69 protein-coding genes and 1 pseudogene (2 of these 70 only partly in view) are annotated in these 55,697 nt (G+C 34.9%); 21 read left to right on the top strand and 49 right to left on the bottom strand.

Translation table 11 applies throughout. The annotated features are described in order from the left end of the window. Positions 1–88: the start of an HD domain-containing protein gene (locus AAG068_RS10465; protein WP_342719218.1), read on the bottom strand. The gene continues 560 nt to the left of window position 1, outside the view; only the first 88 of its 648 coding nucleotides appear in the window; it begins with the start codon at positions 86–88; its stop codon lies off the left edge, out of view. Between the two features lie 109 nt (positions 89–197). Between AAG068_RS10465 and AAG068_RS10460 the strand changes: the two genes are divergently transcribed. Next, positions 198–1,121, top strand: a complete 924-nt coding sequence (locus tag AAG068_RS10460; protein WP_342719217.1) for a hypothetical protein — start codon at positions 198–200, stop codon at positions 1,119–1,121. A 117-nt stretch (positions 1,122–1,238) separates the two neighbouring features. Here AAG068_RS10460 and spoVS read toward each other — a convergent pair whose 3' ends face one another. Then, positions 1,239–1,511 carry a stage V sporulation protein SpoVS gene (gene spoVS / locus AAG068_RS10455; RefSeq protein ID WP_061678591.1) on the bottom strand — a complete coding sequence of 91 codons (273 nt, stop codon included), beginning with the start codon at positions 1,509–1,511 and terminating at the stop codon, positions 1,239–1,241. Positions 1,512–1,803: 292 nt separating this feature from the next. Beyond that, positions 1,804–3,405, bottom strand: a complete 1,602-nt coding sequence (locus tag AAG068_RS10450) for a lipase family alpha/beta hydrolase (RefSeq protein ID WP_342719216.1) — start codon at positions 3,403–3,405, stop codon at positions 1,804–1,806. Positions 3,406–3,955: 550 nt separating this feature from the next. Between AAG068_RS10450 and AAG068_RS10445 the strand changes: the two genes are divergently transcribed. Next, positions 3,956–4,795, top strand: a complete 840-nt coding sequence (locus tag AAG068_RS10445; protein WP_342719215.1) for an arylamine N-acetyltransferase family protein — start codon at positions 3,956–3,958, stop codon at positions 4,793–4,795. Between the two features lie 95 nt (positions 4,796–4,890). Here AAG068_RS10445 and AAG068_RS10440 read toward each other — a convergent pair whose 3' ends face one another. Further along, positions 4,891–5,100: a hypothetical protein gene (locus AAG068_RS10440; protein WP_000830253.1), complete on the bottom strand. Its 210-nt coding sequence runs from the start codon at positions 5,098–5,100 to the stop codon at positions 4,891–4,893. A 215-nt stretch (positions 5,101–5,315) separates the two neighbouring features. Next, a complete protein-coding gene (gene exsG / locus AAG068_RS10435; RefSeq protein ID WP_000395678.1) occupies positions 5,316–5,468 on the bottom strand; it encodes an exosporium protein ExsG in 153 nt (50 codons plus the stop codon). A gap of 256 nt (positions 5,469–5,724) precedes the next feature. Here exsG and ric point away from each other — a divergent pair, with 256 nt between their 5' ends. From ric to AAG068_RS10405, 6 genes are all read left to right on the top strand, one after another. Further along, positions 5,725–6,432 (top strand): iron-sulfur cluster repair di-iron protein, encoded by a 708-nt coding sequence (gene ric, locus AAG068_RS10430; RefSeq protein WP_342719214.1) that lies wholly within the window; start codon positions 5,725–5,727, stop codon positions 6,430–6,432. 208 nt (positions 6,433–6,640) lie between these two features. Next, positions 6,641–9,046 (top strand): NADPH-nitrite reductase large subunit, encoded by a 2,406-nt coding sequence (nirB, locus tag AAG068_RS10425; protein ID WP_342719213.1) that lies wholly within the window; start codon positions 6,641–6,643, stop codon positions 9,044–9,046. 15 nt (positions 9,047–9,061) lie between these two features. Then, on the top strand, positions 9,062–9,379 hold the full coding sequence (nirD, locus tag AAG068_RS10420; RefSeq protein ID WP_342719212.1) for a nitrite reductase small subunit NirD: 318 nt from the start codon (positions 9,062–9,064) through the stop codon (positions 9,377–9,379). Positions 9,380–9,437: 58 nt separating this feature from the next. After that, positions 9,438–10,862 (top strand): uroporphyrin-III C-methyltransferase, encoded by a 1,425-nt coding sequence (locus AAG068_RS10415; RefSeq protein WP_342719211.1) that lies wholly within the window; start codon positions 9,438–9,440, stop codon positions 10,860–10,862. Beyond that, complete coding sequence (locus AAG068_RS10410) at positions 10,859–11,569, top strand: sirohydrochlorin chelatase (protein WP_342719210.1); 711 nt, start codon at positions 10,859–10,861, stop codon at positions 11,567–11,569. Before AAG068_RS10415 ends, AAG068_RS10410 begins: the two co-directional genes overlap by 4 nt. After that, complete coding sequence (locus AAG068_RS10405; RefSeq protein ID WP_342719209.1) at positions 11,562–12,035, top strand: precorrin-2 dehydrogenase; 474 nt, start codon at positions 11,562–11,564, stop codon at positions 12,033–12,035. Before AAG068_RS10410 ends, AAG068_RS10405 begins: the two co-directional genes overlap by 8 nt. 302 nt (positions 12,036–12,337) lie before the next feature. Here the strand turns inward: AAG068_RS10405 and AAG068_RS10400 are convergent, their stop codons facing one another. From AAG068_RS10400 to moaA, 7 genes are all read right to left on the bottom strand, one after another. Next, entirely contained in the window at positions 12,338–13,255 is a 918-nt protein-coding gene (locus tag AAG068_RS10400) for an AEC family transporter (RefSeq protein WP_342719208.1), read from the bottom strand. A gap of 615 nt (positions 13,256–13,870) precedes the next feature. Then, positions 13,871–15,040 carry a nitrate transporter NarK gene (gene narK / locus AAG068_RS10395; protein WP_000841865.1) on the bottom strand — a complete coding sequence of 390 codons (1,170 nt, stop codon included), beginning with the start codon at positions 15,038–15,040 and terminating at the stop codon, positions 13,871–13,873. An 80-nt stretch (positions 15,041–15,120) separates the two neighbouring features. After that, positions 15,121–15,354 (bottom strand): molybdopterin converting factor subunit 1, encoded by a 234-nt coding sequence (gene moaD / locus AAG068_RS10390; RefSeq protein WP_342719207.1) that lies wholly within the window; start codon positions 15,352–15,354, stop codon positions 15,121–15,123. Continuing rightward, positions 15,351–15,821: a molybdenum cofactor biosynthesis protein MoaE gene (locus tag AAG068_RS10385; RefSeq protein ID WP_342719206.1), complete on the bottom strand. Its 471-nt coding sequence runs from the start codon at positions 15,819–15,821 to the stop codon at positions 15,351–15,353. Before AAG068_RS10385 ends, moaD begins: the two co-directional genes overlap by 4 nt. Positions 15,822–15,865: 44 nt before the next feature. After that, entirely contained in the window at positions 15,866–17,155 is a 1,290-nt protein-coding gene (locus tag AAG068_RS10380) for a molybdopterin molybdotransferase MoeA (protein ID WP_342719205.1), read from the bottom strand. Positions 17,156–17,197: 42 nt separating this feature from the next. Continuing rightward, positions 17,198–18,211 carry a molybdopterin-synthase adenylyltransferase MoeB gene (locus AAG068_RS10375; protein ID WP_342719204.1) on the bottom strand — a complete coding sequence of 338 codons (1,014 nt, stop codon included), beginning with the start codon at positions 18,209–18,211 and terminating at the stop codon, positions 17,198–17,200. Between the two features lie 17 nt (positions 18,212–18,228). Continuing rightward, positions 18,229–19,242, bottom strand: a complete 1,014-nt coding sequence (moaA, locus tag AAG068_RS10370; RefSeq protein WP_342719203.1) for a GTP 3',8-cyclase MoaA — start codon at positions 19,240–19,242, stop codon at positions 18,229–18,231. Between the two features lie 278 nt (positions 19,243–19,520). Between moaA and AAG068_RS10365 the strand changes: the two genes are divergently transcribed. Next, a complete protein-coding gene (locus AAG068_RS10365) occupies positions 19,521–20,213 on the top strand; it encodes a Crp/Fnr family transcriptional regulator (RefSeq protein WP_000185188.1) in 693 nt (230 codons plus the stop codon). A 91-nt stretch (positions 20,214–20,304) separates the two neighbouring features. Here AAG068_RS10365 and narI read toward each other — a convergent pair whose 3' ends face one another. Genes narI through AAG068_RS10345 form a run of 4 tightly spaced genes read right to left on the bottom strand, consistent with a single transcriptional unit; the run spans position 20,305 to position 26,710 of the window. Continuing rightward, on the bottom strand, positions 20,305–20,994 hold the full coding sequence (gene narI, locus AAG068_RS10360; RefSeq protein WP_046197563.1) for a respiratory nitrate reductase subunit gamma: 690 nt from the start codon (positions 20,992–20,994) through the stop codon (positions 20,305–20,307). 17 nt (positions 20,995–21,011) lie between these two features. Further along, a complete protein-coding gene (gene narJ / locus AAG068_RS10355) occupies positions 21,012–21,542 on the bottom strand; it encodes a nitrate reductase molybdenum cofactor assembly chaperone (protein ID WP_342719202.1) in 531 nt (176 codons plus the stop codon). 19 nt (positions 21,543–21,561) lie between these two features. Then, complete coding sequence (gene narH / locus AAG068_RS10350) at positions 21,562–23,037, bottom strand: nitrate reductase subunit beta (protein WP_342719201.1); 1,476 nt, start codon at positions 23,035–23,037, stop codon at positions 21,562–21,564. Continuing rightward, a complete protein-coding gene (locus AAG068_RS10345; RefSeq protein ID WP_342719200.1) occupies positions 23,027–26,710 on the bottom strand; it encodes a nitrate reductase subunit alpha in 3,684 nt (1,227 codons plus the stop codon). Before AAG068_RS10345 ends, narH begins: the two co-directional genes overlap by 11 nt. A gap of 473 nt (positions 26,711–27,183) precedes the next feature. Here AAG068_RS10345 and AAG068_RS10340 point away from each other — a divergent pair, with 473 nt between their 5' ends. The 3 genes from AAG068_RS10340 to AAG068_RS10330 are packed head-to-tail and all read left to right on the top strand — an operon-like array spanning position 27,184 to position 31,585. Next, a complete protein-coding gene (locus AAG068_RS10340; protein WP_342719199.1) occupies positions 27,184–28,146 on the top strand; it encodes an AAA family ATPase in 963 nt (320 codons plus the stop codon). Further along, the gene (locus AAG068_RS10335; RefSeq protein WP_342719737.1) at positions 28,146–29,360 is read left to right on the top strand and encodes a DUF58 domain-containing protein; all 1,215 of its coding nucleotides are present in this window, start codon (positions 28,146–28,148) and stop codon (positions 29,358–29,360) included. The genes AAG068_RS10340 and AAG068_RS10335 overlap by 1 nt, the downstream gene beginning before the upstream one ends. Beyond that, positions 29,357–31,585, top strand: a complete 2,229-nt coding sequence (locus AAG068_RS10330; RefSeq protein ID WP_342719198.1) for a transglutaminase TgpA family protein — start codon at positions 29,357–29,359, stop codon at positions 31,583–31,585. The genes AAG068_RS10335 and AAG068_RS10330 overlap by 4 nt, the downstream gene beginning before the upstream one ends. Before the next feature lie 66 nt (positions 31,586–31,651). Here the strand turns inward: AAG068_RS10330 and bsaA are convergent, their stop codons facing one another. Next, on the bottom strand, positions 31,652–32,134 hold the full coding sequence (bsaA, locus tag AAG068_RS10325) for a glutathione peroxidase (RefSeq protein WP_342719197.1): 483 nt from the start codon (positions 32,132–32,134) through the stop codon (positions 31,652–31,654). Positions 32,135–32,358: 224 nt separating this feature from the next. Here bsaA and AAG068_RS10320 point away from each other — a divergent pair, with 224 nt between their 5' ends. From AAG068_RS10320 to AAG068_RS10310, 3 genes are all read left to right on the top strand, one after another. Further along, positions 32,359–32,568, top strand: a complete 210-nt coding sequence (locus AAG068_RS10320) for a DUF3925 domain-containing protein (protein WP_342719196.1) — start codon at positions 32,359–32,361, stop codon at positions 32,566–32,568. Between the two features lie 97 nt (positions 32,569–32,665). Next, on the top strand, positions 32,666–33,637 hold the full coding sequence (locus tag AAG068_RS10315; protein WP_342719195.1) for an MBL fold metallo-hydrolase: 972 nt from the start codon (positions 32,666–32,668) through the stop codon (positions 33,635–33,637). Positions 33,638–33,722: 85 nt separating this feature from the next. Continuing rightward, complete coding sequence (locus AAG068_RS10310) at positions 33,723–34,157, top strand: hypothetical protein (RefSeq protein WP_064460240.1); 435 nt, start codon at positions 33,723–33,725, stop codon at positions 34,155–34,157. A gap of 56 nt (positions 34,158–34,213) precedes the next feature. Here the strand turns inward: AAG068_RS10310 and AAG068_RS10305 are convergent, their stop codons facing one another. Both AAG068_RS10305 and AAG068_RS10300 read right to left on the bottom strand, forming a co-directional pair. Continuing rightward, positions 34,214–34,894, bottom strand: coding sequence for a DUF3600 domain-containing protein (locus AAG068_RS10305; protein ID WP_342719193.1), 681 nt, complete (start codon positions 34,892–34,894; stop codon positions 34,214–34,216). Then, positions 34,891–35,472 (bottom strand): sigma-70 family RNA polymerase sigma factor, encoded by a 582-nt coding sequence (locus tag AAG068_RS10300; protein WP_342719192.1) that lies wholly within the window; start codon positions 35,470–35,472, stop codon positions 34,891–34,893. The genes AAG068_RS10305 and AAG068_RS10300 overlap by 4 nt, the downstream gene beginning before the upstream one ends. 206 nt (positions 35,473–35,678) lie before the next feature. Between AAG068_RS10300 and AAG068_RS10295 the strand changes: the two genes are divergently transcribed. Both AAG068_RS10295 and AAG068_RS10290 read left to right on the top strand, forming a co-directional pair. Continuing rightward, on the top strand, positions 35,679–36,665 hold the full coding sequence (locus AAG068_RS10295) for a quinone oxidoreductase family protein (RefSeq protein ID WP_342719191.1): 987 nt from the start codon (positions 35,679–35,681) through the stop codon (positions 36,663–36,665). Positions 36,666–36,694: 29 nt separating this feature from the next. Continuing rightward, positions 36,695–37,333: a zinc dependent phospholipase C family protein gene (locus tag AAG068_RS10290; RefSeq protein WP_342719190.1), complete on the top strand. Its 639-nt coding sequence runs from the start codon at positions 36,695–36,697 to the stop codon at positions 37,331–37,333. A gap of 44 nt (positions 37,334–37,377) precedes the next feature. Here AAG068_RS10290 and AAG068_RS10285 read toward each other — a convergent pair whose 3' ends face one another. The 7 genes from AAG068_RS10285 to AAG068_RS10255 form a co-directional block, all read right to left on the bottom strand. Further along, positions 37,378–37,761, bottom strand: a complete 384-nt coding sequence (locus tag AAG068_RS10285; protein WP_064056645.1) for a VOC family protein — start codon at positions 37,759–37,761, stop codon at positions 37,378–37,380. 362 nt (positions 37,762–38,123) lie between these two features. Continuing rightward, entirely contained in the window at positions 38,124–38,429 is a 306-nt protein-coding gene (locus tag AAG068_RS10280) for a hypothetical protein (RefSeq protein ID WP_342719189.1), read from the bottom strand. Positions 38,430–38,685: 256 nt separating this feature from the next. After that, on the bottom strand, positions 38,686–39,441 hold the full coding sequence (locus AAG068_RS10275; RefSeq protein WP_342719188.1) for a hypothetical protein: 756 nt from the start codon (positions 39,439–39,441) through the stop codon (positions 38,686–38,688). Between the two features lie 554 nt (positions 39,442–39,995). Next, positions 39,996–41,165 (bottom strand): DEAD/DEAH box helicase, encoded by a 1,170-nt coding sequence (locus tag AAG068_RS10270; RefSeq protein ID WP_088066221.1) that lies wholly within the window; start codon positions 41,163–41,165, stop codon positions 39,996–39,998. Positions 41,166–41,184: 19 nt separating this feature from the next. Next, the gene (locus AAG068_RS10265; RefSeq protein WP_342719187.1) at positions 41,185–41,712 is read right to left on the bottom strand and encodes a hypothetical protein; all 528 of its coding nucleotides are present in this window, start codon (positions 41,710–41,712) and stop codon (positions 41,185–41,187) included. A 90-nt stretch (positions 41,713–41,802) separates the two neighbouring features. Further along, complete coding sequence (locus AAG068_RS10260; protein ID WP_098069074.1) at positions 41,803–43,491, bottom strand: formate--tetrahydrofolate ligase; 1,689 nt, start codon at positions 43,489–43,491, stop codon at positions 41,803–41,805. 94 nt (positions 43,492–43,585) lie between these two features. Beyond that, positions 43,586–44,266: a class I SAM-dependent methyltransferase gene (locus tag AAG068_RS10255; protein WP_342719186.1), complete on the bottom strand. Its 681-nt coding sequence runs from the start codon at positions 44,264–44,266 to the stop codon at positions 43,586–43,588. Between the two features lie 204 nt (positions 44,267–44,470). Here AAG068_RS10255 and AAG068_RS10250 point away from each other — a divergent pair, with 204 nt between their 5' ends. Continuing rightward, positions 44,471–44,809 (top strand): hypothetical protein, encoded by a 339-nt coding sequence (locus AAG068_RS10250; protein ID WP_001253199.1) that lies wholly within the window; start codon positions 44,471–44,473, stop codon positions 44,807–44,809. Positions 44,810–44,838: 29 nt separating this feature from the next. Here AAG068_RS10250 and AAG068_RS10245 read toward each other — a convergent pair whose 3' ends face one another. From AAG068_RS10245 to ytfJ, 4 genes are all read right to left on the bottom strand, one after another. Further along, the gene (locus AAG068_RS10245) at positions 44,839–45,051 is read right to left on the bottom strand and encodes a hypothetical protein (RefSeq protein ID WP_000798747.1); all 213 of its coding nucleotides are present in this window, start codon (positions 45,049–45,051) and stop codon (positions 44,839–44,841) included. A 69-nt stretch (positions 45,052–45,120) separates the two neighbouring features. Next, positions 45,121–45,441 (bottom strand): hypothetical protein, encoded by a 321-nt coding sequence (locus tag AAG068_RS10240; RefSeq protein ID WP_060630607.1) that lies wholly within the window; start codon positions 45,439–45,441, stop codon positions 45,121–45,123. A 51-nt stretch (positions 45,442–45,492) separates the two neighbouring features. Beyond that, positions 45,493–46,269: an oxalate:formate antiporter gene (locus tag AAG068_RS10235; RefSeq protein ID WP_142337482.1), complete on the bottom strand. Its 777-nt coding sequence runs from the start codon at positions 46,267–46,269 to the stop codon at positions 45,493–45,495. Positions 46,270–46,429: 160 nt separating this feature from the next. Then, positions 46,430–46,855 (bottom strand): GerW family sporulation protein, encoded by a 426-nt coding sequence (ytfJ, locus tag AAG068_RS10230; protein ID WP_000349987.1) that lies wholly within the window; start codon positions 46,853–46,855, stop codon positions 46,430–46,432. Between the two features lie 131 nt (positions 46,856–46,986). Here ytfJ and AAG068_RS10225 point away from each other — a divergent pair. Both AAG068_RS10225 and AAG068_RS10220 read left to right on the top strand, forming a co-directional pair. Continuing rightward, positions 46,987–47,281 (top strand): annotated as a pseudogene (locus AAG068_RS10225) (GNAT family N-acetyltransferase); the annotation flags it as partial. 353 nt (positions 47,282–47,634) lie between these two features. Further along, positions 47,635–47,958, top strand: coding sequence for a hypothetical protein (locus AAG068_RS10220; protein ID WP_342719183.1), 324 nt, complete (start codon positions 47,635–47,637; stop codon positions 47,956–47,958). Between the two features lie 139 nt (positions 47,959–48,097). On the opposite strand, the gene AAG068_RS10215 is transcribed toward AAG068_RS10220, so the two are convergent. The 18 genes from AAG068_RS10215 to AAG068_RS10130 all read right to left on the bottom strand — a co-directional run bounded on the left by AAG068_RS10215 (position 48,098) and on the right by AAG068_RS10130 (position 54,343). Beyond that, positions 48,098–48,250 (bottom strand): hypothetical protein, encoded by a 153-nt coding sequence (locus AAG068_RS10215; RefSeq protein ID WP_342719182.1) that lies wholly within the window; start codon positions 48,248–48,250, stop codon positions 48,098–48,100. 352 nt (positions 48,251–48,602) lie between these two features. Beyond that, positions 48,603–48,794: a hypothetical protein gene (locus AAG068_RS10210; RefSeq protein WP_342719181.1), complete on the bottom strand. Its 192-nt coding sequence runs from the start codon at positions 48,792–48,794 to the stop codon at positions 48,603–48,605. Between the two features lie 148 nt (positions 48,795–48,942). Then, the gene (locus AAG068_RS10205) at positions 48,943–49,131 is read right to left on the bottom strand and encodes a hypothetical protein (RefSeq protein ID WP_342719180.1); all 189 of its coding nucleotides are present in this window, start codon (positions 49,129–49,131) and stop codon (positions 48,943–48,945) included. Positions 49,132–49,181: 50 nt separating this feature from the next. Next, positions 49,182–49,430, bottom strand: coding sequence for a DUF4176 domain-containing protein (locus AAG068_RS10200; protein ID WP_342719736.1), 249 nt, complete (start codon positions 49,428–49,430; stop codon positions 49,182–49,184). Between the two features lie 2 nt (positions 49,431–49,432). Beyond that, positions 49,433–49,636, bottom strand: coding sequence for a hypothetical protein (locus AAG068_RS10195; RefSeq protein WP_342719179.1), 204 nt, complete (start codon positions 49,634–49,636; stop codon positions 49,433–49,435). Positions 49,637–49,761: 125 nt separating this feature from the next. Next, positions 49,762–49,953: a hypothetical protein gene (locus tag AAG068_RS10190; protein ID WP_097949695.1), complete on the bottom strand. Its 192-nt coding sequence runs from the start codon at positions 49,951–49,953 to the stop codon at positions 49,762–49,764. A gap of 126 nt (positions 49,954–50,079) precedes the next feature. Continuing rightward, positions 50,080–50,268, bottom strand: a complete 189-nt coding sequence (locus AAG068_RS10185; protein WP_342719178.1) for a hypothetical protein — start codon at positions 50,266–50,268, stop codon at positions 50,080–50,082. A 267-nt stretch (positions 50,269–50,535) separates the two neighbouring features. Next, positions 50,536–50,721 carry a hypothetical protein gene (locus AAG068_RS10180; protein WP_342719177.1) on the bottom strand — a complete coding sequence of 62 codons (186 nt, stop codon included), beginning with the start codon at positions 50,719–50,721 and terminating at the stop codon, positions 50,536–50,538. Between the two features lie 172 nt (positions 50,722–50,893). Continuing rightward, complete coding sequence (locus AAG068_RS10175) at positions 50,894–51,073, bottom strand: hypothetical protein (RefSeq protein ID WP_428845989.1); 180 nt, start codon at positions 51,071–51,073, stop codon at positions 50,894–50,896. Positions 51,074–51,077: 4 nt separating this feature from the next. After that, complete coding sequence (locus tag AAG068_RS10170; protein WP_226791560.1) at positions 51,078–51,233, bottom strand: hypothetical protein; 156 nt, start codon at positions 51,231–51,233, stop codon at positions 51,078–51,080. Positions 51,234–51,395: 162 nt separating this feature from the next. Next, positions 51,396–51,581 (bottom strand): hypothetical protein, encoded by a 186-nt coding sequence (locus AAG068_RS10165; RefSeq protein ID WP_342719175.1) that lies wholly within the window; start codon positions 51,579–51,581, stop codon positions 51,396–51,398. 75 nt (positions 51,582–51,656) lie between these two features. Continuing rightward, on the bottom strand, positions 51,657–51,842 hold the full coding sequence (locus tag AAG068_RS10160; RefSeq protein WP_342719174.1) for a hypothetical protein: 186 nt from the start codon (positions 51,840–51,842) through the stop codon (positions 51,657–51,659). A gap of 92 nt (positions 51,843–51,934) precedes the next feature. Then, entirely contained in the window at positions 51,935–52,129 is a 195-nt protein-coding gene (locus AAG068_RS10155) for a hypothetical protein (protein ID WP_342719173.1), read from the bottom strand. Then, a complete protein-coding gene (locus tag AAG068_RS10150) occupies positions 52,130–52,324 on the bottom strand; it encodes a hypothetical protein (RefSeq protein WP_342719172.1) in 195 nt (64 codons plus the stop codon). 22 nt (positions 52,325–52,346) lie between these two features. Next, positions 52,347–52,715, bottom strand: coding sequence for a cupin (locus tag AAG068_RS10145; protein WP_342719171.1), 369 nt, complete (start codon positions 52,713–52,715; stop codon positions 52,347–52,349). Between the two features lie 12 nt (positions 52,716–52,727). After that, positions 52,728–53,213 carry a GNAT family N-acetyltransferase gene (locus tag AAG068_RS10140; protein ID WP_000222822.1) on the bottom strand — a complete coding sequence of 162 codons (486 nt, stop codon included), beginning with the start codon at positions 53,211–53,213 and terminating at the stop codon, positions 52,728–52,730. Then, complete coding sequence (locus AAG068_RS10135) at positions 53,210–53,770, bottom strand: 2'-5' RNA ligase family protein (RefSeq protein WP_342719170.1); 561 nt, start codon at positions 53,768–53,770, stop codon at positions 53,210–53,212. The genes AAG068_RS10140 and AAG068_RS10135 overlap by 4 nt, the downstream gene beginning before the upstream one ends. 6 nt (positions 53,771–53,776) lie before the next feature. Continuing rightward, on the bottom strand, positions 53,777–54,343 hold the full coding sequence (locus AAG068_RS10130) for a GNAT family N-acetyltransferase (protein ID WP_342719169.1): 567 nt from the start codon (positions 54,341–54,343) through the stop codon (positions 53,777–53,779). Between the two features lie 136 nt (positions 54,344–54,479). On the opposite strand from AAG068_RS10130, the gene AAG068_RS10125 reads away from it, so the two are divergent. Continuing rightward, positions 54,480–55,106, top strand: a complete 627-nt coding sequence (locus AAG068_RS10125) for a DUF1648 domain-containing protein (protein ID WP_342719168.1) — start codon at positions 54,480–54,482, stop codon at positions 55,104–55,106. A 30-nt stretch (positions 55,107–55,136) separates the two neighbouring features. On the opposite strand, the gene AAG068_RS10120 is transcribed toward AAG068_RS10125, so the two are convergent. Next, positions 55,137–55,697 carry the end of a metallophosphoesterase gene (locus AAG068_RS10120; RefSeq protein WP_342719167.1) on the bottom strand. 567 nt of this gene lie beyond the right edge of the window, so the window shows 561 of its 1,128 coding nt (coding positions 568–1,128); its start codon lies beyond the right edge, outside the window; its stop codon occupies positions 55,137–55,139.

Here is a 55,697-nt window from a genome sequence, read left to right as displayed (position 1 = left end):
TATGATACCAATCATGCCCACTCGCATCTTTTTCTAAAATATGTTTTACAAAAGTAATTGTTTTTTGAATCTTTTCTTGTTTTGTCATTTTATCTTCACCCAGTTACTTATTGTAACACGCCCGCATTTTTTCATCACATATTTTCTTGTCCGCCCATACACTAGGTGGTAGGCATCATCATGAAGGAGGAATAAATATGTTCTATAATAATCAACCGCCTTATCCACAACAACCATTTTACCCTCAACAACAAGAACAAAGATACACAGAACAATATGAAGAACAAGAGCCACAAGAGCGACAATATGAACAAAATCCATACGCAACAAAACAAAACCAAGAAGCTAATTATCAACAAAATTCATTCGACACACGTCCAAATTATGAATACCCTCAAAATCCATATGCAGCACCGCAAAATCAAGAACAACAATTTCAACAAAATCCATATACAACAACGCAAAACCAAGAAGCTAATTATCAACAAAATTCATTCGACACACGTCCAAATTATGAATACCCTCAAAATCCATATGCAGCACCGCAAAATCAAGAACAACAATTTCAACAAAATCCATATACAACAACGCAAAATCAAGAAACTGAATATCAACAAAATCCATACGACACACGTCCAAATTATGAATACCCTCAAAATCCATATGTAGCACCACAAAATCAAGAACAACAATTTCAACAAAATCCATACACAACTCAGCCTCAACAACCACAATATCAGCCGCAAATGTACCAACCAAACTATGACGCGCGTGTTTCACCGCCAGCACCACCAACAATTGATCCGACACAACCACAAATCTTACCACCAGGACCTACATTCGATATTACACAGCCTCAAATCTTACCGCCTGGACCAATTACAGAACCAACGCAACAACAAATTCAACAAGTTGTCGGTACACAGTTTTTACCTTTAAAGAAACCTGTACTAGATTTCGTAAAACCTTGGGTAGATTACGGTTTAAATGAAGCAAAACATACATCACACAAACACGCTTTAACAGAAGTTGCGGCGATTATGTTTTTAGTTGGGAAAGGGTTCAACCCGACGATTGCACATTATATTGTGGAATCTTGGGAGAAGAATGAGCAGTTTTAGGGTTGTTTATTTCATTTTAAATAAAACAAAAAAAGTGTCACAAATGCCTGATTTATAGCATTTGTGACACTTTTTGTTTGTTATGTTAAATGTCATTTCAATAGTGAATTACTGCAGTTACCTTTTCTTTCTAGGACCAATAATTAATTTAATCGCCGTTCTTTCTTGATCATTAATCGTAACCTCTTGAAATGCTGGAACGAAAGCTAAATCGATACCACTTGGAGCAACAAATCCTCTTGCGATTGCTATTGCTTTAATCGCTTGATTTAAAGAACCAGCCCCAATTGCTTGAATTTCTACATTTCCACTTGTTCTTAGTACACCTGCAATTGCACCTGCCACTGAATTTGGTTTTGATTTTGAAGATACCTTTAATATATTTTCCATGTAAGTTGCTCCCTCTATTATTTAATCTCTCTTTTGTTACGGCTTAAAATATTTCAACGTATCTTTAACTACTATTCACACCAAAAGCAAACAATGCTACATAAGTACATTCATTCGATACTTTTTCTCTTCTTCCTGCCCAACTACTTAAAATAAAGAACGACAACTAAAGGCTTTAATATACAAACTTCCCATTATACTTTTCTGTTAATCTAATAAATGTGAAAAAAGTACCGAACTCTTCTACTGCAAAAGTTCGGTACTTTTTATATTAAAAGCTTCTCATTCCTTCTTACTTCTCCACATAAACTGACTTAACAATTGTACGACTATAAGGTTGTCCTTCTTTATTCATCCCTTTTATATCCATCGTAACGTTATATACTCCTGGTTGCTTTATATCCTTCAAAGCACCCGTAAATGTATTGTTATTAACATTTTGTAATTCACTATATTCAGAGACTAGTTTTCCTTCTTTATTCAAGACTCTTACTGTTATAGAAAGATCTCCTTTCATTTCAGGTGCCATAGGTGATTTTTTCAGTTTATACTCAGATTTATTCGCTTTAACTTTTGTAGGCATTTGAAGAACAAATGGTGCGCCAGTCTTGTAATCGCTTACAATCAAGTATACATCTTTCGACTGCTTCGCCATCATTTTAACTTTCCATTCTCCTACATCCATTTTATCAAATTTAAATGTTCTAATTGTTGCACCACCAAAGAAAGATTCCCCTTCACCAGTAGTTATAACGCTATCCTTATTTGTATACATTTTTCCTTTTGGTGATATCATTTGTACTTCTACATCAGACGAAGCAGTTAATATAGAAACGATTCCTTCAGCTTTTTTATCAACCGCAACAGTTTGCTCTATCCACTGATTTTGTGGCAATTCTCCTCCTAAAATGTTTTGGTTTGAATTTGTATTTAATTGTTCTATGTTTTCATTTGAACTAGTGCTGGATGCTACTAAAGCTGGTACGGCTACATTTGATGTACGTAAATATGGCTCAATTCGCGAGAAAACAGCAGATCCTTTTCGTATGTTATCATGATCAAATCTAGAATCTGTAAATAAATGAGTTCCATACGGCAACTTAGCACTCCATTCATTTACTAGTCCATCATTCGAACCGTACGATGACAAATATAACCCGCCCATAGATAACGCAGAAAATACTGGTCCCCAGCTAGTCCCAGTAGCGGTATAGTAACGGTTTAATTTGGCTGCTGGATTATTATCAATCGTTGAACGAAATTTTGCCATTTCCCCCATTTGTAATGAGTACGTACCATCATCTTTTTGACCTAATATAGAAGCAAGCCATCCCGCCCACCAACTATATGATAAATCAGCTAAGTTTGATCCATGATGTGGTGTCGCAAGCGTAATAACATTTCCGACAAATCGATTTGCACCATATCCTACTAATGCAGCCTGTGTATCGATACCGCCTTTACTATGTGCTACAATATTAACTTTTTTACCGAAATGATTATATATTTCTTCTAATTTTTGTGCTAACAATTTTCCGTTGTCCCACTGACTAGCTGATCCTTTTCCAGCAGCATCATATAATTGTATAAATACTGTTTGATAGCCTGCTTTCAAAGCATAGTCATACATATCATTCATATCGTGATACACTGTCTTACCATACCAACTATCAGCATTCCCATTCCTTCCTTGCACAAAGAGAATTGGAGGTTTATTCTCATCATAATTAGCAGGTTTTTGACCTAAAAACCATTCTCCAGGTGTAAAGACTTCTTGATCTGGAAAGCCTGTTTTAAGCTCTTTTACAACTTCTGCTCGCACATTTGTGCTAATCATTGGAACCATGATAAAAAATACAATTAGTAAGGCAACACATCTTCTCATCAATCGCATATTACTCCCCCCACTTTTTTTGAAAGAAGGTGCTCTTTGTAATACTTTTTTATCTTCTCTCTTAATACTAGATAATCTTTTTACTTAAACAAAATCTTGTCCCTATTCCCACGAGATTACTAGTACCCCTTCTTCCTTAACACACGTTATTCTCTTTGTTTCTATCTCTTCCTTTTGAGAGAACACTATAAAAAAGTTTCTCAATAATTGTTAACCGTACTAAATCCAAATATCTCTAAATCATTATTGTTTATATAAAGTATACAAATCTTGAAAAAACTTTAGTAAAAAAACACTTTATTACCACCTAGTTATAAAAAAGATTAATGAAGATATGTACTTTTATTTAATTTAATACAAAACAAACGAATAAAAGCTTATGCTGTAAGACTTTCCTACGATTAAAGATTAAACTGAAATTTCTAAATAGATAGTAAGGTTTCCAGAAACATATATTATGATAATTTTCGCAGACTTGAATTAAACTTTTAGAAGTACTAACCTATCGGTGAGCAGAAGAAAATTCTGTAAAAAGAAAGGAGAATGCTTTATGATGACCAATTTACAAAAGGAGTTTTTTAAACGACTAAAAATTCCTGCAAAAGAAATAACATTTAATGATTTAGATGAAATTCTCTTGAAAATGGGCTTGATTCTCCCCTATGAAAATCTCGATATTATGGCTGGTACTATTAAAAACATCTCAAAAAATAACTTAGTAGAAAAGTTACTAATTCAAAAACGAGGCGGTCTTTGTTATGAATTAAACTCCTTATTGTATTACTTTTTAATGGATTGTGGGTTTCAAGTATATAAAGTAGCCGGTACTGTTTATGATCTTTACGATAATAAATGGAAACCCGATGATGGTCATGTCATTATCATATTAAATCATAATTATAAAGATTATGTTATAGACGCAGGTTTTGCATCTCATCTACCTTTACATCCAGTCCCTTTTACCGGAGAAGTCATCTCTTCTCAAACGGGAGAATATCGAATTCGCAAACGAACTACCCGAAAAGGTACACACATTTTAGAAATGAGAAAAGGAGCTAACGGGGAATCTACAAATTTCTTGCAATCTGAACCTTCACACGAATGGAAAATAGGCTATTCCTTTACTTTAGATTCAATAGATGAGAAAAAGGTGAATAACATTCAAAAAGTGATTGTAGAACATAAAGAATCTCCTTTTAATAAAGGGGCTATTACTTGTAAATTAACTGATTATGGGCACGTATCATTAACAAATAAAAATTATACAGAAACCTTTAAAGGCATCAAAAATAAACGACCAATTGAATCAAAAGATTACGCTCGCATTCTTCGTGAATCTTTCGGAATAACACAAGAAAAATATGTAGGAAAAACACTAGAAAGAGGATAGTTGACTAGAAGTATTTCATAATAAAGCAGATTCCATATTTAGAATCTGCTTTATTTTATATTTTGTTATAAAAAAATTTGTTTTGCTCTTACCCTTTAATTCTCAATTATATACTCATCATCATATTTATCGTATTGGAGCCCTGACCCTATTTTTGATTCCGTAACTTGATCTCTTAAAAACGGTGCAGCTTCCATTTTGCTAGTTGCAATTTCAATTCCATATTTTTTCGTTAAATGGGCTAATTCTATTAAAAACCACTCTCTTCGTAATGTGACTGGAATATCAAATGTTCTTCTTTTCATATATAATAGCACCTCTTTTATTTTCATAGCTAAAAAAATATCACTGAATGTACTATTTAAAACTACCTTTCATCACAAACATCCAATGAAACATTATAGTATATGCATGTCCATTTTAAACGTGCTATTAAAAAAAGAATACTTCAGTTTACATAAAATAATTATGTATTAGTAGAAAGAGGCTTGTCCTCCTCTTTCTACTCTAGAGATTTAAATTAAGAACATCTTGGTACACCTAAAGCTAAGAATAAACCTGCTACTCCCGCAGTAATCGGTACTTTTAACGTAATAACATCGTCTACTTTCGTTACTAAAAAGAAAGCATTACCTTCTTGTAATATACAAGTCACCAACAATTGGAATTCCATTCAAATCTCCTCCTTTCAATCGTTATATTATACTTTATGGATTTTATTAAAAAATGTAATAGGAAATATATCCATTTTCTCCTATATGCAAATAAATGTTCATCAGTCTATTAAAAATATTAATGTACTCTGTTAAATACCACTCCTATTATCCTCAAAACTGACACATTATAAGTGATTTCAATCACCACATTGTTTTTCATTTATCGCTATTCTTAATTTAGATATTACATTTAAACGTTATGGAGGAATTCATATGGAACATACATTTACTGAAACTTCAATTGTTGGTGAGATTGTTACACAATTTCCGAAGGCTAGTGATCTTTTTAAATCATATAGAATAGATTTTTGTTGTGGTGGTAATAAGCCACTTATTGATGCAATTCATGAAAGAAATTTATCAGCTTCTGAAGTAATTACAGAGTTAAATACGCTTTATCATAATACGAAACGATTAAATGAATCTGAAATTGATTGGAAAAGTGCTTCTTATCGTGAATTGATTGATTATGTAATTCATAAGCATCATCGTTATTTAAATGAAGAGTTACCACAGTTAAGTCCATATGTGACGAAAGTATTACGTGTGCATGGAGTAAATCAGCCTCATTTAGCTCAAATTCATAAGCTATTTCATGAACTTAAAATGGAATTAGAACAGCATTTAATTAAAGAAGAAACGGAAGATTTTCCATTAATTTTAGAATTTGAACAAAATCCAACTGATGAATACTATGCAAAGTTACGTAAAGTAGTAGATGAACTAGAAAATGAACACAATCATGCCGGAAATATTATAAAAGAGCTTCGTAAAGTGACAAATGACTTTACTCCTCCAGAAGGAGCTTGCGGCACTTATCGACTTGTGTATCAACGCCTTGAAGCGCTAGAGTCTGATTTATTTGAGCATATTCATTTAGAAAATAATATTTTATTTCCACGTGCCATTACGAGAGCATAAATCAAGTGCAGGACATGAGTGTAAATACTTATGTCCTGCTTTTTCATTTTGCGAAAAATATCCACGCCCCCCTCACACAAATCCGAATTTTAACAATTTGTGAATCATTATATAAGTGTGATAAATATCACATCTCCTCCTTTTTTGATTTTCTATAATAGAAATATAATCCTTTGTTCAATATTTCACATAAAAAGGGGAAACGAAAATGAAAAAACGTTTAGTTATGATCGGAAATGGTATGGCTGGCATTCGATGTATGGAAGAAATCTTAAAACATGATAGTGATTCATATGAGATTACTATTTTTGGAGATGAACCGCATCCAAACTACAACCGCATTATGCTCTCTCATGTTTTACAAGGCAAAACAAATATGCAAGATATCATTATGAATGAATACAATTGGTATGAAGAAAACGAAATAACTTTGTATACAAATGAAAGAGTTCAAAGTATTAACAGAGAAGAAAAAATTATTATCACTGAAAAGAATCGTACTGTTACATATGACAAACTCATTATCGCAACAGGTTCTAGTGCTTTTATTTTACCTGTTGAAGGTTCCACACTTCCTGGTGTAACAGGTTTTCGAACTATTGAAGATACACAATTTATGATTGATACTGCTAAAAAAAAGAAAAAGGCCGTAGTCATTGGTGGTGGATTACTTGGTTTAGAAGCCGCAAGAGGTCTAATTGATTTAGGAATGGACGTACATGTTGTTCATTTAATGCCTAGCTTAATGGAGCAACAACTAGATACGAAAGCAGCTTCTCTTCTGCGTGAAGATTTAGAAGCACAGGGCATGAAGTTTTTAATGGAAAAGAAAACTGTAAAAATTCTTGGTACAGATCATGTTGAGGGCATTCAATTTGAAGATGGTGAAGTTGTAGATTGTGATTTAATCGTAATGGCTGTCGGAATACGACCAAATACGAAAATAGCAAGAGATGCTGGTCTAATTGTCAACCGAGGTATTGTAGTCAATGACTATATGCTAACAAATGATGAATCCATTTATGCAGTTGGCGAATGTGCAGAACATGATGGTATCGTATATGGACTTGTTGCCCCTCTTTATGAACAAGGCACAATATTAGCGAAACATATAACAAATTTACAAACGAATGGATATACAGGCAGTATCGTTGGTACGCAATTAAAAGTTGCTGGCTGTGATTTATTCTCTGCCGGCCAAATTTATGAAGATGATCAGACGAAAGCAATATCAATCTTTGATGAATGTAAACGTTCCTATAAGAAAGTATTAATTTGCGACAATAAAGTTGTCGGTATCGTTTTATATGGTGACGCAGCTGATGGTACACGTCTCTTTAGCATGTTAAAGAAAGAAGAAGATATACAAGAATATACAGCCGCTTCCCTTCTTCACAAAGCTGGTGAAGAAAGTGAACTTGACGTTGCTACAATGAGTGCGGATGACACGATTTGTGGATGTAATGGTGTTACGAAAGGTACAATCGTTCATGCCATTTTAGAGCAAGAGTTAACTACTTTTGAAGAAGTAAAAGGATGCACGAAAGCCGCAGGATCTTGTGGTAAATGTCGTCCGCTTGTGGAACAAGTTTTATCTCATACACTCGGAGATGCTTTTGATGCTTCTGCGCAGTCTACTGGCATGTGTGGATGTACAACTTTATCACGTGATGAAGTCGTAGCAGCCATTCACGAGAAAGGTTTAAAATCTCCAAAAGAAGTACGAAATGTGCTTGGTTTTGTACAGGAAGACGGCTGTTCGAAATGCCGCCCTGCTTTGAACTACTATTTACGTATGGCGATTCCAGAAGAATATGAAGATGATAAAGCGTCTCGCTTCGTTAACGAAAGAATGAATGGTAACATCCAGCACGATGGTACATTCTCTGTTATTCCACGTATGTACGGAGGTGTTACAACAGCAGATGATTTAATGAAAATTGCTGAAGTTGCGAAAAAATACGATGTTCCTCTTGTGAAAATTACAGGCGCGAGCCGAATCGGCTTATATGGTATTAAGAAACAAGATTTACCTAACGTATGGGCTGACTTGCATATGACTTCGGGATATGCGTATTCAAAATCGCTTCGTAATGTCAAATCCTGTGTTGGTTCTCGCTTCTGCCGTTTCGGTACGAAAGATTCATTAGGACTTGGTATGCTACTTGAACAATCATTAGAAATGGTAGATACACCACATAAAATGAAGATGGGTGTAACAGGCTGTCCACGTAACTGTGCGGAAGTACTAACGAAAGATTTTGGCGTTGTTTGTGTCGAAAATGGATACCAACTTTATATTGGCGGAAATGGTGGTACAGAAGTACGTGAAGCTGATTTTGTCATGATCGTCCCTACTGAAGATGATGTCCTTCGCATCGCTACAGCTTACATGCAATATTATCGTGAAACTGGTATTTACGGAGAACGTACTGCCTACTGGACTGAACGTTTAGGATTCGATCACATAAAAGAAATACTACAAGATGCAAGTATGGTTACTACGTTAAATGAACGCTTCCAAACAGCTCGTAGCACATATAGGGAAGCGTGGGGACAAGCACTAGAAACGAAGTCATTAAAAGCGATGTATGAAGTAGAAACTGTGAAATAAGGAGCTGTGATCTATATGGTACAAACGAAAGAAAAAATAAAAGTTATGCGTGCGGAAGATCTTCCGATTCAAATCGGTAAAGAAGTGCAAATGAAAGGTATGTCTATCGCCCTATTTCGTCTTTCAAATGGTGAGATTCGAGCTGTAGAAAATCGTTGTCCTCATAAAAACGGGCCGTTAGCAGAAGGAATTGTATCTGGAGAATTCGTATTTTGTCCGCTGCATGATTGGAAAATCTCACTAATAACAGGTGAAGTTCAAAAACCTGATGACGGCTGTATTCAAACATACGAAGTAGAAGTTATTAATGGTGACATTTATTTATACATGTAATTTACGAAAGGAAGCCTCCTCTGGCTTCCTTTTAAATAAAAATAGATGAGGTGCAATTATGAACGGATATGTATATTTAGTTGGTGCAGGACCAGGTGATGAAGGGCTTATTACAAAGAAAGCGATAGATTGTTTAAAGCGTGCAGATATCGTTTTATATGACCGTTTATTAAACCCTTTCTTTCTTCATTATACAAAAGAAACATGTGAACTTATTTATTGCGGAAAGATGCCAAAGAATCATATTATGCGACAAGAAATGATTAACGCCCACCTCCTTCAATTTGCGAAAGAAGGAAAAATCGTTGTCCGCTTAAAGGGTGGAGATCCCTCTATTTTTGGCCGTGTTGGTGAAGAAGCAGAAACTTTAGCAGTAGCGAACATTCCATATGAAATTGTACCAGGTATTACATCTAGCATCGCCGCTAGTAGCTATGCAGGTATCCCCCTCACCCACCGTAACTACAGTAATAGCGTCACTTTACTAACTGGGCATGCGAAAGGCCCTTTAACCGATCATGGAAAATATAATTCATCCCACAATAGCGACACAATTGCCTACTACATGGGTATAAAAAACTTACCTACAATTTGCGAAAACTTACTACAAGCAGGAAAAAAAGACGTTACGCCAGTAGCAGTCATTGAATGGGGTACAACTGGAAAACAACGCGTTGTCACAGGAACTCTTTCAACCATTGTTTCTACCGTCAAAAACGAAAATATTTCTAATCCCTCAATGACAATTGTTGGTGATGTCGTTTCCTTACGGGATCAAATCGCTTGGAAAGAACGTAAACCATTACATGGGAAAAAAGTTTTATTTGCATCCGCAACGAATAAAACAAGTTCAACGAAGCAAAAGTTACAAGAAGCCGGTGCAGAAATATATCAAATTCCTACTTTCAAAAAGGTAGAATACACATTAACACTTGAACAGATCAATGAAATTTTCAACGTTAATCGTCTTGTTTTTTGTTCAGCTGAAAGTGTAGAAATATTGATGCGATCATGTAGTAAACACCAAAAAGATATTCGTTCTTTACAGGCGCAACTACAACATATGAACGTTGCCACTCAAGAAAAACTTATACAATATGGGCTACTAAGTAAACAAGCAGAGTTCTCTTCCGATACAACTGTTTATTTAGGACGAAATATTAACCGAATTGCTTTTATTCAAGAGAAAATTGGTGCTGGCTCCTATATGATGACTCATGAATATACAATTGATCATCGCTTCGATGAAGTCCATTCTCGGATGCTTTGTGAATTCTCATGGGATAGCATTGTGTTTGACGGCCGTGCTTCAATTGATACATTTTTATCAGAAATAAAACGACTTGGCTTTATCGATATCCTTACTCTTCCTTTCTCGTATACCGACGTTCCAACTTTACACTATGCGAATAAAGTTGGTTTTCATCATGTAGATGAGCAATTACAAAATATGATTATGAAGAAAGATTTGGTGATACGATGAAAGGAATTGTATATGTTGGACACGGGAGTCGCTTGCAAGAAGGTAATGAACAATTCATTCATTTTGTTCAATCTGCTATGAAAGAACGTAACGAAAGAATTCAAAAAATAGCTTTTCTAGAACTAACAACACCTACCATTTCGGATGCAGTTACAGAAACGATACTAGAGGGAGCAACTGAAATCATGATTGTACCTGTTTTATTATTTGCAGCAGCTCACTATAAACGTGATATTCCTTTTGAAATAGAACAACTACAAAAGAAATATCCACAAATTACATTTTCAGTTGTACCTCCTTTTAGTACGCATCCACATATGGTGGAACTTGTAGTAAAAAGAATACGTGAAACTGTGCCAATGCAAGGTGGTAGTATTTTACTCGTAGGTCGAGGCAGTAGTGATCCACAGCCGATATATGAGTTACAACAAATCGGAGCAACTGTCGAACGAAAACTCGGCATGCCAGTATCGTGTTCCTTTTTAACGAAAGGAACACCCTCTTTTACTGCTGAGCTGAAGACTATAACATCGACTGCCTCCCATGTATATGTCATGCCGTACCTTCTCTTTACCGGACTGTTGCTTCAAAAGATTAAGTTGCATACGAAAAAATACAATCACGTTACGACTTGTAACTGTCTTCAGTTTGATACATATATGAAGTTAACATTGTTAGGACGAATGGAGGAATGTGTGTATGTATAACATGTACCCTCTTATGCTTAATTTAAATAACAAAGTGGTCGTTATTATTGGTGGAGGTAAAATCGCATATCGAAAAGCGTCCGGATTAAAAGATACAGGCGCTTTTGTCACCGTTATCAGCCCAGAGATTTGCGAAGAAATGAAAGAACTCCCTTATATTACTTGGAAGCAAAAAACTTTTACTAATGATGATATTAAAGATGCTCACCTTATTTATGCAGCTACAAATCAACATGCTGTAAATATGATGGTCAAACAAGCCGCCCATGATTTTCAATGGGTCAACGCTGTAAGTGATGGTACAGAATCATCGTTTCACACACCGGGTGTCATCCGAAATAATGAATATATTGTAACGATTTCAACTTCAGGTAAAGATCCATCGTTCACGAAGCGTTTGAAGCAGGAACTAACATCTATATTTCCTAAACTTATAAAAAAGCTTTCTCGTACTCACAAATTATAATCTGTTTCTTAACTAAAATCGCAATTACCTTTGGACAAACGTTTTTTAGAAGCGTTTGTTCTTTTTGTTTTGGTTTCGTTTTTTGAAATTCCATAGACAATCTGCGAAAAAAAATGAATGGTGTTGGCTACTTGTAAACAAGTAAATTTTATGACAAGCACAACATTACGAGCAACTTTTTTCAATTCAGTTTTTACATTGGATATTCATTCAACCAAATTATTGCTTGTTTATAATCATCGAAAAAAATTTACAGATTCTTTCATTTGTCGCCTCAAATCTATTCGTTTTTAAACGTATATTCAAAACAAAATATATGACAAATAAATAACGACAGTTACTGTTATAATGCTGAAAAGTGTTGAAAATAAAACGATTTGTGCATGTAGTTCTGGCTCTATTTGATACTCCATAGCAATGGTTGATGTATTTCTTGAAGTAGGAAAAGAACTTGCAATAAATAATGATTGTGCAACAATACCATCAATGTTTAGTAGGTAAATCATGGCAAGTGCTAATAATGGTCCCATCAGTAACCTTCCAATTAAAGCCCATGTTATGACTCTATGGAAAAAATTAAGCTTAATGTTGGATAATTGTGCTCCTAGCAATATGAGAGCTATGGCAACAAAACTATTCGCAAGCTGATTAAGAGGTAGAAAGATAGAATTAGGTATTTGAATTGTAAACGATTGAAAGAGAATCCCTAATACGAGCGCATGAAATACAGGCAGTCTTAGAAATGATTGAATAATACCCCTGATTGTTTTTGTTGCTGATAGTAAGTTATATATCCCATATGAATAAGTTAAAAGATTCTGGAAAATCACAATGAAAATCTGAATGGAAACCCCCACTGGATTGTGACTGAAAATCAATTGACTTACTGGTAATCCATAATTACCGGAATTCATTAACGAAATGCTATTTTTTAGAGCTGCACTTTCTCCTTTTTCTAACTTTAATGTTTTTGAAATGAAATAACTTACTAGCATTAGACTCAAACTATAAAGCATTAAATAGTACATTATCTGGAGCAACAAACCTGTTTCTATACTAATATCATATATATTCACAAATACAGCCGCTGGCATCAAACAATAATTAATAAGTGTAGATAGCTGCTTTAAGTTAAATTGGAACTTTCTTTGTAAGATTGCACCAATTAGCATCAATATTAATATTGGTAATATTACGTCTAATATAATAAAAATAAACATTTAAAACCTCATTCTACATATATTTTAGTTGGATTAAACGCCCTCTTTTCCTTAACATATCAAATATGACTCATAAAGAAAATTAGGGATTATTTATACAAATTCATAATTTTATCTTATCAACCTAAACTGTATTCTTTATTTTAAGTGTACTTTTTTACAATATCCATTAGCCTTACCCAAAAATCTGGGCCTAAAAAAATATGCAGTTTTTCTTGTTATAGATACCTCCATGCGTTTTTAAATTTAGGAATATTTAAATAAATTAATATATTTTTATACATATTAATAGATTGCTTTTAGAAAGGAGCGACTATTAATCGATTCGTTAGCGATCAATAGTCACCTTTTAATTCAAAAGTTATTATTTTCGTTCTCGATATATTTGCATTCTAAAAATTAGTTTAATCTTTGTTCTTGAGCTAACCTGCCTTTTAATTGAATAACATCTGATATCTATATTTTAACATAAAATCCCATTACCCTTCTGTTTTTCATTTTAAAACCACATTATTTTAGAAAACAAACATTTGTTAAGTTATCAATAAAAAACAAGTTGAAGCCTATTACTAAAAGAACCATCCTAGATTACTTTAGGATGGTTCTTTTTCTTTATTAATGATTCTTTAACATCACTAACAGCTTTTCTTGACTATACATCCACACTGTAATGATTAAACAAGCAAGTGCGACTTCTGATAATGCCATAAATCCAATTGCATAATGACCTGTTAGTTGGAATAGTAAAGTTAAAATTAGCGGTGGGAAGAATCCTCCTAGTCCGCCTAAAGCTGAAACGAGTCCATTTACAATACCTGCTTGTTCTGAGAAGTACATTGGAACGAGTTTGAAGATTGTACCATTACCAATACCTGCGCAAAATGCGACTAGTAAGCAACCAAATGTATACACATTCATACTAGGCATAAATGATAAAATAATACCTGAAAGTGTTAAACCGATAAATACGAAGATTAATATTTTAAATGGGTTAAATTTGTCACCGAGCCATCCACCAACCGGACGCATAATTGTTGCGAGTACAATGAATCCAGCTGTCCGCATACCTGCATCTACTTTTTCTAATCCGAAGTGAGATACTAAAAAGTTTGGCAAGTATACAGTAAATGCAACAAATGATCCGAATGTTAAAAAGTAAAAGATACATAGAAACCAAAGTTTTTCATTTTTATATACACCTTTTATTTGTTCCATTAGTGGTGTATTCACCTTTTTCTCCTTACGATCACCTAATAAAAAGTTCATAAGTGCAAACGCTGCAAGTAAAACTAAATAACACTGTACTGTCGTTCTCCAGCCAACTGAAGTTGCGATAACAGGTGCTAAGAACGAAGTAATTGCTGTACCGGCGTTACCGACACCGTAAATACCATTTACAAAACCGTGACTCTCTTTCGGAAAATATTTCGGTAAAGAAGTTACACCTACGGAGAATACGGCCCCACCGATTCCGACAAATAAACCACCAATAATTAAATCCATCATTGAATTGGCAACACTAATATAAAAGACAGGAAATAATAATAGAATAAAACTAATAAAGAATAATTTTCTTGCTCCGAAACGATTTGTCCAATAACCAATTGGAATGCGAAGAACAGAACCTAAAATAACCGGTACCGCTGTTACCATAGAAATTTGTCCCGCAGTTAATGGAATATCCGCTTTAATATAAGGCATTAATGATGATAAAATGACCCATACCATAAAACCGATAACTAGATTAGAAGTTTGTAAACTTAATTGAAAATTAGGACTTTTCATCCTGTTCCCTCCTATGTATGCATAGTTATATTCATTCCCTCCAGCCTAATCACGTCCTAACATGATTAGGCTGAAAAGAATCAACCACCACTTACTGGCGGAATCATTGCTATGACATCGCCAGTTTGAATGATGTCATCCTCATTTGCATACTCTTCATTTATAGCAACCATAATCTCATTTGAAATCGCTACGTTGTATTTCTTAATGAGTACCTTCTTTAGTTCAGTAACTGTAATATTTTCACAATCGATGTGTAATGCTGGTTTGCTTACTTCTTCTTGTAAATGTGCAAATAATAGTACTTCAATCATATTCTCATCTCCTTTCCAGGTGCGCCATTCTCATATGCTAACTTCTCTAGCTGATCACCAATCCAAGATTCACCATCTTCCCAAAACTCTTTCTTCCAAATTGGAACGATTTGTTTTATACGCTCCATAATATATTCGTTCGCCTCATAGGCTGCTTTCCGGTGTGGTGTAGAAACAGCAACGACAACAGCAAGATCAGAAATTTGTAATATACCAATGCGATGTGTAATGGCGACAAATGTCCCAGGCCACCTCTCTCCTACTTCAGTACCAATTTTCTCAAGCTGTTTTTCTGCCATTGTTTTATATGCTACATACTCTAAATATAGCGTACGACGGCCTTTCGTAAATTCTCTAACAGTACCAATGAAAGTAGTAACTGCGCCACACTCACGATGAATTACTTTGTTTGTAACTTCCTCAATTGAAATAGGTGTATCAATTACTTCATAATACGGATGTGTCATCTTGCACCTCTTATCTTCATATAAGTTAGCAATCTATTTTTCTCTTATTTGTACGATCGAAGCGGTTCTTCCCATGGCCACTCACTTCCGGCGTTTGATTCTAATAACAGTACCGAAACCGTTATTCCTGCTTCAAATCCTCTCGTTCCTCCTGGTAAAACGATAAATGCATTTGATTCTACAAGTGAAGAAATTGCACTAGATTTATCTAAACCAACTGGTATAGCTTGCAATGTTCCATCTACAATTTCCACTTTCCCTCTTACAAATCGAGTAAATGGATTTGCTTTCGGAAAGTCTTTTTGTAATATTGCCTCTGCACGAAATACGTGCGGATTTTTCTTATACAAGTATGTTCGAATAACTGGCCGAACAAATAATTCACAACCGACATAGCAAGCAGAAGGATTACCAGATAAACCAAATAGTAGTTTTCCTTCTACCTCAGCTACAGTTGTCACACTTCCTGGTCGCATCGCTATTTTGTTAAAAAGTACATTTGCTTGTAATCTCTCATAAATAGCAGGTAAATAGTCATAATCTCCTACCGAAACGCCACCAGTTGTAATTAAAATATCGACTTCTTTCATCGCTTTTTTTACAGTGTTATAACACGTCTCAAAATCGTCAGCGAACTGTCCATAATACTGTACAACTCCGCCGGCTCGTTCAATTTGAGCAACAATCATATAGGAGTTACTATTTCGAATCTTCCCTAGCTTTAATTGTTCATGTACTTCAAGCAGTTCGCTTCCTGTCGTTACAATTCCAATAACCGGCTGTTTTATAACATTTACGGAACTATAACCAAACGTAGCAAGAAGCGCTGCTACTCCAGGATTAATAACAGTCCCTTTTTTCACAAGGATGCTATTTTGTTTTACATCTTCTCCTTTAAAAGAAATATTATCACCAGAAGAGAAAGAGCGTTTTAATACCATATAAGTCTTTTCGTTTTCTTCAAACCCTTCCGTTAGTTCTAACATAACAACCGCATTACACCCTTTCGGAATTGCGGCTCCTGTCATAATACGGACAGCTTGAAACTCTTTCACTTCTTCTGTAAAAACAAAACCTGCTCCAATTTCGCCAATTACTTCAAACTGAATGGGGTTACTACTACTCGCTTCTTTTGTATCTTCCGCTCGAATCGCAAACCCGTCGTACGGAGAGCGATCAAAATGCGGGACATCATGATCTGCAATAACATTTTCTCCAAGCGTTCTACCGTAGCTTTCTATAAGAGAAACCTTTTCTATTTCACCTTGGTAGGCATATTTCATTACACGCGCAACCGCTTCTGCTACTGGAATTGGTATACGTTTATCTAACATTCTTTTTCACCTCGTTTTAATAAGGAGAAACGCCCTTTCTGTTCACCCTATATATTTTGCGTATAATCGTTTTGCTATTTTCACATCATTTGTTCCATGAATAAATGCCCTACCGTCTGTAAATAAAACGAAACGATATTCATCAATTAGAAATGATAGTAAGTATGGCGTTTTTTTGACCTGTACACTTTTTTGTAATCGTTTTTGAATTTCGGTTAAATTAAGATTTCTCTTTATTCCTGAACGGATTTGAACTGTATTCCGTCCGCATAACACTTCCATTTTCATTTGTGTTTCAAATGTTAAACTTGGATACGTTCGTGATTTCCCGCAAGATGGACATATACTTTTTTTCTGTCTATTTACTTTTAATGAGAGATATTGATTGTTCCAAATATCAAATGATAACATCGTCCCTCTTAGCGACTCATAATCATCCACCAATATTTTCATCGCCTCTGTAACTTGATGCGCAACAACCATCTGTACAGTTGGCTGAATGATTCCCGCTGTATCGCATGTTGCACCGCCCATAGGATGATCCATCAGACAGCGAAAACATGGTGTTTTCCCCGGCAGAATTGTATACGTTACACCGTAACTTCCAACGCATCCACCGTATATCCAAGGTATATTTTCTTTTTGTGAAATATCATTTATAAGTAGGCGCGTATCGAAATTGTCAGTCGCATCTATGATGAGATCCACTTCTTTTGTTAACTCTTCTATTTCTCGCATTGTGACATCCGTTACAACTGGTACAATTTCCACTTCAGAATTAATCTTTCTTACATGTTCTGCTGCTGCAATTGCTTTTGGTTTGCATTGCTTTGCATCTTCTTCTGTATATAACTGTTGCCGCTGTAAATTACTCCATTCGACGTAGTCACGATCGGCAATTGTCAATTTCCCAATTCCCATCCTAGCGAGTGCTTCTACATTCGCAGCTCCTAGTGCACCCGCACCAATTAAGAGCACATGCTTTTCTCTTATTTTTCTTTGACCCATTTTTCCAATTCCTGAAAACAATACTTGCCTTGAATATCGATCTTGCATAGGGACTCCCCCTTTCACTATCCGCCAATGTAAGACATTTCAACTTTTTGACGTTTATTTGTACTATTCGCCGTTCTTTCATCTGAATATCGATCTGTTCTATATCGCCATGTATGTTGTAAAATTTTTAATAGTGATGCATCAGAAATATTTTCTCGAAGAAGCGTTCTCAAATCCGTTCCTTTCGCTCCAAATAGGCACGTGAAAAACTTGCCGTCTGCCGAAATACGAGCTCTCGTACAAGAAGAACAAAATGACTCAGATACTGAAGTAATAAATCCAACTTCTGCATCGCTCCCTACATATCGATACAATTTCGCAACTTCTCCAAAATAACGAGGTGCAACAGGTTCAATCGGATATACGCGATTAATCTTCTCTATTAATTGTTCCTTCGTAATCACTTGTTCAAAATTCCATCCGTTCGTACTACCCACATCCATAAACTCAATGAAACGGAGCTGAATTTCTTGTTCTTTAAAATAACGAGCCATATGAAGAATTTGACTATCATTCATTCCTTTTTTTACGACCGTATTCACCTTTACTTCTAATCCAGCAGCCTTTGCTGCTTCTATTCCTTTCAGTACAGGTTTTGTGCTTACATTTCTTCCGTTAATTTTTTGAAAAACGTGATCCTCTATTGCATCTAAACTAATATTTACACGCTTTAATCCAGCATCTTTTAGCGCCTTAGCTTGTTTTGCTAAATGAATTCCGTTTGTTGTGAGCCCAATGTCTTTTAAGCCTTCTAGTTTTGTAAGCCTTGCTATTAACTGAGATAAGTCTTTACGCAGTAACGGTTCACCGCCAGTAAGCCTAATTTTTTCAACTCCCATACTTATAAATAACCTAGCTAGTCTCTCTATTTCATCAAAAGATAATAAAAACTCTTCCTGTAAAAAAGCGTAATCAGGTCCGAACACTTCAGCAGGCATACAGTATGTGCACCTGAAATTACAACGATCAATAACTGAAATACGTAAATCTTGAAGTGGCCGTTCTAAAGAATCTTTCATTTTCTCGTGCATCTATATCCCTTCTTTTCTGCTGCAATGCTTAGTAAGCTTTCGTTTTTTTATTTGCCTTCATTATAAAAAAGAAGCGACATATTCAATGTGACTTTTCTCACATTACTTTCCCCATTCAAAAATTCTTCACAAATCCGTTCGCATTTTGTTCACATCTTCAGTCCCTACTCCTTACGGTCATTGAAATTTTACATCAATTTTGAAATAGCTCTTGCATTTTCAGCATACTTACACTCAAAATAGGAAATGTATTGCTTATAAGAAGAAAGGTGATTGCTGTGACAAACAGTATGAAATTATCTCAAGATTTAAAGGAATTACTTGCATCTGTTGAATATAAAATGCAGATAAAAAAAGGTAGTTTTATTTTTCAAGAAGGTATGGAGGCAACCGAACTCTATATTATCCACTCAGGAAAAGTACAAATTAGTAAACTTAGTGCTGACGGACAAGAATTAACACTTCGAATTTGTTCGGAATATGACATTATTGGAGAATTAACGTTGTTCACGGATAATGCAAAATATTTATTAAACTCAAAATGTCTTGAAGATGTTGAAGTAGGTGTAATAAAGCGTGAAGCGTTAGAAAAAGCATTACTCCAAAAACCCGCTCTTGTATTTGAATTTATGAAATGGATTAGTGAACATTTAAGAAGAATGCAAACGAAGTTCCGAGATTTAGTGTTACACGGCAAAAAAGGTGCCTTATATTCTACTCTCATTCGAATGACAAATAGTTACGGTGTATTAAAAGAAAATGGCATTCTCATCGATTTACCGTTAACGAATCAAGAACTAGCTAATTTCTGTGCAACTTCACGCGAAAGTGTAAATCGAATGTTAAATGAATTAAAAAAACAAGGTACAATTTCGATTCATAAAGGAAAGATTACCATTCACGATTTACAATTTTTAAAATGTGAAATTGCTTGTGAAGATTGTTCTGCTTCTGTTTGTAGTATTGATTAGCATTTTATTGAGATTTATACCTATAAATAAAGCCGAGGTCTCCAATTAGATCTCGGCTTTATTTATAAGTTACTAAACATATAAAACAACATTATTTTTTCAATTCATTTGGAATACGTCTTCTGTAAATTACATAACTACGACTTACGTATTTAATTGGGGCGCTAAAAACATGTACAAGTCTTGTAAATGGCCATACTGCAAATAGCCCCATACCTGCAATTATATGAATTTTAAACCATACTGGCACTTCCGTCATATACTCAACTTTCGGTTGGAAAATAAAGAGACTTCGGAACCAAGGACCGATCGTTGTACGATAATCAAACCCTTTTGAGTCGATGTTTAAAAATGTTGAAGAAAGTCCTGCTAGCATTACGATAAGTAATAATATAAGCGCAATATAATCTCCCTTCGTACTCGTTGCAATGATACGTTTTACTGTTACGCGGCGATACGTTAATATAATTAAACCGATGATAGAAGCAACACCTGCCGGAAGCCCGAAACTAATTGCCATTATGTGATACGTATGCTCAGAAATACCTATCGAACGGTATACAGCTTCTGGAATTAAAATTCCCATAACATGACCGCCAATTACGAACATGATCCCAAAGTGGAATAATAGACTTCCGATTCGGAGCATTTTCTTTTCTAATAGTTCACTAGATTTTGATGTCCATCCAAATTGATCATAGTTGTATCTGAAAATATGTCCACCGATAAAGATTGCAAAAATGATATAGGGAAACAATACCCATAGAAATTGATCCATCATTTCGACAACTCTCCTTTCTAATTTGTCTGTACACCCCATGTATCGATAGCGAGTAAAACAGCCGCAAGAATTGGTTCATACATACTATCCGCTTCTTTTAATTGAACGTGTAATGCTTGTATGTTTTCCTTGTATTTACTCATAATTGGTTCACTGTCTTGCTCATTTGCATTTGCAAAAAACTCTAATAATAACGGTAAATAATCAGGTAGTTCTTTATCTGTTACTTCAAAACCAGATTTTTTATAATGCTGCTTTAACTCTAGTAATTCAATACCTCTTTCTCTTTGTTCACCGGTGTTCATATAAGTAAGATACATATTCGTCTTTTTACCAAAATCAAATGTATATACGTAACTATCAATAAGTTGATCGTTCGTTTTATCTAGTGCTTGTTTTATAAATGTTGTAAGTGAAGCTTTAACATCGTCCTGTTCAATCGCTTCAATCTCTTCTTGTAAATCAGCTAAAGCTTCTCTCCACCCGAGTTCCGGGTAGGAGAGAAGGAATGACGAACACGAAAAAGCAGTTTGTAAACTTTGTTTCATATTTTTCCGCCCCCATTATTTAAGAAATTGTCATACAAGAGCCCGGGCCACCTGCGAAGGATAAACCACAGCTTCCTTGTTCGTTATATAAATCTGCAACTTGTTCGCGGTGAGATGCCGGAATGACGAAGCGATCTTTATATTTCGCGATAGCAAGAAGACGATACATATCTTCTACATCCTGTTTCGTTAAACCGAGTTCTTTTAATACCGCTTCATTTGGTTCTTTATTAATTTGAAGTGCTCTCATATGTGTTCGCATAACAGCCATTTTTTTCAATGTAAGACGAATATGTGATTCATCTCCTGCAGTGAGTAAATTCGCTAAATATTGAATTGGAATACGCATATTATCAATAGCAGGGAAAATCTCTTCTGCTTGCCAGTTACTACCTTTTCCCTCCACCATATTCATAATTGGGCTAAGCGGCGGGATATACCAAACCATTGGCATTGTACGATACTCTGGGTGAAGAGGTAGAGCGATTTTCCAATCAATAATCATTTTATAGATTGGTGACTGTTGTGCCGCTTTAATCCATTCTTCAGGAATCCCTTGTTTTTTCGCTTCAGCTGCTACTTCTGGATCATTTGGATCTAAGAAAACAGTAAGCTGAGATTCATATAAATCTTTTTCATTTTCAACAGAAGCCGCTTCTTTTACTTTGTCAGCGTCATATAGCATTACCCCAATATATCGAATACGTCCTACACATGTTTCCGAACAAATTGTAGGCATACCAGCTTCAATACGTGGGAAACACATTGTGCACTTTTCAGCTTTATTCGTTTGCCAGTTAAAATACACTTTTTTATATGGACAAGAAGATACGCAAAATCTCCATGCACGACATGCATTTTGATCGACAAGAACAATCCCATCTTCTTGACGTTTATACATCGCTCCAGACGGACAAGAAGATACACAAGATGGATTCATACAATGTTCGCATATGCGTGGTAAATACATCATAAAGACATTTTCAAAATCAGTTTTAATTTCTTCTTCCATTCTCTTTACGTTCGGATCTTGTAATCCTGTTATATGTCCACCAGCTAAATCATCTTCCCAGTTTGGACCCCATTCAATTTTATCGATAAATTCACCTGTAATTGCTGATTTCGGACGAGCAACTGGCTGATGCTTACGCTGTGGACTATTTGTTAACGTTTCATAATCATAGTTCCAAGGTTCAAAATAATCATCAATTGTCGGTTGATCTGGATTATGGAAAATATTCATAAGACGTTTCATTTTCGAACCGGATTTCAGCTGAATTTCACCATTTTTCAATTCCCAGCCGCCTTTATATTTCTCCTGATCTTCCCATTGTTTCGGATAACCAATACCAGGTTTCGTTTCTACGTTATTGAAATACATATATTCAGCACCTGGACGATTTGTCCAGGTGTTTTTGCATGTTACGCTACAAGTATGACAGCCGATGCATTTATCTAGGTTCATTACCATTCCGACTTGCGCTTTAATCTTCAAGCCAATCTACCTCCTTCAGTTTGCGAATTACTACGTTTAAGTCGCGCTGATTCCCCGTCGGACCATAATAGTTAAATCCATAACTTAATTGACCATATCCACCAATCATATGTGTCGGTTTTACGTGAATTCGAGTTGGGCTATTATGCGTCCCCCCGCGGTTACTTGTTAATTTCGTACCAGGTACGTTTATATGACGATCTTGCGCATGGTGCATAAACGCCATTCCTCTCGGTATACGATGCGTTACAACAGCACGTGCTACAACAACACCGTTACGGTTAAAGCACTCGATCCAATCATTATCCACAACGCCTGCTTCAACAGCATCCTCTTTATTCATCCAAACGGTTGGACCACCTCTAAACAGCGTTAACATCGGTAATGAATCGAAATACATACTATGAATGGACCACTTATTATGCGGTGTTAAATAGTTCAATGTAATCTCTTTTCCTTCTACTTCAGGCCGTGATTTACGGAACGGTTTATGTTGCAGAATTGGTTTAAATGTTGCCATCGTTTCACCAAATTCTTTCATCATGTCATGATCTAAATAGAAAGATTGTCGTCCAGTGATTGTTCTCCAAGGGATGAGACGTTCTACATTTGTTGTAAATGGTGAGTAACGGCGTCCACCTTTTTCAGAACCTGTAAAGGCTGGAGAAGTAATTACTGTTTTTGGCTGCGCTGTAATTTGTTCAAATGTGAAGCATTCTTCTTCACGTTCTTCTGCTAAATCACGTAATTTTAAATCCGTTTGTTTTTCAAGTGCTTCCCATGCTTTTACAGCCATATGACCGTTTGTTGTAGAAGAAAGCGTTAATACCGCTTCAGCTGCATTGATTGCTTCTTTTATATCTGGGCAACCTTTCGCGATAGAATCTGTTCGAACGACTCCTAATCGGCTCTTTAATTGCTCATATTCCTTTTCCGCAGACCAAGAAATCCCTTTCGTACCAATCGGTTGTTTTCCGGCATTTGGTCCTAGTGCAGTCATTTTGTCATAAATCGTTTTATAATCTCTTTCGACAACATGAATTTGTGGCATCGTTTTACCCGGAATTGGTTCACATTCACCTTTACTCCAGTCTTTAATTTTGCCAAGTGGTTGCGCTAATTCTTGCGGTGTATCGTGAAGAAGTGGTGTTGCCACAACTTCTTTCATTGGTTCAAGATCGATTTTCTTCGCTAAATCAGACACGGCTTTAGAAAGAGAAGTGAAAATATCCCAGTCAGAGCGCGCTTCCCACGGTGAACCGATTGCCGGATTAAATGGATGTACAAATGGATGCATATCTGTACTACTTAAATCATGCTTTTCGTACCAAGTTGAAGCAGGTAAGACGATATCAGAATATAGCGCTGTTCCAGCCATACGGAAATCTAAATTAATAAGTAAATCAAGCTTCCCTTCTGGTGCTTCTTCATGCCATTTAATTTCTTCTGGTCGCAACGAATCACTATCATCATTCATTAATCCGTTCGTTGTACCTAACAAATGTTTTAAGAAATATTCATGTCCTTTACCAGAACTTGAAATTAAGTTTGCACGCCATACGAATAAGTTGCGCGGGAAGTTATTTATGTTATCTGGATCTTCAATTGCGAATTTCAGTTCTTTATCTTTTAGTTTTTGCGCAACGTATTTTCCGATTTCTTCTTGCGTTTTTGCACCAGCAGCAACAGCTTCTTTATATAATTCAATCCCATTTTTCTCGAATGTCGGATACGAAGGTAACCAGCCAAGTCGTGCCGCTAATACGTTGTAATCACCGTGATGTTGATAACGAGAGTTGCCTTCTACTGGTGACGCTAAATGACCAACTGGTGTATCTTCATAACGCCATTGATCTGTTACGAAATAGAAGAAAGATGTACCATTTTGTAATTTCGGTGGTCCTTGCCAATCTTTTGCCATCGCGATCGTTTGCCATCCTTCCGCTGGTCGTAATTTTTCTTGACCAACGTAATGCGCCCAGCCACCGCCGTTTACACCTTGTGCTCCGACGAGAAGTACAAGATTTAAAACTGCCCGATAAATCGTATCAGAGTTAAACCAATGGTTAATACCAGCTCCGACAATAATCATTGAGCGACCGTTCGTATCAACAGCATTTTGTGCGAACTCACGAGCGATTTGAATAATAAGCTCACGTTTTACTCCTGTCATTTTCTCTTGCCATGCAGGTGTAAACGGTACGTCATCATTAAAGTCTTTCGGCTCTTGTCCGCCAAGTCCTCGGTTCACACCGTAATTTGCTAACGTTAAGTCGTATACAGTTGTAACGAACACTTCGCCCTCTTCTGTCATAACCTTTTTCACTGGAATTGTACGTTCTAATACTTTGTTTCCATCATCAGAGAAATACGGAATTTGTAACGTTTCAACACTATCTTCCATTCCAAGTAAAGAAAGACGGGGATCAATCTTTTCACCTGTTTCTTCATCTTCTAAACGTAAGTTCCATTTCTTTTCGTTATCCCAACGTGACCCCATTGTGCCGTGAGGTGTTGCAAAATCATTCGTATTCTCGTTCCAAAGTACAGGTTTCCATTCTCCTAACTTCGTTTCGCGCCCAATATCAGAAGCATTTAAGAACCGATCCGCAACGAATTGATCTTCTTTTTGTTTCAATGTGACGAAGAAAGGAAAATCAGTATATTGCTTCGCATACTTTGTGAAGTATTCCACTTGATTATCTACGTAAAACTCTTGTAAGATTACATGCCCCATTGCCATCGCAAGTGCACCATCTGTACCTTGCTTCACACTAATCCAATCATCCGCAAACTTTGTAGATTCAGCGAAGTCAGGACTGACAGAAACGACTTTCGTTCCTTTATATCGAACCTCTGCTAAAAAGTGTGCATCTGGTGTTCTCGTCATCGGTACATTTGAACCCCATGTCATAATGTAACCAGAGTTATACCAATCACTACTTTCTGGCACGTCTGTTTGATCGCCCCAAATTTGCGGAGAAGCTGGTGGTAAATCTGCGTACCAATCGTAGAAGCTAAGCATCGGTCCACCCATAAGTTGCATAAAGCGACTACCAGCTGCATGACTTAACATCGACATTGCTGGAATTGGTGAGAAACCGACATTTCGGTCTGGACCGTATTTCATTACTGTGTATAGTAAAGACGCTGAAACGAGTTGTAACACTTCATCCCAATTCGCACGAATGAACCCCCCTTTACCACGCGCCTGCTTATACGTACGTGCCTTTTCAGGGTTTTCCACAATGCTTTTCCAAGCGTCTAGTGGTGACTCGTTATTTTGTAATTCTTCTTGCCACATATTCCAAAGAACACCACGTACATACGGATATTTCACACGAAGTGGGCTATAAATGTACCAAGAAAAACTTGCTCCACGTGGACATCCTCGCGGTTCAAAATCAGGCATATCAGGACCTGTAGTCGGATAATTAAGCTCTTGCCCTTCCCAAGTTACAATTCCATCTTTCACATATATATTCCAACTACATGAACCAGTACAGTTCACGCCGTGTGTAGAACGAATTACTTTATCATGCTGCCAACGCTTTCTGTACACATTTTCCCATTCGCGATCTTCATATGTTTCTTGTGTATGATTATCGTTATAACGATCTATTGGCGAAAAATATTTTAAACGTCTCATTAGTGCTGAAGGTTTCTTCTTCATACTGTTCACTCCTTTAATACGTCTCTCTTACATACCCTTACTATAAGAGAGGTTGTAAATTACAGATGTGACATTTCGCACAGTTCAAGAGATTGTCAAAATTTCAGTAGAAAATAAGTTTGTGAGAAGACTTTTTTTTCGTTGTGAAGATTTATAATAAATCTTGATTAATAGAAGAAAAGTATTTTGAGGTATCGACTATTTTGCAAAAGAAAAACAACAAAAATTGTATGTGAGGATGTTTTTTCTTCGCGATAATATTTTATAGCAGGACATATTTCATATAAAATGAGAAATCATTATTTACCATATTGCCCTAAGTTACGGAAACAATTATACTAGATGTAATCAGAGTAAATAATCTGAATATTCTTAGAATTAAAGATAAAATCTTTACTGCCCGCAATTAGATGGATACATTCTATTTTCCGTTAAATAGATTAGAAAACGATACTAACATTAGGAGGATTACGATGCACCAGCTTGATTCATTACATCCCATTATAGAAAAAATAATTAACAATATTGAAAAGTTAATGGTCGGAAAGCGAAAAGAAACGCTCTTAGCTTTAACAGCTCTCTTAGCTGAAGGTCATGTACTATTAGAAGATGTTCCTGGCGTTGGGAAAACAATGTTAGTACGTGCACTTTCTAAATCAATTGATGCTGATTACAAGCGAATTCAATTTACACCTGATTTACTTCCATCAGATGTAACAGGTGTTTCTATTTATAATCCGAAAGAACTCCAATTTGAGTTCAAGCCTGGACCAATTATGGGGAATTTTATACTGGCTGATGAAATTAATCGTACATCTCCAAAAACACAGTCTGCCTTACTTGAAAGTATGGAAGAAGGCAATATTACAATAGATGGCATGACAAGACCGTTACCAAAACCGTTCTTTGTAATGGCTACACAAAATCCGGTCGAATATGAGGGAACATATCCTTTACCAGAAGCCCAGCTCGATCGTTTCTTGTTGAAACTAAGAATGGGATATCCTACACCAGAAGAAGAATTTGAAATTTTAAACCGGATGGAAAAAACGAATCCCCTCTCCCATTTACAAGCTATTACTACAATAGAAGAATTACTTTATTTACAACAAAGCGTACGGGAAGTAAGTATGGACAAAGCAATTAAGCATTACATTGTAAAGCTTGTTAGTCAGACTCGTTCTTATAGTTCTATACAGCTTGGTGCAAGTCCGCGTGGCTCGATTGCTTTAATGAAAGCTTCACAAGCTTATGCATTCATCCATGGCAGAAATTATGTTATTCCTGACGATGTTAAATTTTTAGCTCCTTACGTGTTGGCTCACAGACTCATTTTAAAAATGGAGGCAAAATTTGAAGGAATTATAGGAGAACAAGTTATCGCAAAAATCGTTGCGCGAACTACCGTACCGACTCAAAGGAAGATGAACCTTTGATGAAACGGATACTACGAGCACTCTATCATTTTACTAAGTTATTACTCATTCCTTTATGTCTAGTCCTAACATTTGTATACGCTATGCTTCAAGGAGGATTTGTAAGTTGGTTTTTGTTTTACAGTGTGATTCCTATTGGCCTTTATTCACTACTACTCCCCTTCTATGCTTTACGGAACGTCGAGGTAAAACGAAGAACAAATCAGGACGAATATGTAGCAGGAGAACCATTTTTAAGTACGATTACAATAAAAAGAAAATTTCCTTTTCCCTTGCTTTATTTAATTATAGAAGATGAACTACCATCACAATTTACAAATTGTAAAGAAACGAAAATGAATAAAGTAATACTCTTTCCAGGATTGAAACGAAATATTTCATTTCAATATGCAATTGACACACTCCCTAGAGGAGAGCACTCTTTTTCAAGCGTACATGTCAAAACTGGCGATCTATTCGGTATGATGGAGAAAGAAATAACTTTTTCAGTTCCAGATACATTTTTAGTCTATCCTCAGTATGTAGATATAACGTATCGACAAATGGAAAATCATTTCGAACAAGGAGCACTTTCAGCAAATATAAATTTAGCAAAAGACTCTACCATTTCTGTCGGTGTGAGAGACTATAAACCTGGTGACCGCTTTTCATGGATTGATTGGAAAGCAACTGCACGAACAAACAACATTATGACGAAAGAGTTTGAACAACAGCGTAGCCATAATATTATGATATTCATGGACAGAACCCCATCCCCTCTATTCGAATCAGTCGTCACATTTACTGCCTCTATTGTCAGATCTGTCTTGAAGCAAAATTCACCGGCGTCATTCGTATCTGTCGGAAAAGAACGAACTTTTTTCCCTTTAGACAATGGAGATAGTCAGTTGCATCAAATCTTTTGTCATTTAGCGAAAGTACAAGCGGACAGTGCATTCCCGCTCTCCCGAAGTGTAGAAATGGAATTAAGAAAAATTTATGAGCCCGTAACGATTATACTCGTAACAAGCGATCTTTCTCCCGATATTCAAAAGGCGGCTGACTATGCTGCTATAAAAAATAGAAAATTAATGGTGTTTGTCGTAAAAGAAAAAGCAAATCAACTATCACATCGAGAACTTAGTATTCTAGAAACTCTACAAAAGCGAAAAATATTTGTAAATGTGGTTTATGGAAACCAGTATACAAACGTATTTTTTGAGGTGAGCAAATGATAACATTACAGACAAAAAAACAATGGGATATGACTAGATTTTTCATGCATGCATGCGCATTTCTACTTTTACTAGAATGGCTAAGGCCCCTTATAGGTATTACAAACGTAGGTAGATTAGATATTTTTGTAATATTTATAGGGATTTGCTTCACTCTCTCTTTTTTTCAAACAAGATGGCAGATTCCAATAAAAACCTTCACCATTTTATTCATCATTCATTTCTTGTACTATAAAAACGCTTTTATAAATCCATCTTGGCTAATGAAATTTTTTACTGATATTTCTCAAAATTCCTCCTTGTTATTTCAGGGGAATTTGCTAGATATTTCTCCAGTTTTTCCAACACTTTTATTTTTTTTATCATTTTGGTTTTTGAGTGCTTTCATCTCTTTTTGGATGATTCATAAAAAACGTGGGTTGTTATTTCTTATATTGACTATTATTTATATCACCATTTTTTATAACTTACATTTATACAATGCAAACTACGCTATTATTCGTACTATTGTCATCGGCTTTTTTATGCTTAGTCTCCTTCGCATAGAACGAATAAAAGAAATGGAACACCTACAAAATTATGCTAGAGAAATCTCAAAATTACTTAAACCTCTTACAATATTTATTGTATTGTTAGCAACAATCGCATACTTTGCTCCAAAATTTGGCCCTCAATGGTCAAACCCAATGGATTTTTTAAAATTCAATACATCCGAAGCAAGTAAAAAACAAGAAGTTTCTAAAATTGGGTATGGTTTAGATGACTCGAGATTAGGTGGTCCTTTTAAGGCAGATCCTACAATTGTATTCACAGCACAAACAAAAAACAAACAATATTGGAGAGTCGAAACGAAAGATTTTTATACAGGAAAAGGCTGGGAGGTTTCTGAAAATCAAAAAAAGATTTCTTTTAAAAATAAAAACGACGTCGTGAGCTGGTACGAACAAAATACAAAAACGGAGACAACAAAGGCAACAATCAACATGCAAAAAAGTTATCCTCACCTTACCTATCCAGTAGGGTTAATATCAGTTGAAGCTTCTTCAGATGTATCATACAGCGTTGACCCATTTTCTGAAAAAATCTATACGATGAACGGAGATTCCTCTACTACTTTACATTCATATAAAGTAACGTATGAGGTCCCGGAGTTTTCCATAGAAAACTTAAAAGCTGTAAAAATGAATGAAGGTCAAGAAACGAATCCTTATTTCATAACAAAGTACACACAACTTCCCGAATCATTACCACAGCGAGTAAAAGACTTAGCTGTTAATCTAACAAACGATAAAGACAACCGATATGATAAAGTATTAGCTATCGAAAACTACTTCACCGACCATTCTTTCGTATATGAAACAATGAATGTGTTGTTCCCTGCCAAAAACCAAGATTATGTTGATCAATTTCTTTTCGATACAAAAAGCGGCTACTGTAATAATTTTTCGACGTCTATGATCGTGTTACTTCGTTCTGCCGGTATCCCTGCTCGCTGGGTAAAAGGTTATACAGAAGGAACTCTTGATAATACGCTTGTGGGTGCTGAAGGTGAGGATGTTTATAAAATCGCGAACGATAACGCACACTCTTGGGTCGAAGTATATTTCCCTGGATACGGATGGATTCCATTCGAACCAACAAAAGGATTTACGAATCCCTATAATTTCACAAATAATACTCCTGCTCCTACTATACAAAATAGCGAAGAAACTAATTCTCCAAACGCGCAAATGCACCAAAGAAACAATGAAGCAAAGCTTAAAAGTTTAATAGAAAATACAGAAGAAACTCCTACTAAAGAGATTAAAAATTCTAAAAATAAACTTTCTTGGTGGTACGTGTTCCTTTCTACGATACCAATTAGTATCATCGGCTATACTCTCTTCGCTACTAGAATGAAATGGATTACATTTTTTATTATTCTTTTCTATAAATACCGAAAAGATGATGCTGTTTATAGCAAAGCTTACAGCGCACTCTTAAAACAATTTGCGCGAATCGGTATACCACGAGGTGAAAGTCAAACATTCCGAGAATATGCTCTCCACATCGATACACTTTACAACTCGAATGATATGCAACAGCTTACTTTCAGTTATGAAAACGCTATGTATCAAAAGGGGCAGGCCGCAGCAGAATGGGAAAAATCCGTACACTTATGGGAAATTCTTATGAAAAAAGCAGCTTCTCCGCCTAAATCAAATGACTTCCATTCAGCGATTTAATCTTGAAAAAGCCTCAAAGAACTACATTGTTCTTTGAGGCTTTTTTTAATAAAGTGAAACTTCTAGTTATTCTCCAAGTGCCTTCTCAATCTCAACCTCTAAATCCACCGGCTTCGTCTGCGGTGCAAAACGTCCAACTACTTTCCCGTCTCTTCCAATTAGAAACTTAGTAAAGTTCCATTTTACTGCTTTCATACCGAGTAAACCTGGCAATTGTTCTGTCATGTATGTATATAGAGGATGAGCCTTGTCACCTTTTACATCGATTTTTGCAAACATCGGGAAATTCACACCGTAGTTTAATTCACAAAAACTAGTAATATCCGCTTCTGTACCCGGTTCTTGTCCTCCGAATTGGTTACAAGGGAAACCGAGTATTTCTAGTCCTTGGTCTTTATATTTATCATATACTTCTTGTAAACCTTTATATTGCGGTGTAAAACCACACTTACTAGCTACATTTACAATAAGAAGTGCTTTTCCTTCGTAATCTTTTAAGGGTTTATCTTCTCCTGTTATCGTTTTAGCTGTAAAATTATAAACTGTCATTGTTCTTCCCCCTATCTTCACTATCATTCTATGTTTATACTATACTACATTCGTTAATATACAGCTCTTATTACGTACTTAAACCCATAAATGACAGCGCTTTATTTATGTTCAAAAATTCGACACAAACTACTAGACTTTTATGTTGGAAAGTTTTACAATTGAATTGTGAACAAAATGTGACAGTTTATATTCCATTATAAAAGAAAAGGATGGTGTTCATTATGAAAACTGCACAACATGAAACGATTTCAAATCGCGAGTTTTATTTCGTACTATATATGATGTTATTGTATGTTATTGGTTGGGTAATCGATGTTAATGGTTTATTTTTAAGCTCCTACTTTAATTTAGCAGGAGAAATTATGCTTCCAATCGTTGGTGGTATTGTTGGACTGTTCGTTATGTCTATTAATAAACAACAAAGGCAATAATAACATGACAAAAAGGGAGAAGACGAAACTTTCGTTTTCTGCCTTTTTGTATTTTTAGCGTATAATAGAAACATGCAGTAACTAAGGAGTGGTAAATATGAAAAAAGTAGAGCAATTATCTTCTCACCTATATCTTATTGATGATTTCGATTTACAACATAATGAACGAACTGGTACGTACGTTTTATTAGGTGAGGATATTACTTTAATTGAAACTTGTGCAGCCCCTTCTCTTCCGTATATTTTAGACGGCTTACAACAATTACATATTAATTTAAACGATGTAAAAAACATTATCGTTACACACGTTCATTTAGATCACGCCGGTGCAGCTGGTTTAATGATGGAAAAGTGTCCAAATGCTACTTTATATGTGCATTCTCGCGGTGCTCGTCATATGATTGATCCAACAAAACTCATTTTAGGCGCAAAAGCTGTGTACAAAGAAGATTTCGATAAACTATTTGATCCAATTCTTCCTATAGAAGAGGAACGTGTTCGTATTGTACAACATGGTGATACATTAAAAATTGCAGAAGACCGTACACTTACATTTTACGATACACCGGGACATGCAAAGCACCATATTAGCATTCACGATTCATTAACAAACGGCATTTTTACTGGCGATACAATTGGAATTTATTATAGAGAACTCGCAGACCTTGGTGTAGAACTATATTTACCATCAACGTCCCCTTCCCAATTCCAACCAGATGCGATGATTGCTTCTAAAAATCACATTCAAAGTATGAATGTAGATACTATTTATTTCGGTCATTACGGTGCATCTTCCAATGTTACAGAAGTATATAACCAACTGGAACATTGGCTACCTATTTTCGTTCATACTGGAAAAGAGGTCTTTGAACAGTATAATGATTTCGATGAAGCGACTAAAGCTTTACAAACTGTATTAATGGATAAGATCTCTTCCCACCTTACAAAGTTAAATGTTCCATCAGATCATTCCGTTTATAACATTTTACATCTAGATATAGAAATTAGTGCGATGGGCATTATAGATTATTTCACGAAGCAAGAAAAAGCAAACTCCACTATTAAATAACCGTAAAAGAAGAGATATACAACTGCAGTTATTGTATATCTCTTCTTTTTTTGAATATATTTTGAGTAAAGGATGGTGGAATGCAATGCAAAAAGTAATGCTATATCTCTGCTTCACATTGTTTATCGTCTTATTATTATTTGTTGGAGTGAAGATTCAATTTTATTTAGATACAGATGCGCAGGTGAACTTTAACGTGTATCCAAGATTATTCTACTTTACACTATTCCCTCTTATAGTTGGCATTTTATTACGATTCCTTCAATCCATTAATCGCGAAACAAGTAAACAAAACTGGCGCTTTCAACCGGATAAATTTATCGCTATTACTGTGCCTACGCTATTCATTTCCTTTTCTCCAGCTCTACTCTTTTCACCAGTTGGTGCATACCTACCTTATTTAACTAATATTATTCTTATAAATACTACTTTTGTTACGATAATAAGTTTAATAGCTGGCTATTCCCTTTTAGATTGTTTTATACAAAAAGATACTGCAAATATGAAAAAATATAATTGAACACTCTTTTTTGTTTCAATAAAAAAGCTCAAAGCTAAAGCATTGAGTTTTTTTACTTATCTCACCTTTTCATCTACATACTCCATAAACTGCTCCGCTTGAATAAACCTTTCTTTGTACGCCTCAGGTACTTCTTCTACTTCCATCCCACCAGTTGATTTTGTCTTTACTCGTACGATTTCATATGTCATTAATGCTTCCACATAACGGTCAAACTCTTCTTGCGTTAATACCTCTTTAGTAGACTTATGACCATTTAGTTTATCAAAGTATGGTTGAAGGCTCATACTTACCTTTTTCATTTCTTCTCTTTTTGCTGGTGATAATTGATCATAATCAATATTACCGTTCGAATCTCCATACGTAAGCTTTGCATTTGTTAATTTTTTTAGTTCTTTTGTAAACTCTTCATATTCTTTCGCATCCATTTCATCTTTCGCCTCTGATAATTTTGTATTAAAATGCATATATGCTTCTAACGTCATCGCTCCAGCATATTTTTTTAAATTCTCAAACGATCCGTATATACCATCCGCCATAATAGATTGATACGCAAAACCAGTCGTTGGGAGTAAAAATGCTGCCGCAAGCACTCCTGCAATAAGACGCTTCTTCCTTTTGTTCCCCCCACGATTCATTTTAATCTGAACAATTACCTTTTCTTTTAACTCCGGCGGGGCGATAATCCCCTTCGCTTCGTCTTGTATAGATTCTCTAACTCTACAATCTAAACTCATTTCACATTCCCTACCTCTCCTAAAAAGATTTCTTCTACTTGCTCTTTTTGACGTAGTTTCTTTAATGCTGCGTGAATTCTAGATTTCACAGTACCAATTGGAATATGTAATATTTGTGCTACTTCTTCTTGTGAATAATCGTGTAAGTATCTTAAGATAATAACTTGTTTCAATTTATACGGTAATTTATGAATGAGTTCGATTAGTTTTTTGTTTGATATTTTACTTACAACATCGTTAGAAAAATCAATTTGTACTGGTTTTCTTTGCTCTTCTGCTTTTTTTATAATTCGTATTCGCATCCACCTCTGTCTTCTATAAGAGTGAATTTGTTTAATCGCAAGCCCAATTAGCCAAGGGCGAAATGGCTTCTCACTATCATACTTACGAAGCGATTCATATAGTTGTATGTATATTTCTTGAACGACATCATCTACATCCATTTTATCTTCAATTAAAAAATGTGCTGTTTTATATACTCCTTGAATCGTTTTATCATACAACTTGCTATATGCTTCTTTATTTCCTGATAAAGTTAATTGGATCAAATCTGTATACAACACTGTTTCATCCTTCACATACCATCCCTCCTTTGTCTTACACTCTATATTGGCAAGTAATTGATATTTCGTTCGATTTTTTCAAAGGTTTTTTATATAGATTAATATAATGATTCAATATGTACATAAGCTTCACTTATAAAGTCGCATAACAATTATATAATTTTCCAATTTCTAATGACGATTTAAAATGATTTATATAGTCAAATTTAGGAGGGTATATGATGAAAGCTATCGTTGTAACGTCGTTTGGTGGTCCTGAAGTGATGAAATATACAGATGTGGATATACCGGCTATTTCAGAAGATCAAGTTTTGATTCGCGTTGTTGCTACTAGTGTGAATTTCGCCGATATTAAATCCCGTTATGGTAAAAAAGGAAATAAAGCACTACCTTTTATTCCAGGGATAGATGCCGCTGGTATTGTAGAACGTGTCGGGTCTCAAGTTAAAAATCTTCATCCTGGACAGCGAGTCATCGCTTTTCCTCAAAATGGATCTTACGCAGAATACGTTGTCTCAAACGAAAATCTTACTTTTGCTTTACCACATGAAATCGATTTTCAAACTGCAGCGGCATGCCCTATCGTATCTTTTACAAGCTATAATTTACTCGTAAATGTTGCAAGGCTTCAACAAGGCGAGTCTGTACTCATTCATGCTGCGGCTGGCGGAATTGGTACAACAGCTATTCAACTTGCAAAACGATTAGGGGCTGGAACCGTTATTGGTACTGTCGGAAGTGAAGTAAAAAGAAAAATAGCTTTAGATGCTGGAGCTGATTATGTTATTTGTTATCAAGATGAGGATTTTGTAGAGAAAGTCAACGAGCTGACAAACGGTGAAGGGGTTGATGTAATTTTAGACTCTATTTCTGGAACGGTTTCAGAAAAAAGTTTAAATTGTCTCGCTTATTACGGTCGCCTCATTCACTTCGGTAATGCTAGCGGTGAAATTGGTAATTTCCAAACGAATGATTTACACGCAAGTTGCCGCTCTATACTCGGTTTTAGCTTTGGCACTACACGAAAAAAACGTCCTGAACTACTCCAAGAAACTGCAAATGAAGTTTTCCGTTATTTACGTGATGGCAGTCTAAAAATAAAAGCAACGAAATCTTTTCCACTTCAAGATGCAGGGAAAGCACATGAATGGGTCGAAAGTAGAAAAAGTACAGGGAAAGTAATACTAACTGTTCAGTCCTCTTCCTGAAATGAATACTTGAAACCGAGGTGTCATTCATGGGATCACGAATTATGCATGCTATTATCGCTATCAAGATTGCCGAAAAACTATATATCCAAGATAAAACTTCTTTCATACTTGGAGGTGTAGCCCCTGATGCGGTTCATTCAGCAGAAGAAAAAGGAACTTCACACTTTTACGCTGGTACAACGAAAAACTATACGAGAAGGATAGATTTCAATTCTTTTTTTCAAAAATATAAAGCTCATATGGATTCCCCTTTTCTCTTAGGCTATTACACCCATCTCATTGCCGATGACAATTGGCTAAGCGGCTTTTTTCTACCTTGGCTAAAAAATAGAATCGAAAATGACGAAACGATCGCACCTATGTACTATAACGATTTTAAATTATTAAATGCAAAGTTGCTTCATCATTACGATACAGAACAGCAACTCTTCTCTCTTCTCAACCAAGAGGCTCACATTATGGATATTGAAGAAGTTTCTAAAGAAAACGTTTTTTCTTTTCGAAAGTATCTTTTTGAAGATATGTTGTATCCGGAGCAAAATTTGTATGAAGACTTACAAGTATTTACGTTTAATCAAATCGTTGGTTATATTGAGACAGCTATTGAAAAAGGCGTATTTTATATTAATCAATTCTCTAATGAAAAATCCACTTCAAACATGTAATCCCCCTCAATATATTTGAGGGGGATTTTCACATAGTAATATTATTATTTGTTCTTTTCCATAACCGCAAAATAATTCCCTTCGCTATCAGCAAAGTTAAATACTTTACCAGAAGGCATAGTTACCATTTCACCAACAGTAACATTTTTATTTTTTAAATCTGTATATAATTGATCAAGATTTTCTGAGAAGAACATTAAAGATGGTGTACCAAGATTTAATTCTGGGCTCATCTTAGAAATCACTTCTTTATTATGTAATATAATGCTCGTTTCTGCACCGTTAGTCGGAGCGATTTCAATCCATCTCATTCCTTGCTTATTATCTTCCTCTGCTACTACATGAAACCCTACCTTTTCCGTCCAAAAATTTACTGCCTCATCTTGATTGTTTACATACAGCATAATTTGTCCAACTTTATGGATCATTTCCCCCTAATGGTTTTTATATTCTATGTAGCTTTCTACAGGTACTATTGTTAATCCTTTTTCATTCAGTTGAATACTTATAAATTGCTAGTCATTAAAAAGTTATCTTTTTGCTTAGTAGCAATAATGTGGCTGTACCCTATCGCTATCAGTCTACGTTTATGAAGTACCACTAAACAAATTTTTTATCACTTTACAATCATTTATGATCATTCAGCTCATTTCTGTCGTTTTGGAGAACAACCAATTTTTTAATATATATTTTCAATTGTTTTACCATCCTTTGGTTCAGCTTCACAACTCATATAACTACTTACCTTTTGTATTTAATAAATCCCGGTAAAATTAAAGGTCGATTATGGCTATAACTCTATAAAAGCTTTTTCTCCACCTGGAATCTTAAATTTATTTACATTATATTCTTTAATTATATATACCTTTATCGCTTCAAAATCTTTACCAAAAGCAAGAATTGGATTTTTTAAAAAATATATTATTTCTTCTTCGTCATAAATTCGGGCTTTAATTACTTCCTTGTCAGATTGAAACGATAAATTGACTCCTTTGTAAAAATATTCGTAGTATCCCTCTTCATCCTGCTCACTCTTATCTTCAAAAGGAACAGATTCAATATAATATATATTCCCATTTACATTTATTGATTTCATACAACATTACTCCTTTTCAAGAATATCCGTCAGAATGTAAAGTGATAATAAAGTTGTTTAAATGTTGTTCAACTAAAACAGTCGTTATTTTAATATGAGGTCCCGCCAACAAAACACGAATTTCGTAAGCTAAACAAAATTTTATAAAGAAACAGCCGATTTCCTATACGAAAAGGAACCATTTTTTTGATTAGCTTGTTTTACTAACGCACTCGTTTATTAAATAACAATTTACCTTTAACTAGTTTTTACATAATCACTTTTGGTTTTCAAACCAAAGTTTAACACTTTCAAAAAACTTCGCCCCATTATATACCATATCTAAAGCATCAGCTACCGAACTTTCATCAGAGTAATATCTTTTAGTGCATTCATAAAACTGGATTGCTATATTTTTCATCTCGTCCTCTGGTAAAAAATGTATTGCCTTATTTTTTGGCATTTGCCATACTTCAATTGCATCATGATGTACATAGGATAAGACATGATATATTGTTGGAGAAACTTGTGTACTGATTAAACGAACAACTCTATCTAATCGCTCTTTTCCATGGTCCAAAAGAGTAGAAAAATACTTTGGTACAACAATTATATTATTTAATGCTTTTATTGCTGACTGCTTCAATTGCTCATTTGTTGCTTCCTTGACCGGCAACCTTCCAGCTACAATTTGATAAGCACCAGGTACTGGACCAACAAATCCTTCTGGGAATTTATCTGCTAATGCTTCACATTGAATATAATTAAATGGGTTTGTATCAATCTTGCTTAAATCACGATGAATTTCCAAGTATAATTCCAATGGTAGTACCCCTTGTTTTTCAAAAGCAGTTTCCTTCAAATAAAGATGAAAATCAATATCACTTGATCCAGGAATAACACCACCCTTTACTACTGAACCGTGAACAATTAAGCCAATAAAATCCCCCCCTGTATGATATTGATAAATATCAGCGACTTGACCTATAATTCTTTTTGCTTCCTCTTGCATTTCTTCCAATTTATATGTCATAACTCTTCCCCTAATTTTTATTTTTTCCTTCGCTAATTTGACAGCTAACTTAAGTATATTTCCTTATAATCACTTCACTATCTTAACATATATATCCAATTTGTTATTTTTAAGAATCATTTATGGAACTTTCATAACGTACGAAATTCGCGTTTGTTGGCCTATCTCATCGCTATCAAGCTAAGAAAGACAAATACTCTAAAACATAGCCCATATATCAATATAGTTAATCCATAAAATGGAATACATCATTAATTATACTAATAAATCCTTGCATTGACTTAGAAAAAATTTAGGTTAGTGAATAAGCTTTTTATATTTTTAAAAAGAAATATTTAGTTACCTAAAATGAGCATATTAACTCAAACAAAAAAGACGTAACTACAATTAGTTACGTCTTCCTTATTATTTATCCCGCTATTTATGGGCAGTAAGACTCCCACCTCAAAATTCGGCTAGAGCAAAGAAGTTAGGTAGGAGATTAACTACCCGTAAACGTCCGATTGCTAAAGGCTAATAATCAGTGGGGAATCCCCACTGATTAAAGTTTCACATTATCTAGGCTTCTTCTTCCCAGTAAATGCTGGTTTCTTTTTCTTTGGTGCTTTCGGTTTCGTTTCTACAAACGATCCTTTGAACATTTCTTGCTTCGTAAATACGATACCTAGTTTTTTCGCAAATTGCAGTAATTTACGCTCTTCTTGTGGAGTTACAAGAGATACAACAGTTCCTTCTTTACCCATACGTCCAGTACGTCCTGAACGGTGGATATATTGGTCTACTGTGTCTGGTAATTCTAAGTGAATTACGTGTGTTAAATCATCAATATCAATACCGCGTGCCGCAATATCAGTAGCAAGTAATATTTCTAATTTGCCGCCGCGGAATGCACGCATCGTTGCTTCACGTTCTTGCTTACTTGCTTCTGCATGAAGAGCTGCTGCTTTCATTTTACGGAATTTCAACTTCTCTGTAATTTCATCTAAACGGAATGGGTCATTTAAGAAAGCAACTGCTTTTACATCACCCATATGCATAATTCTTCTTACGTAATCATTTTTTTCGCGTCGCTCACAGATGATATACGTATGTTCAACTAAGCTTTTTGACTCAGCGCGAGTTACACGTACTAATTGTGGTTCAACTGCTAAATCACGTGCTGCGTCCTCTGCAGCTTTTGTCATTGTTGCCGAGAAGAATACTAATTGACGATCGCGCATTGTAGATTTAATTACATCTTGTACAGCGCCCATCATCTTTTGTTTTACAATTTGATCAAACTCATCAAATACAATTGTTTTCACTTCATGCATCTTTAGCTTCTTCATACGAATTAATTCTAAAATACGGCCTGGTGAACCGACAATTACTCTCGGATGTTTCTTTAATTTTTCAACTTGGCGCTTAATATCTGCACCACCAATTAAAGATGCACCTGAAATTTCAGTTCCTGCTGTAAACTTTTGAACCTCTTCGTGAATTTGCATGACAAGCTCACGTGTTGGCGCTAGAACAACAACTTGTGGCTGTTTTATTTCAGGATTAATTTTATGTAAAAGGGGTAATAAGTACGCTAATGTTTTTCCTGTTCCAGTTGGAGATTCAGCTATAACGTCTTGTCCTTCTAAAATAGTTGGAATCGCTTGTTTTTGAATTTCAGTTAACTCTTTAAAACCAGCCTTCTCCCAAGCTTGTTGTAAAAATGGTTGCATATCTTTTATCATTTGTTTTTCTCCTTTATCTCTATTTTTGAAGAAAATGTTGTATTGTTCGCACCGTTTCTATCATGTGTGAAATAACAGCTATTAAATCATCAACATGGTCTTCTGTAATCGCTTTTTGAAATAGAACCTCTACCTTATTATGATATGAAATCGCTTGCTTATTATATTCGTATGAAAGTTTTTGCGTAATCATTCTTTCTTTTCCCCATATAGAATGCATGAAAGTTTCAATTTCTTCGCACATTACTTCTGGTTTTTCTATCGGGAATGAAAATGCTAATTTCATTTCACAACCTGGTGTAAATTGTGGTACTTCTAATATTTCACCAGACAAGTTCTTTGCATCTACAGATAGTGAGAATGTTGCTTCTACTAACGGTTCGAATGGTTCTGTTAATTGAAATGAAATATGATATATACGACTTAATGAAGCAAGGTCAATCATATCTTTTCGATCTGTTACAAGAATATCTCCATGTAAATCAAAATCATAAACAGCACCTTCTACGATTACTTTTAAATTATCAAAAGCAGTTGGATCAAACATAATTTCCTCCAAAAAACAGGCGCCTTTCGATGGAAAGGCGCCACTTGATGTATATATAGTTTACAGATAAACGAGATGAATTACAACCTTTTAGAATAAACCTACTGCTTTTCCATCTTCATTTACATCCATTTGTAGTGCTGCTGGCTGTTTTGGAAGGCCTGGCATTGTTAACATTGTTCCTGTTAACGCAACGATAAACCCTGCACCGATAGATGGTTTTAGCTCACGAATTGTAACGATAAAGTCAGATGGACGACCTAATTTCGTTGCATCGTCAGAAAGAGAATATTGTGTTTTCGCCATACAAATTGGTAGGTTACTCCATCCTTCTCCTTCATATTGAGCTAATTGCTTACGTGCTTTCGGAGCAAATTCAATGTCTTTTGCACCGTACACTTTTTGAGCAATTGTACGGATTTTTTCTTCTAATGATAATTCTAATTCATAAAGTGGTGCGTAGTTGTTCTCACCTTTTTCGATTTCTTTTAATACTTTTTCAGCAAGGTCAACTCCGCCTTGGCCACCTTTCTCCCAAACTTCCGTTAAGGATACTGCATAGCCACGCTCATTGCACCACTCTTGTAAGTATGCAACTTCTGCATCTGTATCTGTAATAAATTTATTAATTGCAATTACGAAAGGTACACCGAAGCTTTGAATTGTTTCAACATGCTTCTGTAAGTTTTCCATACCTTTTGCTAATGCGTCTACATTTTCTTCTTTTAATTGATCTTTTGCTACGCCACCATGCATTTTAAGCGCACGAATAGTCGCAACAATAACAACCGCTTCTGGTTTAATGCCAGCTGCACGAGCTTTAATATCTAAAAACTTCTCTGCACCTAAATCAGCACCGAATCCAGCTTCCGTAATAACATAATCACCTAATTTTGCTGCCATTGTTGTAGCGATAACACTGTTACAACCGTGAGCGATATTCGCAAATGGCCCACCGTGAATGATAGCTGGTGTATTTTCTAACGTTTGCACTAAGTTTGGTTTTAATGCGTCTTTTAATAATAACGTTAACGCACCTTCTACACCTAAATCTTTAACCGTTACAGGCTGATTTGCAAAGTTATAAGCAACTACGATGCGAGATAGACGCGCTTTTAAATCTTGAATATCTGTTGCAAGGCAGAATACGGCCATAATTTCAGATGCTACTGTAATATCGAAACCATCTTCACGTGGTACACCTTGAACGGGTCCACCAAGACCAATTACTACGTTACGTAAGGCACGATCATTTAAGTCAACACATCGTTTCCAAACGATTTTACGCGTATCAATTCCAAGTGTGTTTCCTTGTTGGATATGATTATCAATAAACGCCGCTAACGCGTTATTAGCAGTTGTGATCGCATGGATATCTCCAGTAAAGTGAAGGTTAATGTCTTCCATAGGTACAACCTGTGAAAAACCACCGCCTGCTGCTCCGCCTTTTAGTCCCATCGTTGGTCCAAGAGATGGTTCGCGAAGTGCAATTACTGTTTTCTTACCAATTTTATTAAAAGCTTGACCTAAACCAACTGTTACTGTTGATTTACCTTCTCCAGCCGGAGTTGGGTTAATCGCTGTTACTAAAACAACTTTACCGTCTTTCTCATTCTGTAAGCGCTTAAAAATATCAAGAGATAACTTACCTTTATAATGCCCGTATGGCTCTAATTCATCTTCTAAAATATTTAATTCAGCTGCAATTTCTTGAATCTTCTTCATACTTGCTTCTTGTGCGATTTCAATGTCGGATTTAACTGTTGTAGTAGTTGTCATATACCCTAGTCCCCCTTTAATTGGTTCTGATGATATTGTATCAGTTTTTTGTATTTTCTGCACTTATTTACCTCCTAAAAATTCTTTCAGTTCTTTATACGTTTTTTAACATAAATACCCATAAGAATGTTAACGATTGTTGTAACTCTGTAGGGAGTTGACCTAACATCTTCTCATTTACTCCGCGCTTATATACACCGATTCCATCTACAACTTCAAAACCTTGTTCTTTTGCTAACTGTTCAAATTCCCAAGGCATCATCGTATTACAAACAACGTCTTTGCCGTATAAACGAGGATAACTGTTCTCTCGCGGCTTTGCTGTCGGTCCTAAAATTGCAATACATGCATACCCATCGCTTTTTAAAACGCGCTTTATCTCATTTAATGCTTGTAATGGCTCCTCGGTCCATTCTAAAGAATTAATTGCCATAATTGATTCAAATTGTTCATTTTCGAACGGTAAGGAAGAAAGATCCCCTTTTATAAAGGATAAATTCGGTCCTTCTCCGCGCTCCTTCCCTTTTTGAATCATCACTTCTGATAAATCCACTCCAACTGCTTTATAGCCTGCGCGACTTAATTTATATGTACCGTATCCATCTCCACAACCAACGTCAAGCACCTTGGCTTCTTTCTTCACGTATCGTTCGAAAAATGGAATAATCGTACTCCTACTCCCGCTATCCCACATCTCCTGACTATTTTGATTCCAAAATTCTGCACTACTATCCCATTTCTTCTCTGCTGATTCATGCCAATTAAATTTCGTCATGCATTCCCCTACCTTCACGGTTTATCACTCATTTCATTCTACATCATTTTCCAAAATTCCTGTTTATCTTCATTAGGAGATGTACATGCTAACGATGGGATCTTTATTCTCCAATTTTTGCTTTACTTGGGTTTAACTCATACTCATGTTCTTCTCTTTATGAAAGATACTATAGGTACACCCAATTGAAAGAGAGGGATGTACATGCGAAGAAAGAGAAATCATCATTTTAAAAGTGGTGAAAAAAACGAAGAGTATGCAGCTGAAATATCACCAGCTGGCATACCAATTAGACATAAGCGTAAAGAAATTGCAAATGAAATAGAAGGTACAAATACCGGTGCAATGATAGGTTATGTCGCTTTATTTCTTTCGCTTTTCTCCATTGCATTTTATCCAGTTACACTCGGTTCTCTTGCAATTTTAGTTGGCTTATTAGCTGTCAATTTTGGAGCAAGAACACTTGGATATACAGCAATTGGTTTTGGTAGTTTTTCTGTTTTATTTACTTTACTTTATCCGCTTGCTTTGTCAGCGTTTTAAAAAAACACACCAAGTTAAACTTGGTGTGTTCATTCGTGATACAACATAATATGACCGCATCCACAGCAATGTTTCGCTGTAATTTCTTGAAACACTGGATAATTTTCTTCATCCCTATGCTCAATAAACACCTTTTCAAAACGGTACATATTTGGCGCATATGCCCAGTCTTGTTTCGTACGTGCATATAATGTAGAAGAGAAAAACTCCTCACCGCCGCAAACAATACATGTGTTCTTCATCAATACCCCTCCTATGCTTGTCTTACTTCATCTATATGAACATAAGCATAAGAAAAAGACCTTCTATTACTAGAAAGTCTTCTCTGAAACAAAAAGAAATGTACCAAACATTCCTACTCCGCTATATTCTTTCGTAACACCAGCTTCAGTTTTAAATGTTTGCTTTACAGTCATAAAGAATACACCATTTCGTGCATCTGTACTTTCAAATTTTAGTTTTTCTTTTTTGCCATCTACATTTTGTGTGCATTCAAAACTACTCTCGTCACATTTCAATGCATACTTATCTTCCAGATACAATTTAAAATCTGATTCTTTCGGACAAGTTATAAGTAATATTGCCACGAGAATAATACTTATAATACCCACAATTGTATAATATTTCTTCATTTGTACTCCTTTCAAATGACAAGAAAACTTGACTGCATGCGCCAAGTTTTCTTAGTCCACAACCCATTGCCACTCTTGTTCTTTCTTATCAAAAATAAGCCAACCAGTCTCTGTTGCTTCTTCTTTCAATTCATCAATATTATCTAGCACCTCATCCGTACTTTCAAACGAACCCACTACATATACCGGAATTTCAAGACCTCTTCTTGACTCAATTTTCCCTGCTAGATCGATATAAAGACCATCTTCCATTAATGGAATAAGCCCCATGATCACTTCTTTTGAAATTGCTGGGAAAATCTTTGATTTTTGGAAGAAAGAAAAACGCTTCTTACCGAAAGCACCAAGCTTATAAGGAATAACTTTACTTAGCATCCCTACAAAGTCAGCAATTCTACGATAATACACTTTGTTGTACCATCCGTCATCATGTGAAAAATAAACAAATCTATTTTTCAATAGCGGAAAGAATGTTCTTGCAAGTGGTTCTTTTTTGTGAGCCAAATATAAAAGCTCTGCAATTTCTTTTGGCTCTAGTTCATCTAAATCGCTTGCATCATCAAAATCTACCCAACAAAATTCATCAAATTCATCAATCTCTGCTTGAATTAACTTATGTATATTTTCTTCCTCAACATATTCAAATAAAGTATGATAATGAAAATCTGTCCATTCAAAATTATGCTTTAAAAGCAACACTTGATGAAGCGGTGAAGGGATGTTACTTGCAAACTCTTTAAACGTAATTCCTGATGTAATAAAACAATGACCTCGACGATTACCATTAATATATATCATATTCTTTACTTGGTCAGATCCTCCAGACAAAGCACCTAGCCACCTTCGTTTTATATGTTTCAATTCTATAGCATATTTTAACATGAAAAATTTTAGAAACATAGAAAAAACTTCAAAAACTATTTACAATTTCATGTGTTTTATTACATAGTGATTACAAGAAAAAACGCCTGCTCGTAAGCAGGCGTTTTTAAAGGATTTCATCTGGGTTTTGAGGATGATGATTTCCCTCTTTCTTTTCATCTTTTTGGAACATCGATTGAATCTTATCAATTGTTTGTGGAGCTAATTCAATCATTTTTTCTGCTAAATGTGTTGCATTTTGTAAATGAAGAATATTTACTCCATCTTTATTCACTACAAGAAATGCTACTGGTGTAATAGAAACACCACCCGCGCTACCGCCACCAAATGCAGGGTTACCGTTCGCTCTTTGTCCATCATTCGTTTGGAAATCAGAACCTCCTGCTCCAAACCCGAACGCTACTTTAGAAACCGTTAACACCACACCACCGTCAGCCGTTTGAACAGGCTCTCCAACAATCGTGTTTACATCGACCATTTCTTTTAAATTTTCCATTGCTGCTTTCATTAACCCTTGAATTGGATGATCCACCGTTCATAACCTCCTTTGTCATATCTTTCCTAGTTTTTCCGAAAGTTTGTGAACTAAACATAAAATTTTATATTGATTGCAAAAAACTTAAGTTGTAATATTTAGAAAATTAAAAAAGAGGCGGATTCATTATGATGAGAAAATTAACAAAGAAGGATCATGAACAAGTATTCGCTTACCTAAAGGAAGAGTTTGTATTCACTAACTATGAGGCACTTCTTTCCGCCTATAAGCCACTGAAACTCTCTAGTAAGTCAAATTGTTTTAGAACGATTTGAAACTGTTTCAAATATTCAACTAGGTACTAAAAATGAAATATATTTTTGCAAATGACTATATGATAACAACTTACCTAGTAAGCTTGCCACACTAGATAATGTACAGCGAATAATGCAATTACGAAGTAACATCATTACATTTCCTACAAGATTAAACTGCTGAGGAGCACACATCACCTTCACTTTGGAAAAAGCCACGTTAAGAGCCGGCAAGATTTCATACAGTTTTTTGGCTAATTCAGTAAGAAACGAGAACCGTAAAACCTACACTAGGATAGGAATACATAAAAAGTTTCATAGAATTATATAAAAAGAAAAAGGCAGATTCCTTTTGAGGATAGGATTTCCCCTTGTGCTTGCTACCAATAATGAGAGGTTATGTAAATTGAGTATGAACACAATATACAATAAAAACCCCTCGTTTTTTCTTCTTATCACATGATAAAATGATTATAAGTGATGAATTTCGAAATAATTAGAGAATACAAAAGGATTGATTACATGAAAAAAGGATTAGGATTACTTGTAACTATAATGATTGAAGCTGGAATTGTATATAAATTATCTAAGATATTAAAATGGAGCTTTATTGACTTAACTCTCTTCGCTGGAATATGTTTTGTTATTATTACATATTACTTTAGCAGTAAAGGCGGATTTTCTAGCAACAGTGTTCGCCTTCAAGCTCAAGCTAGTTTGGGTATTAAAGTAGCGGAAGAAAAATTCGAATTAAATGTAAATCCTATTTTAATAGGGTCTATTGTTTATACAATATTATCTTTAATACTTGTAGTAATAAGTTATTGGGGTTACTTTATCAAATAATTCTCACTTCCAATAACGATAATTATGTATATGAGCTGTCCAAACGGATGGCTTATTTTATTTTTTATCTAGCTTCCAATTATCATAATTAGGTGTTCTATATTCTCTTTTTTAACAACTGTTCCAATCGGTAAAAGTTTCACTTATTCTCCTTTTTTTTACTGATTTTTCCCATAAGATTTTGAACAACTATATTCCATAATAAAGAAAGTGCAGTAACAAACAGTACTGCTAAAGAAAAATAGATTCTATCTTTCCACGTATCATGTACAATCATACCTAGCATAATCATTATTAACGCACCTATACATATCATTATTTTCGAAAACTTTCGCATTCTATAATCACTCTTCTTTCTCAAATTCAAACGAACAACCTCCACCATACCCATAAGAGACTATTCCCTGCTTACTAATTATAGTAAAACTCTCTCCAACTCTTATGGAAAATTTATTATTAACATTTTCCAATCAATAAAGTGAAACTTTAATCAGTGGGGGTTTTCTTCATCCCCCACTGATTATTAGTTGAACCAATCGGACTTTTATGGGCAGTTGATCCCCCACCTAAATTCTTTGCTTTCGCTGAATTTTGAGGTGGGGGTCTTACTGCCCGTTAAAGCGGGATAAAAAACTTCTATGTGTTTATTCACCTCTATTTGTAATTTTTTTAGCTAAACGATTAAATAATACTGAACTTCCATATGCCAACATCCCAATACCAATCATACCAATACTGAAAAATAGTTTCTGCCATAAATTAAATGGGAAAACCACCCCCGCAATAGTAAGTACCATTGTGCCAATAATAATCATAATTTTGCCTTGTTTAAGCATAAATTTTCTCCTCTCTTCCAAAGAAAAAATGAACCCTCCATTACCATGAGAGTAACGTTAAAAGAGGCCACCAGTAGGTCACCTCCCAATTAAAACTATTAGTCATACATGTTACATATTTTTAGCTGTGATTCCATACAATCTATCTCTATTTTGCTCTCTTCTTTTTTCGATTTTTAAATATAAACTCTAACACTACTACTGTGGTGAATCCTACAGTTAGTTGTAAACCTGTAAACAGCAGTTTATCATTTAGAGGAACATCAGGTGCACTCCACAATAGTACCGGAGGAATAAGTATACCTATGATTACAAGAGTTCTCATTATCTTTCCCATTTTGTTTCCCCTTTCGTATTTTTAAAACCTATATGTATTTTTCAATTTTTTTATAATTCTACTAATTTCCCACGTAAAATTAATTCACTCTCATTCAAATACCCTCTATGTACTTCATCTACAACCTTATCATGATTAAAGCATAACACTTTTTCATCACCTAAATATCCAACCGGATAAAGAACTCCTACATAATCAAAAGCACGTTTATCTGCTGAAATGATCATTCTTCCAATAATCATAACAGGTTGGTTTAAATCTTTTAGCTTTACAACTGAACCAATCGGGAAAAACTTTATCGTCATTCTCCATTGTTTTTAGATATATTCTTCAACTTGTTACTCATAATTTCTAATAGATAGGAAGTTCCAATACCTATTCCACCAATAATTAATGCTGCAATAGCTGTTAAAAACCTTTTTCCCATTGGCTGTGGAAAAAAGAATGAAGAAAAAAATAACACCACGGTAAAAATATACATCAAAATACGTCCTTGTTTAAACATGTGTGCTCACTCCTGTTTTCAGGTTTCAAGAAAAAACCTCCTCCGTAACCTTTATGGGTTACCCATCTCGAATTTGCTCTTAATAGATATTATTATCATGATGATTTTCCCCTATTGTATTAATCTTATTTATGTTTAAATTTACTATACATTCGTTCATAAAATTTGTTAGTCCCAAGTGCACATGCTCCTAAAATAAGAACACCTATAATAAAGCCAATCTTTTTAGGTAATTCATAAGGAGACATAATAGCGACTACAAGAAATATAGCAATTGCAACATATGTAATATATTTCCCGGCCTTAAATGGTTGCATATTAATATGCTCCTCTCTTAATCTTCCAATTTAATGGTACCACCTATCCCATAACCATCTCTAACGTATAATCCCGTTTCTTTTCCTAATTAATATCGGATTATCCCTATCTTTTTTCAAACTTTATTATTGTTTAAATTTGTTATATATTCGTCCTACCACTTTATTCGCCCCTAAGGAAATAGCTCCTAAAATTAAAACAAAAATAATAAGAGCCATCTTTTTAGGTAGGCTATATGGCAATAACATAGAAAATATAAGCAGTATCAAAACTGCAACATATGTAATATATTTTCCAGCCTTTAATGGTTGCATATTAATACGCTCCTCTCTTAATCCTCAAACTTAATGATATCGCCTATGACATAACCCATGGTCTCCTATAACTAGAGTGAAATCTAATATAAGAAAAGATTTCATTCAACTTCTTACTTATTAACCGTAACTTCTATTGCTAGTTTGGCTGTCTACAAATCAAAATTACATTTATGTGCCGATTCGACCATTCTACCAATAATCATCAAAATTGTTTTAATCCCTCTAGTTTCACTACTGCTCAAATCGACAAAAGTTTCATTTATTTCACTTTTTATGTATCTTTTTATAAATTCGTTCAAAAAGAACTGAAGAACCCACAGCAATTACACCGAATAAAAATACTACAAGTACATTTATTAATCTTGTTTTATTGTCTGCTGGCACCATAAAACTCGCGATGAGTGTTACTAATGTGCCAATAACAATTATAATTCTTCCTTGTTTTAACATTTAGTTACTCCTTTTTCTTTGTCCAAGCTACCTTTATAGCCATATTAACTGAATTTGTATTCATCTACATTTAGAATAATGTAATAAATACCCATTTCTCTTCATTTCAATTTATAGAAAAGAAATGCTCGTCTAATTCTCCTTCTATCAGAAATACTCATTAATCCAAGTTTCATTTATTTATCCTTCTGCTAATATAATCCATTAAAGTAATAGCTCCGATCCCCATAGCTCCCCAGAAAACCATACTACATGTATATATTACCTTTTCCTTAATTGAATATGGTCCTATTAGTCCAACAATGATTGAAATTACAACTCCTATAATCATTACAATTTTCGCGATTTTCATCATCCTACTGTTCCTTATCTATCTTTTTATTAAATTTTTGAATGATATTAATAACAACAGAGTTCCACACTAGAGAAATTACAGTAAATAAAATTGCAACTAAAGCAACTATAATTCTATCTTTCCATGTGTTCTGTACTACCATTGATAGTATCATCATTATTAATCCACAAGTGCATATAAATATTTTTGTACCTTTACGCATATTCAAATTATCTTCACACTTCTTTCTAACACTGAAAGGAAAATTTTTCATTCACCAGCATTAACAATTAACAGAATTATACCTACAATAAATTAGGTCCTTCCTTTCTTAAACCAACTAATTATTTCTATTCTCTCTAAATTTATTAGTTATGTATTCTACTAAGTTTGTAGTCCCAAGAGACATTGCACCCAATACCAGTATAAAAGTAAAAGAAATAATTTTCCCTTTTACATCGAAAGGGAAGAATATACTAGCAATAGCCATTGCTATAAACCCGATAATTTTTGACGGTACTAACATTCTCTTATTCCCCTTGTTTTTTAACTTTACAAATAGACCACCAACTACTTTTCTGATTGATAAAATTTTTATTTATTACTCTTTTCTTTGCTTTTTAATAATATAATCTAATAAAGTAATTCCACCTAACCCAATTGCACCATAAACGACCATACCTAGTGTATGTACTCCCTTTTCTTTTAACGAAAAGGGAGCTATTAGTCCTGCAATGATTACTATTAAAATTGCTATAATCATTACGATTCTTGCAATTTTTATCATCCTACTACTCCTTATCCATCTTCTCAAATTTTACAAATCAATACCTTTGGGCCTTACTACTGTTCCCACTTATAAAAGCTTCATTGTCATTGTCATTCCCTTTTATCTTTTGTTTTTTCAATAAAGTCCAATAAATAGCTAAATCCAATTGCTAATCCGCCAAAAACAAGTAAAAAAAAGAAAGTAAGTATACGATCTCCTACTGACTGCGGAAAAAATAATGAGAGTAATGCAATAATAGGCACTGTTATTAAATATATCGTTCTCATTTGCTTGAAAGGTCGCATTTATTTAATCCTCTTTCTATTGAACTTCTCCATAAGATTTATAACAAATGTGTTCCATACTAGAGAAAATCCAGTAAATATTAGAACAGCTAGCGAGATAACAATTTTATCTTTCCACGTTTCTCCATTTATCATAGCTAGTGTGATGAATAATACTGCTGTGGCGCATAATACTATTTGTGTAACTTTACGCATATTAACCCCCTCCTTACACACCTTAATCATCAAACTTTCCTACTTCTTTCATTAAAATTCCTTTCTCAAGTTCCTCCGACTCAATCACAATTGCCATCAATCCCTTTTCCGTACTCGTTTCATGAAATTCGCCCTTCTCCCAAAACACAGCTTGTCCCGCTTCTACCTTTACTTTTTCTTTATTTTCCCCACATACATATCCTTCGCCGTCCACAATAAGAAGCAGTTGCGATACAACTGCTTCGTGATATCCAATTATTCCATTCTCTTTTAAATGCATAGCACCGATATGTATATTCCCTTGAAGATTTAATATTTTCGACGTTATGAAATTAGATTGAAATGCTGTGATTTGCTTTCCTACTCTTTCATTAAAATCAAAAATCTTCACTTCTAGTCCTCCTTATATGTATAAAACCATTCTTACTGTCTGCATCATATGTCCTTCAAAATCTTCTTCAAATTCCTCTAATTGTGCAAAACCTTTCGCTTCATAAAACCGTTTTCCTTTTTCATTCGCTGCTTCTACATGAATGTATAGTTTCCGAATTCCTTTTAATACCGTTAGCCCTTTTTGTAATAAAGCACTTCCTATCCCTTTCCCTTGCTGATCTGGCAACAAATAAATTGCTCCTAATTCCGCTTCGTTTTGTAGTCTAACAGGTGAGAAATTCGCAAAGCCAATTACTTCTCCTTCTTCTTCCGCAACAAATAAATGTGTATTTTCAAGACGATATTTCATTTTTTCATCAGAATAAGCCTCGTCTAAAAAACTGTCTTGAATCTCTCTCGGAATAATGCCTTCGTATGTATCATGCCAAGCTATTTTCGCTACTGATTGTACAGCGTGAATATCTTCTTGCTTCATTTCTCTAATTACATATGTCATCTCGTTGTCTCCATTCTCTTTAACTTATATTCTGCTAATATACGAGAAGAAATAGCAGAACCATTTTCATAATTTACCTTAATTAATTTTATTTTCTCAATTGAGGCTGTTGCATAATCAAATTTTTGATAGATATATTCCATTACACTTAAAAACTGATTTACATCTAACTTATTTGCAATGGTGCAATGCGGAACCCATTTTCCTGGTACATAATATGAATTTAAATTATCATGAAAAGTTTTAAAATAATCATGATAAAAATGATGAAGTTTTAACAATTCATCGGTAATAGTCGGTGCTAGAAAGATTGTCCCGTTTGTAGGAAAAGTTCCAACAGAAGGAAAAGTTATCTCAGCCATATTTTCTTGAACAGCTACAAATTCCCCTAATTTCTCCTTATACAAATGAACATCTAACTCATTATAATCAGCTAACGTAATATGAGGTTCTACTCCTGCTAATTGATTTGTGCCAATGATATTTGTTATTTCATTTTGCAATTCTATAATTTTGTTAGTAAACACACGATCAAATGTAGCAATAATAGCGTACATACTTACTCACCCCTTCGTTACATATAGTGCTTCCCATTCTTCACGAATCATTCCCATTCGAATAGAATCATAGTACGTTCCGTTATAATAACGGCATTTACGCATTCTACCTTCTAAAGTCATTCCTATTTTCTTCGCTACTTTCATCATTCGTTCATTGCCAGACCAAGTCGTGATTCCTACTCTACCAATTTCCATCTTTTCAAATAGTAAATCCCGATATAACGTTAACGCTTCTGTACCATAACCACCATTCCAGTAATTCGGATTATAAATAACAAGCCCCATCTCTAACCAACGCGTCGGTTTATATTCCCAATAAAACCCGACCGTCCCTATAACTTGACCGTTATGTTCTATAATTAAATTGGATAGAGGTTCTTCTTTTAAACGAGTTTGCATCTTCTCCTTATAGGATGAGTATTCTTGCATTGAAAACGGAAAATACGGTGCATCCCATTTTTTCCATTCTGGATTTTCTTCTTTAAATACGAGATTCCATAATGGTTTTATATCTGATTCTTCAATTGTACGAATTGTTACTTTATCCCCTTTTACTATTACGTTTTGCATAATTTCCTCCTACACTCCTCTTTATTTCATATATAATTATAATATTTTTTCTGAAAAATCAAAACAGATATCATTTATTGTATTGTATAATTTTGTTATAAGATACCAATTATTCATGTAGAAAGCTGGTGATTCAATGAATAATCGATTTAGTATTGCTTTATTTCTCACTATTATTACGACAAATATTATTCTCTATTTCTTCTTACCATTACATATTGTTACGAAATGGGACTTCAATGGAACGCCTACGTCAACAATGGATAAAAGCACTTTTGTTATCGTAAATATAATTATATGTTCCTTCGTATTCTTTTTATTTTTAGCTTTATCTAAAGCAGCGAATAACCAGAAATTTCTCCTTTGGATTGGCAACATAATTTTACTATTTTTATTTTTTGTTGATATTGTCATGGCTCTCATCGCTCTTGGCTTCACTCTTCCCCTTGATCATTTCATATTTATAGCATTAGGGCTTTTATTTATATTAATAGGCTATTTCAGTTCCAAAATTGATATGAGTAAATCAACGGTTTCATTGGAATGGAATGATAAGCACCTTGAAAAAAGAGCTTCAAATATTTGTAGTATTTCAATGATAATAGCAGGTATTTTCCTAGCCGCGCTTCCATTTATTGTTCCTGCTCCATATAGAGGTTATGCTATACTTGCAATTATTTTAGGAATGACGCTTGTCATTTTACCGAGTACGATTTACTTACTTATGAAAGACAGCAAGCAATCTACTCATTTAAAAAGGTAATAAAAAATAGGAGGTTCTATACCTCCTATTTCAGCTAAACGTTTTCTTTTTCATTTTTTCTATCTCAACTAAAATACCTTTCTTTATCCAGCCCTCTATTCCATCTCTTTTAACTAAATCAAATCCTGAACAGCTTCCATCAATGAGAGAAACAATGTCCCCTTTCCTTACACTTATTTGTGCACAAGAAATATCGGTTTTCACTGTGTACTTACCTGACTCAAGTTGCCTAATGTATTCATTTTTCACCGAAAGTAATGTATTCGTTTCCTTTTGCTTACATATTGTGTATTCTTGCCCCTTCTCCATCAGCTCTATGTAATAATACGGATAGGTAACCCCGCCCTGCATTTCTGTGTTCGCATTAAAATCTGCAATCACTTCATATTCTGGAAAATTGTCTACATATGTATAAGAAAACATATCTCCTGTTGGTTCCCTCTGAATGATGAATGCGTTTAATTGCCCTGCCTCTTTAATCGCATTTCCTCCGTCAATCGCAATAATCTTTTTCTTCTTATCAATAACTGGATTGTTAGACGGTGCTTTGTCTGAATAGTTTACAACAGGCCAATGACCGACAACTACATA

Source organism: Bacillus paramycoides, from assembly GCF_038971285.1.
Classification (GTDB): domain Bacteria; phylum Bacillota; class Bacilli; order Bacillales; family Bacillaceae_G; genus Bacillus_A.
Note: the sequence above shows the minus strand (reverse complement) of the source record. Positions and strands in the feature narration are given on the sequence as shown.

Excerpts from the sequence above, each read along its gene's own strand:
- AAG068_RS10460 (WP_342719217.1), top strand. The coding sequence starts at position 198 with ATGTTCTATAATAATCAACCGCCTTATCCACAACAACCATTTTACCCT.
- spoVS (WP_061678591.1), bottom strand. The coding sequence starts at position 1,511 with ATGGAAAATATATTAAAGGTATCTTCAAAATCAAAACCAAATTCAGTG.
- AAG068_RS10450 (WP_342719216.1), bottom strand. The coding sequence starts at position 3,405 with ATGCGATTGATGAGAAGATGTGTTGCCTTACTAATTGTATTTTTTATC.
- AAG068_RS10445 (WP_342719215.1), top strand. The coding sequence starts at position 3,956 with ATGATGACCAATTTACAAAAGGAGTTTTTTAAACGACTAAAAATTCCT.
- AAG068_RS10440 (WP_000830253.1), bottom strand. The coding sequence starts at position 5,100 with ATGAAAAGAAGAACATTTGATATTCCAGTCACATTACGAAGAGAGTGG.
- exsG (WP_000395678.1), bottom strand. The coding sequence starts at position 5,468 with ATGGAATTCCAATTGTTGGTGACTTGTATATTACAAGAAGGTAATGCT.
- ric (WP_342719214.1), top strand. The coding sequence starts at position 5,725 with ATGGAACATACATTTACTGAAACTTCAATTGTTGGTGAGATTGTTACA.
- nirB (WP_342719213.1), top strand. The coding sequence starts at position 6,641 with ATGAAAAAACGTTTAGTTATGATCGGAAATGGTATGGCTGGCATTCGA.
- nirD (WP_342719212.1), top strand. The coding sequence starts at position 9,062 with ATGGTACAAACGAAAGAAAAAATAAAAGTTATGCGTGCGGAAGATCTT.
- AAG068_RS10415 (WP_342719211.1), top strand. The coding sequence starts at position 9,438 with ATGAACGGATATGTATATTTAGTTGGTGCAGGACCAGGTGATGAAGGG.
- AAG068_RS10410 (WP_342719210.1), top strand. The coding sequence starts at position 10,859 with ATGAAAGGAATTGTATATGTTGGACACGGGAGTCGCTTGCAAGAAGGT.
- AAG068_RS10405 (WP_342719209.1), top strand. The coding sequence starts at position 11,562 with ATGTATAACATGTACCCTCTTATGCTTAATTTAAATAACAAAGTGGTC.
- AAG068_RS10400 (WP_342719208.1), bottom strand. The coding sequence starts at position 13,255 with ATGTTTATTTTTATTATATTAGACGTAATATTACCAATATTAATATTG.
- narK (WP_000841865.1), bottom strand. The coding sequence starts at position 15,040 with ATGAAAAGTCCTAATTTTCAATTAAGTTTACAAACTTCTAATCTAGTT.
- moaD (WP_342719207.1), bottom strand. The coding sequence starts at position 15,354 with ATGATTGAAGTACTATTATTTGCACATTTACAAGAAGAAGTAAGCAAA.
- AAG068_RS10385 (WP_342719206.1), bottom strand. The coding sequence starts at position 15,821 with ATGACACATCCGTATTATGAAGTAATTGATACACCTATTTCAATTGAG.
- AAG068_RS10380 (WP_342719205.1), bottom strand. The coding sequence starts at position 17,155 with ATGTTAGATAAACGTATACCAATTCCAGTAGCAGAAGCGGTTGCGCGT.
- AAG068_RS10375 (WP_342719204.1), bottom strand. The coding sequence starts at position 18,211 with ATGCAAGATCGATATTCAAGGCAAGTATTGTTTTCAGGAATTGGAAAA.
- moaA (WP_342719203.1), bottom strand. The coding sequence starts at position 19,242 with ATGCACGAGAAAATGAAAGATTCTTTAGAACGGCCACTTCAAGATTTA.
- narI (WP_046197563.1), bottom strand. The coding sequence starts at position 20,994 with ATGATGGATCAATTTCTATGGGTATTGTTTCCCTATATCATTTTTGCA.
- narJ (WP_342719202.1), bottom strand. The coding sequence starts at position 21,542 with ATGAAACAAAGTTTACAAACTGCTTTTTCGTGTTCGTCATTCCTTCTC.
- AAG068_RS10345 (WP_342719200.1), bottom strand. The coding sequence starts at position 26,710 with ATGAAGAAGAAACCTTCAGCACTAATGAGACGTTTAAAATATTTTTCG.
- AAG068_RS10340 (WP_342719199.1), top strand. The coding sequence starts at position 27,184 with ATGCACCAGCTTGATTCATTACATCCCATTATAGAAAAAATAATTAAC.
- AAG068_RS10335 (WP_342719737.1), top strand. The coding sequence starts at position 28,146 with ATGAAACGGATACTACGAGCACTCTATCATTTTACTAAGTTATTACTC.
- AAG068_RS10330 (WP_342719198.1), top strand. The coding sequence starts at position 29,357 with ATGATAACATTACAGACAAAAAAACAATGGGATATGACTAGATTTTTC.
- bsaA (WP_342719197.1), bottom strand. The coding sequence starts at position 32,134 with ATGACAGTTTATAATTTTACAGCTAAAACGATAACAGGAGAAGATAAA.
- AAG068_RS10320 (WP_342719196.1), top strand. The coding sequence starts at position 32,359 with ATGAAAACTGCACAACATGAAACGATTTCAAATCGCGAGTTTTATTTC.
- AAG068_RS10315 (WP_342719195.1), top strand. The coding sequence starts at position 32,666 with ATGAAAAAAGTAGAGCAATTATCTTCTCACCTATATCTTATTGATGAT.
- AAG068_RS10310 (WP_064460240.1), top strand. The coding sequence starts at position 33,723 with ATGCAAAAAGTAATGCTATATCTCTGCTTCACATTGTTTATCGTCTTA.
- AAG068_RS10305 (WP_342719193.1), bottom strand. The coding sequence starts at position 34,894 with ATGAGTTTAGATTGTAGAGTTAGAGAATCTATACAAGACGAAGCGAAG.
- AAG068_RS10295 (WP_342719191.1), top strand. The coding sequence starts at position 35,679 with ATGAAAGCTATCGTTGTAACGTCGTTTGGTGGTCCTGAAGTGATGAAA.
- AAG068_RS10290 (WP_342719190.1), top strand. The coding sequence starts at position 36,695 with ATGGGATCACGAATTATGCATGCTATTATCGCTATCAAGATTGCCGAA.
- AAG068_RS10285 (WP_064056645.1), bottom strand. The coding sequence starts at position 37,761 with ATGATCCATAAAGTTGGACAAATTATGCTGTATGTAAACAATCAAGAT.
- AAG068_RS10280 (WP_342719189.1), bottom strand. The coding sequence starts at position 38,429 with ATGAAATCAATAAATGTAAATGGGAATATATATTATATTGAATCTGTT.
- AAG068_RS10275 (WP_342719188.1), bottom strand. The coding sequence starts at position 39,441 with ATGACATATAAATTGGAAGAAATGCAAGAGGAAGCAAAAAGAATTATA.
- AAG068_RS10270 (WP_088066221.1), bottom strand. The coding sequence starts at position 41,165 with ATGATAAAAGATATGCAACCATTTTTACAACAAGCTTGGGAGAAGGCT.
- AAG068_RS10265 (WP_342719187.1), bottom strand. The coding sequence starts at position 41,712 with ATGTTTGATCCAACTGCTTTTGATAATTTAAAAGTAATCGTAGAAGGT.
- AAG068_RS10260 (WP_098069074.1), bottom strand. The coding sequence starts at position 43,491 with ATGACAACTACTACAACAGTTAAATCCGACATTGAAATCGCACAAGAA.
- AAG068_RS10255 (WP_342719186.1), bottom strand. The coding sequence starts at position 44,266 with ATGACGAAATTTAATTGGCATGAATCAGCAGAGAAGAAATGGGATAGT.
- AAG068_RS10250 (WP_001253199.1), top strand. The coding sequence starts at position 44,471 with ATGCGAAGAAAGAGAAATCATCATTTTAAAAGTGGTGAAAAAAACGAA.
- AAG068_RS10245 (WP_000798747.1), bottom strand. The coding sequence starts at position 45,051 with ATGAAGAACACATGTATTGTTTGCGGCGGTGAGGAGTTTTTCTCTTCT.
- AAG068_RS10240 (WP_060630607.1), bottom strand. The coding sequence starts at position 45,441 with ATGAAGAAATATTATACAATTGTGGGTATTATAAGTATTATTCTCGTG.
- AAG068_RS10220 (WP_342719183.1), top strand. The coding sequence starts at position 47,635 with ATGAAAAAAGGATTAGGATTACTTGTAACTATAATGATTGAAGCTGGA.
- AAG068_RS10215 (WP_342719182.1), bottom strand. The coding sequence starts at position 48,250 with ATGATTATGCTAGGTATGATTGTACATGATACGTGGAAAGATAGAATC.
- AAG068_RS10210 (WP_342719181.1), bottom strand. The coding sequence starts at position 48,794 with ATGCTTAAACAAGGCAAAATTATGATTATTATTGGCACAATGGTACTT.
- AAG068_RS10205 (WP_342719180.1), bottom strand. The coding sequence starts at position 49,131 with ATGGGAAAGATAATGAGAACTCTTGTAATCATAGGTATACTTATTCCT.
- AAG068_RS10195 (WP_342719179.1), bottom strand. The coding sequence starts at position 49,636 with ATGTTTAAACAAGGACGTATTTTGATGTATATTTTTACCGTGGTGTTA.
- AAG068_RS10190 (WP_097949695.1), bottom strand. The coding sequence starts at position 49,953 with ATGCAACCATTTAAGGCCGGGAAATATATTACATATGTTGCAATTGCT.
- AAG068_RS10185 (WP_342719178.1), bottom strand. The coding sequence starts at position 50,268 with ATGCAACCATTAAAGGCTGGAAAATATATTACATATGTTGCAGTTTTG.
- AAG068_RS10180 (WP_342719177.1), bottom strand. The coding sequence starts at position 50,721 with ATGTTAAAACAAGGAAGAATTATAATTGTTATTGGCACATTAGTAACA.
- AAG068_RS10175 (WP_428845989.1), bottom strand. The coding sequence starts at position 51,073 with ATGAAAATCGCGAAAATTGTAATGATTATAGGAGTTGTAATTTCAATC.
- AAG068_RS10170 (WP_226791560.1), bottom strand. The coding sequence starts at position 51,233 with ATGATGATACTATCAATGGTAGTACAGAACACATGGAAAGATAGAATT.
- AAG068_RS10165 (WP_342719175.1), bottom strand. The coding sequence starts at position 51,581 with ATGTTAGTACCGTCAAAAATTATCGGGTTTATAGCAATGGCTATTGCT.
- AAG068_RS10160 (WP_342719174.1), bottom strand. The coding sequence starts at position 51,842 with ATGATAAAAATTGCAAGAATCGTAATGATTATAGCAATTTTAATAGTA.
- AAG068_RS10155 (WP_342719173.1), bottom strand. The coding sequence starts at position 52,129 with ATGCGACCTTTCAAGCAAATGAGAACGATATATTTAATAACAGTGCCT.
- AAG068_RS10150 (WP_342719172.1), bottom strand. The coding sequence starts at position 52,324 with ATGCGTAAAGTTACACAAATAGTATTATGCGCCACAGCAGTATTATTC.
- AAG068_RS10140 (WP_000222822.1), bottom strand. The coding sequence starts at position 53,213 with ATGACATATGTAATTAGAGAAATGAAGCAAGAAGATATTCACGCTGTA.
- AAG068_RS10135 (WP_342719170.1), bottom strand. The coding sequence starts at position 53,770 with ATGTACGCTATTATTGCTACATTTGATCGTGTGTTTACTAACAAAATT.
- AAG068_RS10130 (WP_342719169.1), bottom strand. The coding sequence starts at position 54,343 with ATGCAAAACGTAATAGTAAAAGGGGATAAAGTAACAATTCGTACAATT.
- AAG068_RS10125 (WP_342719168.1), top strand. The coding sequence starts at position 54,480 with ATGAATAATCGATTTAGTATTGCTTTATTTCTCACTATTATTACGACA.